A 55,859-nucleotide genomic window follows, 5' to 3' on the forward strand; every position below is an offset into this window, starting at 1 on the left:
GCCGACATCGACGTCTTCGACATCGAGTTGGACCAACACGACCCCAAGGAGATAATCACGTCCGTGAAGGCGATGGAGCCGACCTTCGGCGGCATCAACCTCGAGGACATCAAGGCGCCGGAGTGTTTCGAAATCGAGAAAACGCTCCGAAAGGAGATGGACATCCCAGTCTTCCACGACGACCAACACGGGACGGCCATCATCTCCGGAGCGGCACTGTTGAACGCCGCCGAAATCGCCGACAAGGACCTCTCGGAAATCGAAATCGTCTTCTCCGGGGCCGGCGCGTCCGCGCTCGCCACCGCCCGCTTCTACGTCTCTCTGGGCGCCGACCGCGACAACATCACGATGTGTGACTCCTCGGGCATCATCACCGAGGAACGCGCCGAGTCCGGCGACGTAAACGAATTCAAACAGGAGTTCGCACAGGACCGCCCCGCGGGCGACCTCGCTGATGCGATGGAGGGCGCCGACGTGTTCGTCGGTCTCTCGGTCGGCGGATTGGTCTCCGAGGAGATGGTCCAGTCGATGGCGGCGGACCCAATCATCTTCGCGATGGCGAACCCGGACCCCGAAATCGGCTACGAGGCGGCGAAGAACGCCCGCGACGACACGGTCATCATGGCAACGGGTCGCTCCGACTATCCGAATCAAGTCAACAACGTCCTCGGATTCCCCTTCATCTTCCGCGGAGCGCTGGACGTGCGCGCGACCGAAATCAACGAGGCGATGAAAGTCGCCGCCGCCGAGGCGCTGGCCGAGTTGGCCCAACAGGACGTTCCCGACGCCGTCGTCAAAGCCTACGGCGACCAACCCCTGCAGTTCGGCCCCAACTACATCATCCCCAAACCGCTCGACCCCCGCGTCCTCTTTGAGGTCGCCCCAGCGGTGGCGAAGGCGGCGATGGACAGTGGGTGTGCCCGGAAGGAACTCGACCTCCAGAAGTACGCCGAGCGGTTGGAGGCGCGACTCGGGAAGTCCCGCGAGATGATGCGAGTCGTCCTCAACAAGGCCAAAAGCGACCCCAAACGTCTGGTCCTCGCCGAGGGCGACGACGAGAAGATGGTGCGTGCGGCCCACCAACTCGTCGACCAGGGCATCGCCGAACCGGTTCTCATCGGCGACCGCGAGGAAATCTGGGAGCACGCCGAACGGCTCGGATTGGACTTCGACCCCGAAATCGTCGACCCCGAGGAGGGCAATCTCGCGCCCTACGCCGAGCGGCTGTACGAACTCCGCCAGCGGAAGGGCGTCACCCGCCGGGAGGCCGACGAACTCATCGAGGACGGCAACTACCTCGGCAGCGTAATGGTGGAGATGGGCGACGCCGACGCGATGCTGACGGGGCTTATGCACCACTATCCCTCGGCGCTTCGGCCGCCGCTGCAGGTCATCGGTACCGACCCCGAGGCCGACTACGCGGCAGGGGTGTACATGCTGACGTTCAAGAATCGCGTCGTCTTCGTCGCCGACGCCACCGTCAACCAATCGCCAGACGAAGACGTCCTCGCCGAAATCACGAAACAGACCGCGAAACTCGCCCGCCGGTTCAACGTCGAACCGCGGGCGGCACTGCTGTCGTACTCCGATTTCGGCAGCGTCAGAAACGAGGGGACCAGCAAACCCCGCAACGCCGCGAAGATGCTCCACGAGGACCCCGAGGCCGACTTCCCGGTCGACGGTGAGATGCAGGCGGACACGGCGGTCGTCGAGGAGATGCTGACCGGCGATTACTCCTTCTCGGAGTTGGACGAGCCGGCGAACGTGCTGGTCTTCCCGAACCTCGAAGCCGGCAACATCGCCTACAAACTGCTCCAGCGACTCGGCGGCGCCGAGGCCATCGGTCCGATGCTCGTTGGCATGGACAAGCCTGTTCACGTCCTCCAGCGCGGTGATGAGGTGAAAGACATCGTGAACCTGGCCGGCGTTGCGGTCGTCGACGCACAGTCAAACGGACAGTAACTGACTGAGTTCGTTAGTTGCGGTTTTTTCACCCATGTTTTTGCGCCGAGTGGGGAGCGGAGCGACCCCGAGGCGGAAAAAGATGGAAGTGGAGGACATCGTGAATCTGGCCGGTGTGGCGGTCGTCGACGCACAGTCAAACGGACAGTAACCGACCGCGTCTGGACGACTGTCCGCTTTCTCCGCGAAGCACGTGAACAGCCACAGCAGGCCTCCGTCGAAACGTTGAAACCGGATTCCCCCGACAATCGAGGTATGGCACGCAAGTTCAGCATGGACCGTCGTGCGTATCTGAAGACGGTCGGAGCAGCGGGGACGACCGCAGCGGTTGCGGGTTGTCTCGGCAACGGTGGGAACGGCAACGGAAACGGCAATGGGAACGGCAATGGAAACGGAGACGGGAACGGAAACGGGAACGGAAACGGAGACGGGGACGACGTAATCGTCCCGGGGACAGCCTCCGGATTCCCGCCGTTCGAGTACACCCAAGACGGGGAGTTGGTCGGCTTCGACGTCGACCTCGCCGAGGAGGCGATTACCCGCGCCGGCTACGAGGTCGGCGACTGGGTCGACATCGAGTTCGACTCCCTCATTCCGTCGTTGACCGGCGGTGACATCGACCTCGTCGCGGCCGCGATGACGATTACCGACGAGCGGTCGGAGCAAATCGCGTTCTCGAACCCCTACTACGAGGCCAACCAGTCCGTGTTGGTCAGCTCGGAGGGCGATTTCGCCCCCGAAGGCGAGTCCGACCTTGAGGGTCGTGTCGTCGGCGCCCAGTCGGGGACGACCGGCGCCGCAGAGGCCGAACGGCTCATCGAGGAGGGCGTCGTCGACGGCGACGACTACCGCCAGTACGACAACTACACGCTGGCGGTCGAGGACCTCGAGAACGGCAACGTCGACGCCATCATCATCGACGTGCCGGTCGCGAACAACTTCGCCGACAGCCGGTCGGTCGAGGTCGCCTTCGTCATCGAAACCGGCGAGGAGTACGGGCTCGGAATGCGACAGGACGACGACCGCATCGGCGACATCAACGACGCACTCGCCGAGATTCGCGAGGACGGCACCTACGAGGACCTCGTCGCCGAGTACTTCGAGTGAGATAGATGGAATCGGTGTTCCTGCAGGCCGGCGACTGGGCGTTCATCGCCTCGAACGGGTCGTACCTGCTGGTCGGGACTATCGTCACCGTGCTGTTGACGGTGACGAGCCTCGGCCTCGGCTTCCTCGCTGGCTTTCCGGCCGGCGCCATCGAAGTGTACGGCTCCGGGCGGCTGGAGGACATCGTCAGCACCGTCGGCGTCGTCCTGCGCGGGACGCCAATCGTCGTGCTCATCTTCCTGTTCCACTTCGGGCTCCCGATTCCCGACCTCGGAGACATCCAGTGGCTGGACATCCAACTGAGTACGTTCGTCGCGGCGACGCTCGCGTTGGGGCTCCGGAGCGCCGCCTACCAGGGACAGGTGTTCCGCGGTGCCATCCAATCCATCGATGAGGGGCAGATGGAGGCCGCCCGCTCCGTCGGGATGACGAGACTGCAGGCCATCCGTCGGGTCGTCTTCCCGCAGGCCCTTCGACGCTCCGTGCCCGGCTTTCAAAACGAGTTCACCATCGTTCTCAAGGACACGAGCGTCGCCTTCGCTATCGGGTTGGCCGAACTCCTGACTCGCGCCGAGAACCTGTATCTCCAACCGGGACGCGGGACGGCGGCCATGGAGGTCATCATCACCATCAGCGCCATCTACTTCGTACTCACGTTCACGACGAACCGTTCGCTCGACCGTCTCGAAGACGTCTATGCGACACCCGGAGGCAACGAATGAGTCTACTACGCGTCGAGAACGTCGACAAATCCTACGGCGACGAGGAGGTACTGCACGACGTGAGTTTCGAGATGGACCGCCAGGACGTCGAGGTCATCGTCGGCCCCAGCGGCTCGGGGAAGTCGACGATGCTCCGGTGTGTCAACAGACTCACCGAAATCGACGACGGTGCCATCTACCTCGACGACGAGGAGATTCACGGCATCGACGAAAACGACCTTCGACGCCGCGTCGGCATGGTGTTTCAGGACTTCAATCTCTTTGCACACCGCACCGCCCGAGGCAACGTCACGCTCGGGTTGACCGAGGTGCTGGGACTGTCGAAGGAGGAGGCCCAGGCGAAAGCCGACGACTACCTCGGCCGCGTCGGCCTCGCCGAACAGGCCGACTCCTACCCGGCGGAGCTCTCCGGCGGCCAGAAACAACGCGTCGGCATCGCCCGCGCGCTGGCGATGGACCCCGAACTCATCCTCTTCGACGAACCGACGAGCGCACTCGACCCCGAACTCATCGGGGAGGTGCTGGAAGTGATGCGCGACCTCGCCGAGGGCGGGATGACGATGTTGTGTGTCACCCACGAGATGGGCTTTGCTCGCTCGGCGGCGTCGACGCTGACGTTCCTCGACGAGGGTCGCATCGTCGAGCGCGGCCCGCCCGAACAGCTGTTCGATACCCCCGAACACGACCGCACGAGACAGTTCCTCGGTGAACTGACCGACCTCCACTGATGAGCGAAATAGAAGTCAGAGGGTCGACGGTCGGTGAGATTCCGGGGCGAAAGCGGCTAGTCGTCATCGCAGTCGGGGCCGTCTTCTGGACGTGGCTGCTCGCCCGGTGGGCCTACCACAACACGCTGTTGGACCGCCTGTTCACCGCGTTGGGGTTTCCGGACCTCGTTCGCTCGGAGTTGGGCTACCGCCAACAGGAGCCGTGGCTTCCAGCAGCACCGTTCGAAGCCGTCGCCGAGGCCATCCTGAGCGTCCAGAGTGCCTTCGGCCCCCTCGAGTTCCTCGTCGGGTGGGCAGCGTGGCCGTTCGAACTCGCGGCCTTTGCGACGACGACCGAGCCCGCACTCGCCTCCGGGGCGTTCATCACGGTGTATCTCACCATCCTCTCGATGCTGTTCGGGCTGGTCATCGCCGTGCCGCTGTCGGTCGCACGGGTGTACGGCGGGCCGATTCTCTCGGGGATTTCGCTCGTCTACACCGAACTCATCCGCGGGACGCCGTTGCTCGCACAGCTGTTTTTCCTCTACTTCGGGCTGCCGCTTGCGAGTTTCTTCAACGGTTTCGCGTTCGTCGGCGAGGGCGCGATTCCGCGGGCGTCGATTCTCGTCGCGATAATCGGCTTCACCATCAACTCCTCGGCGTACCAATCGGAGTACATCCGGTCCGCCCTGCAGTCGGTCGACGCCGGCCAACTGACGGCCGCGCGGGCCGTCGGCCTCTCGAAACTCGACGGCATCAGACACGTCGTCCTCCCACAGGGACTGCGCTTTGCCATCCCCGGCTGGACCAACGAGTTCGTCTACCTCATCAAGTACTCCTCACTGGCATCGTTTATCACCGTCCCGGAACTGTTCCGGCAGGCCCGAAACATCGGCTCCGATACCTTCCAGTTCACCGATATCTACGTCATCGCCGCGCTGTTCTATCTCGCCTTGGTGTTGACGACGGCGCTGGCGATGTCGAAACTCGAATCGGCGGTGGCGATTCCGGGACTCGGGTCCTCCGCCCGACGCGACTGATTACATGAAATCCGAGAGACCGGCCTGCCCGTCGTCGTCTTCGGCCGCTTCGGCGCGTTCCTCGGTCGTCTGTTCGGCCCCACTGTCGGCATCGGTACCGTCGTCTGCGGTCTCCGAACCGCCGAAATCAGCGAGGGTGCCACTAGCGTCGCTGTCGTCGCTTGTCGCCTCGCCGTCCGTCTCGTCGCCGTCGTCGGCCGCCGACTCCAGTTGGGCGAAGGCCCCCCCCGGAGTGGTCGACGGCCTCCTGTTCGAGCAGTTCCTCGGCGTCCTCGACGATTCCCTGCACCTTGTTGGTCGTCTTCCCCGACCCGGTTATGAAGGAGACGTGTTCGGCGTCGAGGTCGTAGCGAGCGACCATCCGGACCGTGAGGTCGCGGTTCCGACAGTGGTGGGTCATCGCCGCCAGATACGGCATGATTTCCCGGCGGGCGGTCGCCGTCGAAACGCCGGCGGTTTCGGCGATTTTCTGGGCGATGTAGTCCCGCGTCGAGTCCCGCGAGGACCGATACGGCGCGCCGCCGTAGCGAGTCCAGCCGCCGCGTTCGGACCGTCTAACCGCCGCGACGCCTGCCGCGACGTTGTCGGTGGCGTAGCGCCAGTAACTGTAGTTCTGGGTCGCACGAACCCGACCGAGCCACACGTCGGCGTCGGCGAGGTGTTCGTAGGCGTCGGCGAGTTCGTCACCCTCGTACACCTTGGGTACCTTGTCCTCTATCCACTGCAACAGGTCGTCGGGCGTCTCGTCGACCGAGTAAGCCGTCTGGAGGGCGTCTTCGGCGGACTCCTCTTTCAGAACAGCATCGAGAAACGAGAAGATGTCGACCGTCTTGTCGCGGTCGCTCTCCTCGCCCTCGGGACGTATCTCGCCGTCGCGTTCCCGTGATTGGAGGTCCTTGATGGCGCCTCGAAGGTCACCACGATTTTGCTCGGCGATGCCCTTTAGCACCGACTCCTCGAAGGCGACGTTCTCCTGTCGGCAGATGTCCCGGAGGACGGGGACGATAGAGCGCGAGGAGATGTCGCGGAACTCGATGTCGCGGCAGGCACTCCGGAGTCCTGACGACATCTCGTAGTAGTCGTTGGCGATGAGGACGATGGGTTGGGTGGCGCTTTTCACCAGTCGCGTCATCGCCGCCGCGCCGCCGCGGTCCTTGTGCTGATGGAGGTTGTCGGCCTCGTCTAAGATGATGAGTTGTCGGGAGCCACCGAGCGTCGTGTTCGAGGCAGCCCGCCCCGCGACGCGGTCGATTTCGTCCTTCGTCCGGGAGTTCGAGGCGTTGAGCTCCATCACCGGCCACCCCATGTCGTTGGCCAAGGCGTGGGCCGCTGAGGTCTTCCCGACGCCCGGCGAGCCGTGGAGGACGACCGCCTCGCCGTGGTCGTCCCACGTGTCGGCCCACTCCTTCAGCGCGTCGCGGGCCTTGTCGTTGCCGCGGACCTCCGACAGCGTCGAGGGGCGGTATTTTTCCGTCCAATCACTCATTGTCGGAGGGAGGCACGTGGCGGGTAAAGTGGTTGCGGAGCGACCGACGGTCTACGCTTCCCGGAGGTCGTCGACGGCCTTCGAGCGAATCCCCGCGGCCGCCACCTCGTCGGCCCGGCGGACGATTTCGGCCTCCAGCGTCGCCGGTTCGACCGTCGTCCGCGAGGAGTGCGAGAGAACGATATGGGCGATTTCGACCGGGAGGTTGGCACGGGAGACGACCGCCACGCCGTAGTGGGGATGTCCCAACAGGTCGCCGACCTCCGTCGTCTCCATCCCGTCGAACTCGTAGGGTTTCGAGACGTCGTGGACGAGCGCACCCGCGATGACGACATCGAGGTCGATGTCGATGTCCGAATCGCGGGCGAGCAACGATTCGGCGAGGCCGACCGCACACGAGGTCACGTCCCGGACGTGCTCGACGAGGGAAGCCTCCTCCGCCTCGATGTCCAACTCGCGTTGCGCCGGCGGAAACCACGGCACGTCGGGGAGGTCCTCGACGTCGAGTCCGTTGATGCCGGCCGCAGTAGTCCACGCCGAGGCGACGCCAGTTCGGAGGGTGTCGTCGTCGATGCTCTCGATTTCTGGGAACACGTCCTCGATGTCCATACGACCACGACGACGGGCAGGCCGCTAAACGCTGTGGAACCCGTCCGACCTCAGTCGTGGGCAGGACTTATGCGGTGCGTGCCGAATCACTCTGTATGGTCGACGACATCGACGGGACGACACTGGCCCAGCGAATCATCCTCTGCTGTTTAGCTGACCTCTCGACCGAGGGGGCGACACCGGCGAACTCAGCGGAGATACGCGAGTTGGCCACAGACCGACTCGAGAAGACGGACACCGATGCGGCCGGCCACCTGACCGAAGCCGACGTGATGCGCGCGCTCAACACGCTGGTCGAATCCGAGTTCGTCGAGGAGTCCTCACCCGACAGCCACTCGCCCGTCGGCAAGGGCCGACTCGAATATTCGCTGACGAGCCACCCCGAGGCGGTGCGGTCGGCGCTCCGAAGCGACGAGCGAATCGCACCGCTGTTGGAGTAACGTCGACAGACGGCTCGATACCGACGACCGACGTGTCGCTACGCCGGAGTCGCGTGGGGCGCACCCTGACGGAGAAGGCGACCGCGGGGTTCAGCTACCGTGTCTCAGCCGAGGGCGTCACTCGCCCCAGTTGCGGCGCTCGGTCGGCCGCTCCGACAGCGCCATCACGTCCAGCGGTTCGTCCTTCGTCTCGATGGCCTCGAGCGCCGCGCGGGCGCTCGGCACCGTCGAGAAGTAGGTCACCGTCTCCTCGACGGCGACCTCCAGAACGTCGCGGTCCCGCGAGAAGATGACGTCGATTTCGCCGTCACGGATGGCCTGTTCGAGGTCCTCGAAGTCGTCTTTCTCGTGTACCTCGAAGTTGCGTTCGGCGCCCTCGCGCACGTCGGAGATGTCCTCGTTCTTCTGGGACATCCCGCGAAGGGTTTCGAGGTCGACGACGGCAGTCCCCTCGGTCGGGATGGGCTTGCCGGTCGAGGACTGGGCCTTCAGGTACGCCTTCCCGAAGGAGCGTGCCGTCCCCATGACCTCGCCGGTGGATTTCATCTCGGGGCCGAGACGGGGGTCGCTACCCGGCAGGCGGTCGAACGGCAGGACGACTTCCTTCACGGAGACGTGTTCGGGAATCTGCTCGTGGGCCTGAAGCTCGTCCAGCGACTGGCCGGCCATCACCTTCGCCGCGAGTTTGGCGATGGGAACGCCCGTGGCCTTCGAGACGAACGGCACGGTACGAGAGGAACGGGGGTTGGCCTCTAAGACGTACACCTCGCCGTCGCGGACCGCGAGTTGGACGTTCAGCAGGCCGACGGTGTCGAGCGCGCGGGCGATGTCGAGTGCCACCTCGCGGACGCGTTCGAGCGTCTCCTGAGACAGCGAGCGCGGCGGAATCATACAGGCCGAGTCCCCGGAGTGGACACCGGCGGCCTCGACGTGTTCCATGATGCCGCCGATGAGTACGTCGTCGCCGTCGGCGACTGCGTCGACGTCGAGTTCGACGGCGTCGGCGAGGAACTCGTCGACGAGGATGGGCTTGTCGGGGGCGACGCGAACCGCCTCCTCGATGTACTCCTTCAGTTCCTCGTCGGAGTACACCACGTCCATCGCGCGGCCGCCCAGCACGTAGGAGGGGCGAACGAGGACGGGATAGCCGATGTCGTGGGCGAGTTCCAGCGCCTCTTCCTCGCTCGTCGCCGTGCCGCCCTTCGGCTGGCTGATGCCGAGTTCGTCCATCAGGACGTTGAACCGGTCGCGGTCCTCCGCGAGGTCCATCGCCTCGACGGACGTGCCCATGATTTCACAGTCGAGGTCGCGGCGTTCGAGTTCCTTCTCGAGTGGGTCACCGACGTTGACGGAGGTCTGACCGCCGAACTGGACCATCACGCCGTCGGCGTTGGTCTCCTCGATGATGTCGGCGACCTCTTCGGCCGTGATGGGCTCGAAGAACAGGCCGTCGGAGGTGTCGTAGTCCGTCGAAACCGTCTCGGGGTTGTTGTTGACGACGTGGGCGTCGATGCCCTCCTCGCGGAGGGCGCGCACGGCGTGGACCGCACAGTAGTCGAACTCGACGCCCTGTCCGATGCGGATGGGGCCGCCGCCGACGACCACGACCGACTCGACGTCGCGGTCGACCTGCACCTCGCTTGCGCCCTGTCCCGTGGGTGGTTCACGCGCGGAGTAGTAGTACGGGGTGGAGGCACGGAACTCGCCGGCACAGGTGTCGACCTGCTTGTAGGTGCGACTGGAGGTTTCGTTCTCCACGTCCTCGACCGTGACGCCGGCGCCGTCTGTTTCGACCGGCCGGCCCTCGTCGTCTTCGTCGGCGTCCCGTACCTCGGAGGGTATCCAGGAGGCGTGAGTGTCGTTGAACTCGCCGCCGGCGATGGCGGTGACCTCCTGATTGGTGAAGCCGGCATCGGCGGCAATCTGGAACTCGCCGTTTTGGGCGGCCTCTGCGGCATCGGCGATACGCTTGAACCGCTCGACGTACCACTCGTAAATGCCAGTCAACTCGACGATTTTATCGACGGTGTAGCCGCGCTCGAAGGCCTCGAAGATGGCGTAGGGACGGTCCGGCGTCGGCCTGATGAGGTACTGTTCTTCGAGTTCCTCGTCGTCTACGTCGGCCCAGTCGACGGCCGGGTCGTACTCCGAGGACCGCAGCGCCTTCAGCATCGACTCCTCGAACGTTCGACCGATGGACATCGCCTCGCCCGTCGACTTCATCGCCGGGCCGAGTTCGAACTCCACGTCGGAGAACTTGTCCTTCGGCCACCGTGGGACCTTCGTGACGACGTAGTCGATTGCGGGTTCGAACGCCGCCGTGGTCTCGCCGGTGATTTCGTTGTCGATTTCGTGGAGGCGCTTGCCCATCGCCACCTTCGCGGTGACGCGGGCGATTGGGTAACCCGTCGCCTTCGAGGCCAGCGCCGAGGACCGCGAGACGCGGGGGTTGACCTCGACGACGCGGTACTCCCCGGAGGGAGTGCCGTCGTCGCGCCAGGCGTGTTGGATGTTACAGCCGCCTTCGATGCCCAACTCGCGGATGACTTTCAGCGCCGAGTCGCGCATCTCTTGGTGGGCCTCGTCGGGGATGACCTGACTGGGCGTGACGACTGTCGACTCGCCGGTGTGGATGCCCATCGGGTCGATGTTCTCCATGTTGCAGATGATGATACAGGAGTCGTCGGCGTCCCGCATCACCTCGTATTCGAGTTCGACCCAGCCGGCGATGGACTCGGTAATCTGGACTTCGTGGTTCCGGGAGAGCTGGAATCCCTTGCGGGCTATTTCCCGCAGTTCGTCCATGTCGTCGACGACGCCGGAGCCCGACCCACCGAGGGTGTAAGCCGTACGAGCGATGACCGGCAGGCCGCCGACTTCCTCGACGGCGTCTTCGATTTCGTCCATCGACTCGATGGTCGCTGAGCTGCACACGGGTTCGCCGATATTCCGCATCCGTTCGCGGAACAGTTGGCGGTCCTCCGTCGCGTAGATGGTGTCCAGCGGCGTCCCCATGATTTCGACGTCGTGTTCCTCGAGGACGCCCTCCTCGGCGAGTTCGGCGGTGACGTTCAGGCCGGTCTGGCCGCCGAGGCCGGCGATGACGCCGTCGGGTTTCTCCTCGCGGATGACCTCGGCGATGGCCTCGGTGGTGATGGGTTCGACGTACACCTTGTCGGCCATCTCGGGGTCCGTCATGATGGTCGCCGGATTGGAGTTGACGAGGACGACCCGAGCGCCTTCCTCCTGGAGCGCCCGGCACGCCTGTGCGCCGGAGTAGTCGAACTCGGCCGCCTGTCCGATTTGAATGGGTCCGCTGCCGATGAGCAGGATAGTGCGGTCCTCGTCTGGCATTACTCGACTCCAATCCGCACATCGTAATAAGCCCGGCGATAGAATGCGGATATCGTAACGCGAGTACGAATTTCGAATCGAAAGAGGTTTGTTGCAGGCGGCGCCAGCGCTGTCGCTCGGGGGCGAAGCAGCGACGACGCGACAAATAATCAGTTCACTTCGCCGAGTCGGTACCGATAGGGCTGGCCGTCGATGACTTCGACTTCGCCGACCTGTGCCTCTCGGCCGAGAACGGTCGCAACCTGGTGAGCGCTGTCGAACTCCTCGCCGTGCTCCTCGAGGAGGTCGAGAATCTCCCGAGCCGTCAGCGGCTCCTCGGGGTCGGCTTTCGACAGCACGGTTCGGATGCGCTCGAACTCACCCCGGCGTATGCGCATGTTCTTACACATGTGCCCACATACCATAACACCCCGTCAGACAAACGTCGGACGAGTGGACGACGGAAACCGAGAGACGGAGCACGGATGGAATCGCCGACGTTCGTCAGACACCGAATCCCGAATTCGTGTGACGCCGTGTCACACCGGCGTGTCGACTTCCGACTCGAAGTCCCGCTGTTCGCGGTACTGTTCGACGAACGCCTCGACATCGAACTCCAGCATCTGTTCTTCGAACGCCGAGGCGGTGTCGCTGTCGCCGTGGCTGGCGGCGTGTTCCATCAACTCCACGAGCAACTCGACGACGGTCTCGTGGAGCCGTCGGGAGTCGAAGTCGGTGACCCACACGATAGCGTAGCCGATAGAGCCGTCCTCGCTCACGTCGGCGACGGCGACCTCGTCGGGAAACTCCTCTAAGACGATACCCATCACGTGGGCGATGCCGAACTCGGGGAACTCGTCGGCGGTCTCGATGGTCTCGCGCAACACGTCGGCGATGGATTCGGGGACGAACCGGGAGACAGGGTGGACGTCGACGACGACGGCGTGGCGCTCGCCGCAGTCACAGCGAACGTCGCGCATCCCCATGTCGATGTCCCGAGCGTGAACCGTCTCGCCACACGCCAACTCGAGTGTGCCCGGGTCGTCGCCCGGAACGCGCGGTTCTGCCATTGGTCACTCTCGGTCGTCTGCGGGGTTAAAAACAGCGTTCCGCGACGGTCAACCTCACGGCTCGTCGTCGTTGTCCGCTTCCCCGTCTTCGTCGTCGTCGGCCGCCTCCCCGTCTTCGTCGTCGCTTTCCGACGACAGTTCCTCGGAGTTAGCGTCTCCGTCATCTTCCTCCGTGTCGTTTTCCTCGAATTCGTCTTCACCGGCGTCGTCTCCCTCTACTGCTTCGTAGTTCTCGTCGGCGGCGTGCCGCTCGACTTCCACCTCGACTTCGATTTCCACGCCGTCGGTCTCCAGTTCAGCCTCGGCCTCGGTCGCATCCCCGACCTCGATTTCGAGTTCGTCCTCGTCGACCGCTACCTCGACCTCCACGTCGACTTCGATATCCGGGTCGCTCATACGTGGTCAGAGTACGACCCGCAGTGAGAAATAACCTCTTGGCCGTTATTCCGGGATGTCGTCCGGCCCGAGTGCCGCGTCGTAGGGGTCGGCGTCCTCGTCGTCGGGCTCCCTCTCGCCCGCTTCGAGTTGGACGTAGCCGCGCGTGACGACCGCGGCGCCGAAGGCCAAGACGACCCCGCCGACGGCGGCGGTAATCACTGCACTCGCGATGGGCGAAACGAGGCTCAGAACCGACCCGACCAGTTCGTCGATGAGCGAGACGACGACGACGAGCAATCCGAGAGCGAACACCTCGATGCGGTGGCCCTTCGTCAGCCGCCACGATTCGGCCATCGCCTCGACGAAGTTCTCGTTCTCGATGGCGATTCGCTGGCGCATGAAGAGGAACACGACCGCGAAGAATATCCCCGGCAACAGGAAGAACACCGACCCGACGATGATGAGCCCCCAGACGACGATGCTGCCGATAAAGCCGTTGAGCGTCGCGAGCAGGATGTTCTCGGTGAGGCGGTCACGTGAGACCGCCTCGGAGTCGGCGGCAGCGAACGTCCGCACGGCGACGATGGAGACCGTTTCCGAAACCAGCGAGAGCGCGAGGAGGGCGCCCGCTGCGACGCCCGCAGGAAGGCCCAACGCGAGCGGCGAGGACTCCCGAGCCGCCTCCACCTGTGTCTGGAGGTCCGAAATCAGCGTCTCGTACTCCTGTTGGCTGACGTTGAGTTCCTGCGGCGACAGCCCCTGGAACGATTCGAGCATCGCTTCGAGTAACCCGACCGAAAGCGTCTGTGCGAAAACGCCGAAGAGGAGGGTGACAACCGCGAAGGCCGCCGCCAACAGCAGGCCGTTCTTGGCGAACGTTCTGGAGGTACCGTCGCTGAACGCCTCGCCGATGTCGAGACTCATAGACGAGTGGGCGCCCGCGGGCCTCTTAAGCGTGGCCGAAACCGTTAGGGCCAGTCGTCGCGTTCCTCACCGTCGTCGTCGCCGGATTCGTCTTCGGGGTCGCCGAGGTCCCACTCGGCGGCCTCGGCTGCCTGTTCGACCGGGAGGAACTCCCAGTCGACCGTCTCGGCGAGAGCGGCATCGTCGTCGTCGACGCCGATGAAGACGTGTCGGTCGGTGTCGAACTGTTTCTTGACGTTTTCGAGGCTCTCCTCGCGGCCCCGCGGCCCGGAGAAGAAGTCCTGTCTGATTCGGTTCTTCCGCGTGAAGTTCGTCACGACGTACGTCGGCTTATCGGAGACGACACCGACGTACTCACTCCACGTGCGAGCGTCGGAGAACACCTCTTCGGGCCGTGCAAGCCGCTTGAGCGCCTCCAGCTCGAACGCGAGTGTCATGTCCGTAGAGCCGCCGCCATCCATACGCGAGTGGGGGAGGCCACCGGAGAAAACACTTTGGATACGGGGAGACGGTCCCGCCTTTGACCCGGACAGTTATCGGCGCCCCCGTCGACGGAGCGGGTATGGGTTCCGTCCGTCCGGGTGCGCTCGCGGAGTGGAACCGAGTTCCCGCACTCGCCGTCGTCTTCGGCATCGCCTCGGTGCCGTGGACCTACGGCTTCGTCGCAGGGCTCGAAATACCGTTGTGGCCGTCGTTCATCGCGTCGGCAACGTTCTTCGCCGCGGGGAGCGGCCTCGACGCACTCGTTCGCGGGTACGCGAGCAATTTCGCGGGCATCCTCTACGCTGCCGCCACGCTCGCTATCGTCGACGGCCTCTTCGGAGGCGGCGTCCTCGCGCTCAGCCTCGTCGTCGGCGGGTTCATGTTCCTCGCAAGTCTCCATGAAACCGTCCCGTTGCTGTCGTTCACGCCGGGTGCGTTCTTCGGATACGCAACGATGTTCAGCGTCGAAGCCGCTGAAGCGACGGCCTTCGGCGTGGCCGGCCTCCCCGGTGAGACGCTGGCCGCCGTGGTGTCGATGCTGTTTGGCGCGGTCATCGGCCTCGGCGCGGACGAACTGTCCTCGCGGCTCACCCCCGACCAGAACCTTTAGGCGGCGCTCCAGTGAATCCGAGAGCGTGTTTCCCCTCCTCGCCGGCACCGGGCTGACGACGGAGATGCTCGTCGTCTTCGCGGTCATCCTCGTCGCGTTGGTCCTCTTCGTCGCCGAGCCGGTTCCCATCGACATCACGGCCATCGGCGTTCTCGTCTCGCTGGTCGTTCTGGAGCCGTGGACCGGCGTCACGCCCACAGACGGCGTCTCCGGGTTTGCCTCCTCGGCGACGGTGACGGTGCTTGCGATGTTCGTTCTCTCGGAGGGTATCCGACGGACCGGCGTCGTCAACATCATCGGTCGGGAAATCGCCGACCGGTTCGGCGAGAGCCCCTTCGGGCAACTGGCGGCAGTGCTGGGTCTCGCCGGCGGTAGCGCCGGGTTCATCAACAACACGCCGGTCGTCGCGGTGATGATTCCGATGGTGACCGAACTGTCGGACCGAACCGGCATCTCGCCGTCGAAGTTGCTCATCCCCGTCTCCTTCGCGTCGATGATGGGCGGTATGCTGACGCTCATCGGCACGTCGACGAACATCCTCGCCTCCGACGTCTACGACCGAATCGGCGGCGCTGCGACCGAACCGTTCTCGATGTTCGAGTTCACGGCGCTGGGGCTTTTGGTTCTCGTCTCGGGAACGCTGTATCTGCTGGCGTTCGGGCCGCGACTCCTCCCCGAGCGCATCAAAGCCAGAACGGAACTCACCGACGAGTTCGAGATGAAGCAGTACCTCACCGAGGTCGTTGTCCGGGCGGACTCGCCGATGGTCGGCCGGTCGGTCGACGAAGCGCTATCCGACATCGAGGTCGACGCCGATATCGTCCAACTCATCCGCGACCGGAAGTCGTTCAACGAACCGCTGTCCAGAAAGGTCGTCCGGGAGGGTGACATCCTCGTGTTGCGCGTCGACCGCGGGAGTCTCGTCGGCCTGATGGACGCCGAGGGGCTGGATTTCGCCCCCGACGTAGACGCGACCGACGACCTCCTCGAAGGGGAGGAAAGCGACGTACGCGAGGAGGGCGAACAGCGCCTCGTCGAAATCGTCCTCACCCCCGATACGAACCTCATCGGAGAGACCCTCGAGACGCTGAACTTCCGGCAGCGCTACGACGCGACGGTCCTCGCGATTCGCCGCGGTGGCGAAATCATCCACCAGCGGATGGACAAACGCCACCTTCGCCCCGGCGACACGCTGTTGATACAGGCCACCGAAGACACGGTCAACCGCTTCGGCCGCGACCGGAACTTCGTCGTCGCCCAGGAACTCACCCGGCCGTACTTCCGGACGGAACGGATTCCAGTCGCCGTCGGCATCGTCGCCGGCGTCGTCGCCCTCGCGGCCCTCGACATCCTCCCCATCATGATATCGGCGCTGGGCGGTATCCTCGGAATGGTCGTCACCGGTTGTGTCAAGCCCAATGAGGTGTACGACGCCGTCGACTGGAACGTCATCTTCCTGCTCGCAGGGCTCATCCCGCTGGGCGTGGCGATGGAGGAGTCGGGGGCGGCCGCGTGGCTCGCCGACCTCGTCGTCGGCGGCAGCGCCGGGTTGGGAATGGTCGCCTTACTCGCCGTCTTCTATCTGTTCACCGCACTCGTCACGAACGTCATCAGCAACAACGCCAGCGTCGTGTTGATGGTGCCGGTCGCATACGACGCCGCTATTCAGCTGGGTGCCGACCCCTTCGCGTTCGTGCTGGCGGTCACCTTCGCCGCCTCGACGGCGATGCTGACGCCAATCGGCTATCAGACGAACCTGATGGTGTACGGTCCCGGTGGCTACAAGTTCACCGACTTCGCACGCGTCGGCGCGCCGCTGCAGTTGCTTCTCACCGCTGTGACAACGCTAGGAATCGTCTGGCTGTACGGCGTTTGAACGCCGGCCTCACGTCGATTCGGGGTCGAAATCCGCTCGCGGCCTTCGCCGGGGGTTACTCCGCCGCCGCGGGTTCCTCGAAGGCCTCGACGTCGATCTCCTCTTCGAGCAGGAGGTCTTCCTTGCCGGAGACGTCGACCTGCTCGCGGGCCAGTCGCTTCAGACCGGACTGCGGTGCGAGGTCGCCGATGAGGACGCCGCCGATGACGCGGCCGTCCTTGAGCGCGACGCGGCGCCACGTTCCCTCGTCGTACTTCTTTTCGACTGAATCGTCGCCGAGCGTCGGGTGGCCGAAGGAGAGGAAGGGGAAACCGAAGTGCGTGATGGAGTACGAGGAGACCCACTCGAAGGTCTCCTCGGGGCCGTCGGCGGCCATGTTCGCGCCGGCGATAGAGCCCTGTTCTTTGGCCGACCCCCACGCGCCGTTCTGTGCGCGGTCGCCCAGGATTACGTCGTGGAACTGCGTGATGTCGCCGGCGGCGTAGACGTCTTCGACGTTGGTCTGCATGTGTTCGTCGACGACGATGCCGTTGTCCGTCTCGATACCGCTGCCGCGGAGGAACTCGGTGTTGAAGTTCAGGCCGATGGCGACGCCGGCGAACTCCGCCTCGAAGCGGTCGCCGTTGGGGTCGACCGCAGCCGTAACGTGGCCCTCGTCGTCGGTCTCGAAGTGGTCGACGCCCGAATCGAAGACGGGCGTGACGCCGACATCGCGCAGGGCCTCGTGGATGATTTCGGCGCCCTCCTCGCTGAGCGCGTAGCGCCACCACGCGTTGCCGCGCATCAGGTAGTGTGCGTCGATGCCCTGTGCGCCGCAGATAGCCGCGAGGTCGATACCGAGCAGGCCCGCGCCGACGACGACGCCCTTATCGGCCCGTTCGGCGTTCTCCTTGATTGCGCGGGCGTCCTCGAAAGTCCAGAAGTGGTGGACGCCTTCGGCGTCGCTGTTGTCGACGGGGAGCTGTGTCGGCGTCCCGCCGGTGGCGACGAGCAGTTTGTCGTACTCGTAGACGTCGCCCTCGTGAGTGTGTACCTCCTTGTCGTCGGTGTCGACGGACGTGACGACGGTGTTCAACTCGAGGTCGATGTCGCGTTCCTCGTACCAATCGGGGTCGTGAATCGAGACGGGCGCGGCGGGCAGTTTGCCCTTCGCGAACTCCTTTATCAGAATCCGATTGTAGAGAGCTTCCCCTTCCTCCGTGATGACGGTGATATCGGCATCCGGGTCGGCCTCGCGAATCGTCTCCGCGGCCGACGAGCCGGCGATGCCGTCACCGATAATGACGTGCGACGCACACATACCACCGGGTAGAGGGCCGGGCTTAATGTGAATTGCTATGTCGCGGTCCTTCATGTTTCGGCGGGTCGAAGTCGGCCGTTCGGGTTCGATTCGGAACGCTGTAAGCGGAACGGGAGACCGGCGTTATCGCTGTACAGGACCGAGGGAGAATCGTTACCGCTCGAAGCCGACGGCTGCCGCGTTCCGGGGGTTGAAGAACGACGAACACCAACCGTGGCGTATGAAACTGTATCAGAATCCGCGACACTGGGCGTCGATGAAGGCGCTGACGACCCCGGGGGTTCGCAACGTCGCCAACTACGCGCTCGTGAAGATGCACACGAAAATCTTCCTCGGGAAAGCCGACGAAGAGCGCCGCGAGGAGCGCCGCGACCACCTCGATGACTTCTTCGATGGGACGATGGACGCCTACGTCGCCGCGCTACAGGAGGGCTACAGCGAGGCCGAAGCCCGCGAAATCACGCACATTCAGGCGAACTTCGACTTCTTCAACCACGGCTGGACGGAGATGATGGAGATTCCCGGCGACGAACTGCAGCCACACTACCGCCGCTACGAGGCGTTCTTCGTCGCCCACGACATCACCATCGACGACCCTCTCGGTGAGTTCGAACCCGACGACGGCGTCGCCGAGGCGCCGAAAACCCTCGAAAAACTCGAAGAGCCGGAGTTCGAGAACGCTGTCGCCGGCTTCGACGACGACGTGTACGTCGAGACCGCCGACGGCGAGACCGTGGTCGGTGGCGACACCGAAGAGCCCGACGTGAGCGTCACCGACGCCCCCGGCGTCTCCGACGAGGACGCGAAGGCCGACTGAGTCGACGCCGACTACGTTTCCAGTATCGCGTCGGCGGCGGCGTACCCCGCTTCTATCGCGCCATCGAGACTCCGCTCTGGGTACTGTGCCCGCGAGGCCATCCCCGCGTAGTAGACGCCCGGCGCGGCGTCGCCGAGGTCGTAGGGGACGACCATATCGAGATACCCCCGCTCGTAGATGGGCGCCGTCCGAGGATTACGGGCAGTCCGTATCCAGTTGACCGACTCGCGGTCGAACTCCGGAAACAGCGATTCGATACCATCCAGCCACGCTTCTTCGACGCCCGAATCGTCCATCTGCCACAGTTCTTCCTCGGGGCGCTGGATGTAACTGACTGCGTACAGTAGGTGTTCGCCGCCGTAGCGCTCCGGCGGGACGAAGTTCGTGTGCTCGATGAGCGCACCGAAGGGGACTTCTTCGGCGATGTTCAGCCAGTAGGTGTCGGTCAGCGGTTCATCGACGCTGATGACCGAACACACTGTCCCCTGGAAGTCGATGTCGCATTCGTAGCCGGTGAGGTCCTCCAAAACGTTCGGCATCGCCGCGACGACGGCGTCGTCGACTGCGTGTGTCGTCTCGCCGTCGGCAGTCTCGACGGTCATCGTGGAAACGCCATCCGTACATTCGAGGTCGGTCACGCGTGCGCCCGTCGTGATGTTCTCCCGTCCGACCGCCTCGACGAGCGCGTCGAGCAGCGTGGCGAACCCGCCGTCGAAGTAGCCCAGCACCTCCCCTTTCAGGATGTCGCGTTCGCCGCGGAACTTGATGCGGCCGAGCAGCCACGCGGCGCTGACCTCTTCCCAGCGGTCGCCGAACTTCGCCCGCAACAGCGGCAGGAAGAAGTGCTCGAAACAGCCCCGGGAGGTGTGTTCGAGGATGAACTCCTTCACCGGCACGTCCTCGAAATCCTCGAGTCGCTCGTAGCTGTCGAAGGAGGGGACGCCGCCGCGGACGTCGATGTCCAACACGAGCATGCCGAGGCGGAACTTGTCGTACAGCGAGAGGTGCGGGTAGGCGAGGATTTCCCACGGCTTGTTCATCGGGTGGACGACCCCGTCGACGTAGTAGGCGTCCGAACCGTAGCGCCACTCCAGTCGGTCGTCGACGCCCAACTCGGCGGCGAGTTCGACGATGGTCTCCTCGGACTTCGAGAGGTGGTGATAGAAGGCCTCGATGCGGTCGCCGCTCGTCTCGTAGGTAGCGGCGAGACCGCCGACGGCGTCGGCGGCTTCGAAGACGTGTGCCTCCCGGCCCGCCTGCTGGAGGCGGTAGGCGGCAGCGAGGCCCGCGAGCCCGCCACCGACGATACCAATCATGTTCGGGCCTGCGCCCTCGGCGGTGTTGGCTCTTTTGACTGGGCGAGCAGTTCGGGTACCTTTATCCGAGGCCGACCGGTACTGCGGGCATGGTCACGGTGCGGGCCCCGGCGACGAGTGCGAATCTGGGCAGTGGCTTCGACGTCTTCGGTGCCGCCTTAGAGCGGCCCGCCGACGTGGTTCGCGTCGAGAAGGCCGACCGCACCACTATCGACGTTACCGGCGTCGGCAGTCAGTACATCCCCGAAGACCCCGAGAAGAACACCGTCGGGGCGGTCGCGGAGGCGCTGGACGCCCCCGCCCACATCAGCATCGACAAGGGCGTCCGGCCAGCCTCGGGGCTTGGCTCCTCGGCCGCCTCCGCCGCTGCCGCCGCCGTCGGCCTCAACGAGCTGTACGACCGCGGCCTCACTCGCGAGGAGTTGGTCCCCATCGCCGCGGAGGGCGAGGCGGTCGTCTCCGGGGCCGCCCACGCCGACAACGTCGCCCCTTCGATTATGGGTGGGTTCACCATTGCTCGCGAGGACGGCGTGACGCAACTCGACGCCTCGATTCCACTGGTCACCTGCCTACCCGAAATCGTCGTCTCGACGCGGGACGCCCGCGAGGTCGTCCCCGACGGCGCACGCATGGAGCAGGTCGTCGAATTGGTCGGCAACGCCGCGACGCTGGCGGTCGGGATGGCGCGAAACGACCCCGACCTCGTCGGCCGAGGCATGAACGACAGCATCGTCACGCCCGCGCGTGCGAAACTCATCACCGGGTACAGCGAAGTCCGGGAGGCGGCCTTCGAGGCCGGCGCGACCGGCGTCACCATCTCCGGTGCAGGTCCGGCGGTCATCGCCGCCTGTCACGAACGAGACCGTCGCGACATCGCCGGAACGATGATAGACACCTTCGAGGAGGCTGGCGTCGAGGCACGCGCCTACCAGACGGAAATCGGGAAGGGCGCGACGATTTACTGAACACGAGGAGCTTTTTGCTAGCATCCGCGAGCGGTTTGCTGAAAAGAGCGCAAAGCGCTCTTTTCGCATACCACAGGAGCAGAGCTCCTGTATAGCTCGCAAATCTTCGATTTGCTTACTGACGAAAGACGCCGCTGGCGTCTTTCGAACCACACCGGACACGACCGCAGGGAGCGTCCGGGTCGTTTTTCCCCACGTTTTTGCGCGAGGGGGTTTCCTCGCTCGCTACGCTCGCTGCGGAAACCCCCTCGCGTAAAAAGTGGGTTTTCAGAACTCCTTGATAACGCCGTAGCCGACACCCATCACCACTCCGTAGACGACGAAGGCCAGCAGGAACCACGGCTGGAGCGTCGGGACGAACAGGCCGAACGGCGTAACGGTGTTGACCGCCAGCGGCACCGCGATGGCGCCGACGGAGATGGCGGCGACGATGCCGTAGACGAAGCCGGCGACAGCGGCGGCGGTGGTGACCGGCGCACGGTCGAAGAAGTCGCCGAAGACGGCGTCGAGGTCGGCGTCGGCCTCGACCGTCTCGTCCATCGAGCGGGCGTACTGGCTGAGTCGCGGGCCGACGGCGACGGCGAAGGTCAACCCGAGAATCAGCGAGATGGCGAGCCAGACGACCCAGCCGATGGTAACGCTGCCACCGTAGCCGACGATGGCGGCGAGGAACCGCATCGCGCCGCCGCCGACCATGTGGTGGACAATGAGGCCGCCGACGGAGCCGCCGAACAGCGACCCGAAGACGATGGCCCGCTGACCGCTCGTCCCGATGGCCGTCGAGGTGGGGAGGTCCTCACGGACGATGGTTCGCTTCCGGAGTTGTGTGTAGACGAGGGTGAAGGCGACACCGAAGACGAAGTAGCCGGCGACGGGCGGTGCAGTGTGCGGCAGGTCGATGGCGGTGGCGGCGGGAATCCCCACAACACCGAAAGCAACGGTGAGTATAGCGCCGTAGACCAATCCGACACCGAGTCCCCGGACGAAGCCGAGACGGCGTTCGAGCGTCCCGGCCGCAAGCGGCACGAACAGCAGGCCGGCAACGAGCGATAGGACGAACCAGACGGCGATGCCGGCGGTGAGCGAGGGCATCCCGACGATGTTCCCGAGGACGTAGAGATAGGGGTTCGGCGGGAGGGCGCCGTAAATGAGGCCGATGCCGGCGGTGCCACCGACGATAGCGCCGCCGAGGACCGGCACACCGCGGCCGTGGAGGAACGCGGGGGTGAGACCGGCACCGCGAGTCCCCTCGTAGACGGCGCCCAAGGCGACGCCGAAGAGGAGGTACGCTGCGAGGACCGTGCCGGCGATGTGCGGCGTCGGCAGGGCGAACGGCGTCGCCGAGGTGATGACCGACGGCATGAGAAGCATCGCGACGAAGACGAGTAAGACGCCGTAGACCGTACCGACCTTCAGGCCGGTCTGGGCGGGCACGTCGGTCCGTTCGACACGACGGGCGCCCAACGCGGCGAAGACCATCGCGAACAGGAAGGTGAGGCCCAGCCACATGCCGAACCCGATACCGGCGGAGCCGCCGAAGCCGACGATGGCGCCGAGCAGTCGGAGGTAGACCGGAGAACTGGCGTACAGCAGTCCGCCGGAGACGGCGCCGGCGACGAGCGCCGAGAACATCACGGCACGGCTCCGGCCGACGAGGAACGCGGGCCGGAGCGGCCGTTGGTTGACGACCTTCCCGAACGTCGACCCGAGGACGACGCCGTAGACGACGAACGCGCCGAGGGTGCTCACCGCGACGTTGCCGAAGCCGAGTTCGAACGGCGTCACCGCGGAGGCAACCGCCGGCACCGCGAGCAGGCCGACGAAGACGGCCAGCACGATGCCGTAGACGAAGCCGTAGCCGGTGGTACCGTTACCGCGGGCGGCGTGGCCGCCGGCGACGAGCGCGAACAGCAGTCCCAGCACGGCGGTGAGTCCGACCCAGATGCCGAGGCCGGTCGTCGGGACGCCGTCGCCGGCTATCGCGCCGAGATAGCGGAGATACAGCGGTTGTTGGGAGTAGACGATGGCACCCGAGAGGGTGCTGGCGAGAGTCGGGGCGAGGACGGTCGCCCGGACTCGAGGACTGATGAACGAAAAGGAGGGGAGCGGAATGGTACCCTCGAGCGTGAGGCCGTAACCGAGGCCGAAGACGAACCCGAAGACGGCGTAGCCGACGACGATGTTCGTGTTCGTCAGCGGCACGTCGGCCGCCGGGATGAGCGAAGGGACGACGACCAACCCGACGACGACGCCCGCGAGGGCGCCGTAGAGGAGGCCGACCCCGGCCGCGGTCGTCCCCAGCGGCGAGCGCATGACGAGCGGTTGGACGAGTTTGCGGAACAGTGCGATTCGTGCGGTCAACCACGTGGTCGCGGCGGTGTAGGCGGTGATGGCCGGCGCCGCGAACGCGGCGAACACCAATCCGAGAACGAGGGCCAAGCCGAGCCACGCACCGTAACTCGCGGTGCCGCCGACACCGACGACGCTGCCGATGAAGGCGAGATGAATCGGCGCGAGGCTGTTGAAGGCCGCAAGACCGGCGAGGCCGCCGAGTATCGACCCCACCAGGGCCGCCCCCAAAACCCCGTCGTCCAGCGAGGCCGCCTCCTCGGACGCCTCGGGTTGACTCTGTGCGTTGCGGGTAGTCACGAGTATCTACACAGGTGTGTTTTTCCTATGTAATAAAGCGTTGCGGGGGGTGTACACGGTCATTTAAGCCGGGGCGTAACCGGGAGTGGCAATCGCCGCCACCCTGCCGAACCTTTTATTTCCGACACGTTCGATGGTGGGTTGTCGACACACACCACAGGTATTCACACATGTCCATCCCGTTTCCATCCGAAGAGTGGATTGTAGAGTGGCGCGAGCAACTGAACGACAACGACGAGTACGCCGAGAAGGGACAGGGGTGGGGCGTCGGCTTCAACGGGGACTTCGTGTTCCACATCCGCGCCGACGACCGACTCCCGGAGGACCGATACTTCTTCATCGCCCTCGACGACGGCACCTGCACCGAAGCGCGGGAAATCGATTCCCCCGACGAAGTCGATGCTGGGTTCGTCTATCGGGGCGACTACGACGACTGGGTCGCGCTCAATCAGGGCGACATCGGCCCGATAGACGGGATGATGTCCGGCGTCTTCGACATCGAGGGCGACATGCAGAAAGTCCTGCAGTACAGCGAGGCCGCCGTCGCGATGAGCGAGACGGGCCAGCGCATCGACACGGAGTACACGTACTGAGCGGTTCCGACTCGTCTTTTTTTAAACGGCCAGCATTGAGAGGCATCACGCCCAACTCGAATCCCGAGAACTGTCGTGGTGCACCATGGCAGACAGAGACGCAGTTCGAGAGCAGTTCGAGGACGCCTTCGGCGGCGCCGACTACCCGGTGAACAGCCCGATGGACCTCGTGCCCGCCCTCCCGCAGGGCCCCGGCACGACGTTCGACATCGGCGATGAGACCATCACGGCGATGGAACTGAACCAGGAGGCATCCGGACAGGCCGACTATCCCTACGACAGCGTCGACGAACTCGTCGACGCCCTGATGGACGGCCTCGAAGACGAAGGCTACGTCTGAACGCGACCCTCTGACGGAGGTCGTCTACGCCCTCGACAGAGGGCGTCTTTTCATGCAACGGTGGCTTCGATAGCCGCCTCGACAGCGTCGGCGAAGCGGTCGACGGCGCCGGCCGAGCGGTCGAGTCCGAGAAACGGCTCGATGAGTTCGAGTTCCGACAGCAGGAACTCGCCGTCCCGAACGATGCCGTCGACGCGGGCATAGGGGAGTGCCTCGGGAGCGAGGCCGAGGTGCTTCCGTGCCGCGACGAGAACCGATTCCGCGGTCGCTATCGTCGCTTCGTGTGGGTTGTACGGTTCGACAGCGTCGTTTGCGGCGAAGTCGTCTTTGGCGGGCCTTCGGATGGAGGCGTGGCTGTACTCGCCGCCGAAGAAGACGAGCGAGCGCTCGCCGTCGAAGATTTCGGGGAGATACTTCTGTACGAGAAGGTCACCCTCCGAACGGGCGCGTTCGAATCGCCCTTGGGTGTCGCTGTCGGCGGCCGCCGCACGCGAAACGCGCCAGACGCCGGCCGAACTCGTTCCGACGGCCGGTTTGACGACGGCTTCCGCCCAGTCGTTTCCCTCCAGTATCGAGGCCAGTTCCCGGTCGCTCGCCGCCGGAACCTCCGTCGTCGGGACGATATCGACGCCGGCATCGGCGAGGTCGCGGAGGTAGGACTTGTGCATGTTCCAGCGGACGACCGATGTCGGGTTGAACGCGGGGACGCCGGCCGAATCGAGGGCGTCCAGCCACCGCCGGAACGCGTCGGGTCGTCGGTGGTACTGCCAACAGGAGCGAAACAGGACGGCATCGAGGGCGGTGGAGTCGGCCTCGTTGTCGCTCCAGACGACCGGCTCGGCGTCCATGCCGCGAGTCGAGAGTTCGGCGGCGAGCGCTTGGCCGTCGTCGGTGAGGGAGGGCGCTTTCTCGCCGGTGACGATGCCGACATCGAGCGGCGTCATGACTCGGGAGTCGAATCGGCGTGACCGTAAGAATGTCGTCGGATGGTCGAAGGCCGTGGTTGAATTACCCGGCGGTTAGACGCCGCGGCCCTGCAGTTTCTCCTCTTCGGGCATCGTCTCGTTGGCCTGTCCCTTCATGCCCTTGCCGATGCCCTTGGCGATGTCGCGGAGTTTCTCGGGGTCGTCGTAGTTGTTGACGGCCTCGACGATGGCGGTGCCCATCGCGTTGGGGTCCTCCGCGCCGAAGATGCCGGAGCCGACGAAGATGCCGTCACAGCCCAACTGCATCATGAGCGCGGCGTCGGCGGGCGTGGCGATGCCACCGGCGGCGAAGTTGACGACGGGAAGCCGGCCCATCTCGGCGGTCTCGTGGACCAACTCTCGCGGGGCTTCGTGGTTTCGCGCCCACTCGTCGCGCTCCTCGTAGTTCATGCCGGAGAGTTTCCGAATCGACCGCTGGATGTTGCGCTGGTGGGTGACTGCCTGGTTCACGTCGCCGGTGCCGGCCTCGCCTTTCGTTCGAATCATGGCGGCACCCTCGTCGATGCGGCGCAGCGCCTCGCCGAGGTTGCGGGCGCCACAGACGAACGGCGCGGTGAAATCGCGTTTGTCGATGTGGTATCGCTCGTCGGCGGTCGTCAGGACCTCGCTCTCGTCGAGCATGTCGGCGCCGGTGGCTTCGAGAATCTGGGCCTCGGCGGTGTGGCCGATGCGGCACTTGCCCATCACGGGGATGGACACTTCGTCGATAATCTCTTCGAGGGCCGCGGGGTCGGCCATCCGAGCGACGCCGCCGCGTTTGCGGATGTCGGCGGGGACTGCCTCCAGCGACATGACGGCGACTGCGCCGGTGTCCTCGGCGATTCGAGCCTGCTCGCGGGTGACGACGTCCATGATGACGCCACCCTTCTGCATCTTCGCGAAGCCGCGCTTGACGAGGTCCGTCCCGCGACGGAGCTCTTCGAGGTCCGTTTCGGTCATACGCCCGTGTTGGAGTCGGACCCACTTAACGCGTGTCTTTCGAGGGGTGGTGGCCGGTGCCGAGGTGTTTTTGTGCCATCGCTCGGTGGAGGCCACATGGACATCCGAGGGTTGTTCGAATCCGACGTGCCCCGCGCGGACCTCCCGCGGTACGTCGCGCCGCTGCCGGAGGCCATCGAGAACCTCGGCCTCAACCTCGCGTGGCTGGTCGTCCTCGTCAACCTCGCCGGCACCGCATTCGGCTTCTACTACTACCGGTTTCAGTTCCAGATTACGCCCGTCGAGATGTGGCCGTTCGTCCCCGACAGCCCCGCGGCGACGCTGCTCATCGCCCTCGCCTTGGCGGCGTGGAAACTCGACCGGCCACAGGCGTGGCTGACGGCGCTCGCCTTCTTCGGCAACATCATCCTGGGCGGGTGGACGGTGTACGTCCACTTCGCATACTGGGACGCCTTCAGCTATCTCCACCCGGCGATGCGGCAGTTCCTCATCTGGAGCCACGCCGCGATGGTGGTGCAGGCGTTCCTGTTGCACCGAATCGGCGATTTCGACCCGCGCGCGGTCGGCGTCGCGACGCTGTGGTACACCGTCGACACCGTCGTCGACTACTTCATTCCCGTTCGCGGGGACCTCCATCACACGCTGATTCCGCTGGAACGTGACGCACCCGTCTTTTTGGGTGCCGACGCCCTCGGCGTCGCGGCCGCCGGTGCGGTCGTCTTGCTCATAATCGCGGTGTATCTGTCGCTTGCGACCCACATCGAAAAACAGCGAACAGGCGCGGTCTGATTACTCCAAGAGGCTCTCGCCGGTCATCGCCTCGGGCTTCTCGACGCCGATGAGTTCGAGTAACGTCGGCGCGATGTCTGCGAGCGTCCCGCCCGAGCGCACGCGTCGGCCGCCGTCGGTTCCGTCGGGGGCGACGTAGACGAACGGAACCGGATTCGTCGTGTGTGCGGTGTGGGGGTCCTCGGGAGTGCCCATGTCGTCTGCGTTGCCGTGGTCGGCGGTGACGAGGACGTGTCCGCCCGCGTTCCGAACCGCTTCGACGAGTCGGTTCAGTTGTGCGTCGACGGCTTCGACGGCGGCGACGGCAGCCTCGAAGTCGCCCGTGTGGCCGACCATGTCGGGGTTGGCGTAGTTCAACACCAGCACGTCGGGGTCCTCGCGGTCGATGTAGTCGACGGCGGTGTCGGTCACCTCGCGGGCGCTCATCTCGGGTTGCTCGTCGTAGGTCGGCACGTCCGGACTCGGGATGATTTCGCGGTGTTCACCCTCGAACTCCACCTCGCGGCCGCCGTTGAGAAAGTAGGTGACGTGGGCGTACTTCTCGGATTCGGCCATCCGGAGTTGCGTGAGGCCGGCCTTCGAAACCGTTTCGCCGAGCGTCTCCTCGGGTTCCAGCGGCGGGTAGGCCACCGGCAACTCGAACGTCTCGTCGTACTCGGTCATCGTGACGAGGTGGGTGTCGGGTGGGTCGGTCTGGAAGTCCCACTCGGGGCGGATATCGGCGAGCATCCGGACGAGTTGGCGGGCGCGGTCCGACCGGAAGTTGAAGAAGACGACCGAATCGCCGTCGGCGAGTGCGGGTCCGCCGGAAACGAGCGTCGGTTCGACGTACTCGTCGGTGTCGCCACGCGCGTACGATTCTTCGACAGCCTCGACCCCCGAATCGGCCTCGAAGGGTGCCTCCCGGTCGACGATGGCGTCGTAGGCGCGTTTCGTCCGTTCCCAGTTCTCGTCGCGGTCCATCGCGTAGTAGCGGCCACACACCGTCGCCACGTCACCTGTTCCGGCCTCCTCGGTGACGGCTTCGAGGTCCGCGAGAAAGCCCGCGCCGCTCTTCGGGGCCGTGTCGCGGCCATCGGTGAAGGCGTGGGTGACGGCGTCGACGCCGCGTTCGCCCGCGAGTTCGACCAGTGCGTGGAGGTGCGCTTGATGCGAGTGGACGCCGCCGTCGCTGACCAATCCCATGAAGTGGACGCGGCCGTCGTTGTCACGTGCGTGCGTGAAGGCGTCGGTGATGGTCTCGTTGTCGGCGAAGACGTCGGCGTCGATGTCGTCGGTGATGCGCGTCGAGTCCTGTTTGACCACGCGGCCGGCACCGATGTTGAGGTGGCCGACTTCGCTGTTGCCCATCTGTCCCTCCGGAAGGCCGACGCGTCGACCGTGTGTTTCCAGGGTTCCGAAGGCACCCGTCTCGCGGAGGCGGTCGAACGTCGGCGTGTCGGCGGCGGCGACGGCGTCCGATTCGCCACCGTCGCCGAGCCCCCAACCGTCAAGGATGACCAGCGCTGCTCTCATTACCCGAGGGAAGCCGTCGGCGGCGTAAGGCCGTGTCGGTGTTCGTCGGTTCGCCGTCTCGGAAGGGTTTTCCCGCGCCCCGCCGGACACCGTGGTATGGACTTGCGGGTCATCGGCGTCCTGCTGCTCGTCCCCCTGCTCGACATCATGCTGCTCGTCGTCCTGGCGACGCAGTTGGGCGGGGTCGTGACGGTCGCACTCGTCGTGTTGACGGCGCTCATCGGTCTGCTGCTCGCCCGCGCAGAGGGGCGTCACACACTCCAGCGCCTCCAGCGAAAACTGGCGCAAGGCGAGCCACCGACCGACGAACTGCTCGACGCGGCCCTCCTGTTGGTCGCCGGCGTCTTGATGCTCACGCCCGGTCTCGTGACCGACCTCCTCGGGCTGCTGTTGGTGTTGCCGCCGACGCGGTACCCCATCAGGGTGTTCACCAAACGGTACGTCGTCAAGCCGTACATCGACGCCCAGACCGGCGGCTTCGCCTCCGGCAACGTCTACATCGGCGGGTTCCCCAACGACGACGAGGGCGGCGACCCCGGCGAGGAGTTCTTCCGTCAGGGCATGGGCGAGGGCCGCCCCGGCTCGGAACCGGTCGATATCGACGAGGAGGCCTACGAGTTCACCGACACGGACGAACCTGACGACGACGGCGACGATTCAACCGACCGCCGGGCGTGACATAGCCCACCGAAGGGCCGCCGAAAAGAAACGTTTAAACAACCAACCGCTTTACGATGAAACGCGCCTACCTAGGGCCAATAGCTCAGCTAGGTATGAGCGCTCGGCTGATAACCGGGAGGTCCTCGGTTCAAATCCGAGTTGGCCCACTCGGTTTCCAACCGGCCTTTGGCCGACGGAAATCGGTGGCCAAACTCCCGTAGGCGCCCAATTTCGGACGATACCACTTCTCGAAGAGCGGCAGTTCTCGGATGGGTTCGTTCGACTATCCCGCCCGATAGCGGCACTCTACCGAACTCTCGGCAGGAGGTAGCCGTCGAGTGAGTCTATATGAATTGACCAAGGGGGTATCATAATTGCCACGTCACTGAAGCGTGGTTGGACTGTAGGAGCGACTGGGCGGAACACGAGAGGCACAACTGCACATCCCCCACCCAACCGACGATAGCGCGTCGGCTCCTGTGTCTCTTCCGTCCTAACTGTTACTCAACACGCCCGGAACAGCCGAAGAGACCGCTCAGTCCTTCGAGCCGTGCTCGGGGAGTCGAAGGGTCAGCAGCACGACCACGACCAGTATCCCGGCCAACAGCAGGTACCCTTCGTCGAAGTATCCACGGTCGGCGATGGCGCCGAAAAGTACCGGCCCGGCAGCGCCGAGCGTCGCCGACGTCGTTCGAACCGCACCGAGTCCGGTTCCCTGAATCTCGTCGGGAATCGCATCCGAGAGGAACGACTGGGTAATCGCCCCGGAGCCGAGCATCGTACTCACGAGGGCGGTGACGGCGACGAGCGGCCAGATTCCCTCGATGAAGGGGAGCGACGCCAGACCGGCGACGGGGCCGACGAGAACGGCGACGAGGGATTTTCGCATGCCGATTCGGTCGTAGGCCGCGCCGGCGAGTGGCTTGACGACGACGCCGAAGGCGAAGAACACGCTGAACAGCACCCCGGCGACCGACGACGGAAGGTCCTTCTCCTCGACCAGATACGTCGGATAGAAGCCGGTGAACGACTGCCAGATGAGGATGTACAGAAAGAGGATGAACGCGACGAAAAGCAGGTTCGACCGGCGCAACTCGGCGATAACGTAGCGTGCGCTCTCGGCCGAGAGCGAATCGACCGCGCTGGCCGTCGGCGTTTGTGCCGGCAGGACTATCCAGAGGACGACGCCGACCAACAGGAGCAGTGGGATGATGAATCCCAGGCCGAGTTGCCACGCGACGGCGGCCGCGAGCGCACCGGCAATCGGCGGCAACACCGTCTGGCCGAGGTCGCCGGTGGCCATCGTCACCCCGAGGGCGCTCCCGATTCGGCCGGGGTAGATGTCGGAGAGTATCGTGATGCGCGCGATGGGATACAGCGACTGTCCGAGACCCACGAGCGCCGTCGCGGCGAACAGGACGAGGGGCGTCGGTGCCGTCACGACGGCCACGAGTGCGATGGCGACGACGACAGTCCCCGCGGTCATGACCGCCCGTTCGCTGTACCGGTCGGCGAGGATACCGCCCGGGAGTTGGCCGAGTGCCGACCCGAGCCACAGAACGGTCACGAGCAGGCCCGCGACCGTAAGACTGAGACCGAACGACTCCCGGAGGTACGGCAACAGCACGGGATACACCATCCGGGTGCCGAGCAGTATTCCCCAACCACCCGCAATCGCGACGAGGAGCGGTCCCTTGCCGTCGCCCCACAGTTCTCGTCCCTCGTTTCCGATAGATTCGACCAATTCCATCTCGAGTGCTAGTATCGACCCGTTTCAGAGCGGACGAATAACTGTTTATAAATGCAGGAGGGCGGGGGGGACAGGAAATGTCAGCTCGTCTCTAATTCGGGTCGGTGATCAGGTGTCGGCGACTTCGACCGTGATGTCGGCGACGGGGCCAAGCGGGTCGCCCTCGGTATCGCCGGATGGGTCGGCATACAGCTCCGGTCGGGGAAATTTCTGGGAGGCCGACGCTTCCGTCCGGACCTCGAGTGTTTCGCCTGCAGTACCTTCTTTGCCGTCGATTTTGATACCGAGGTGACCGGCCTCGTCACCCTCCGGCGCCGTGTACTCGGTGCAAGCGATGACGCCATGGTAGGTTTCCTCGTCAGTTTCGATTGTGACGACGGTTCCGTCCTCAAGTTCATGCATGGTGTCGATAAGGGCGGTGATACTCTGCATCTGAAGTATTGGTATTACTCCACGCTTGAATATATCATCTGGGGAATCAGTTCCGCTACGAGTTATCTTCGGTGAATTCACGTGCCCTCTCTCGGTATACTTCGATAGCGGCGCGGAGACGGTCCAATTGGCCGTCCAAAGACAGTTCGCTCTCTGAAAAGGCGGATAGTTGGTCGAGAGCGGTATCGAACTCTTCGATGGCGTCTTCGGCGATGCTTTCTGCTCGTCCCGGGTATCCCTCGCTTCGTTCCCGTTCCGCATCTTCCAACAAATCGATTCCGTCCTCGATTTGATTCAGCGAGACGTCACGGACGACAGCGTAGGCATTGTAGCTTCTCGACAGCGAACGCACTCTCCGGCGATAGCGCCGCGGCGGGTTTTTTGCGTTCTCCAAGGCGGCTTGAAGTTCATTCAACCGCTGGGTATTCACGTCATCGTAGCTGTTACGAATATCTCGCGCAGCGCTCTCGGTCTGTCGTCGGTTATCGGCTTCGAGTCTAGCGACGTAGAAATCCACGCTCTCCCAGACAGAATAGAGGTCGTTGTGTGGCCTCGGAAGGGCCCGAAGAATGGCGATTTGTGAACGAAGTTCGTCGATTCGGGATACCTGACGCTCGCTCGTGCGCGGTTGTGACTCCGCCTCATCAAGCTTTTCTGAAACGTTGTTGTCGTTTAGCGGCCGAAGCATCCGCGTAGCGAAAATTTCGACGGAGAGCGGCACCTCATCGAACGCTTCGTCGGCCTCGGATTCGTCTTTGTATCGTTCCTCGGTTTTAGAGATATGGGCCTCCACCTCGGCGATTACTTCGGCCGCTCGCCCCGACTCCGTCGGAGTGGGATCCTCCGTTGGTTCTTCGGTCGGAGTCTCCGTCGGCGTATCTGTTGGCGTGTCGGTCGGTTCGTCGGTGAGTGTTTCTGTTGGTGTGTCAGTCGGGGTATCAGTTCCGGCCGGGGGTTCGGTTTGTTCACCGCACCCAGCGAGCATCGTCGAGAGGGCTCCCCCCCGTAATAGCGAGGTAACAGCGGCGTCGCATACGGACGACTTACACTGCCGAGACATATAAAGCCCTGACCGCGAGCCACTCAATGAGGTAAATCGACAGTTCTTTAGGCCAGCCTAAAACATAGCCAGTAAGCGAAAGATGAGTCAAGACATCTGCGTCGTCGTTCCGACGATTCGGGAGTACGAATGCATGCGGGCGTACTTCGACAACGCTCGCCGCCACGACTTCGACCTCTCGCGGTTGCACGTCGTCCTCGTCACCGAAGACTTCTGTGACACAGACGAGATGGAGGCGATGCTCGACGAGGAGGGCGTCTCCGGAGAAGTCTTCGACGGGTCGCGCCGACAGGAGTGGTACGAGGCACACGACATCGCGGAGTACAGCCACGTCGTTCCGGCGGCCAGCCACGCCGAGACGAGTTTCGGCCTGCTGTACATGTGGGCCAACGACCGCTTCGAGTACGGTTTCTTCATCGACGACGACACCCTGCCTCACGAGGAAGACGACTTCTTCGGCCGGCACATGGAGAACCTCGCGTTCGAGGGCGACATCGAGTCGGTATCCTCCGACGAGCAGTGGGTCAACGTGCTGTACCAGAACGCCGACGACCACGGCCTCTATCCACGGGGTTACCCCTACGCGGCGATGGACGAGACCGTCGAGACGGACACCGAATCCGTCGACGACGTGGTCGCCTCACAGGGGCTGTGGACGAACGTGCCGGACCTCGACGCCGTCCGGATTCTGATGGACGGCGACCTGCAGGGACAGGCCCAAACGCGGACGACGCGGGACGACTTCGAAGGTGATTTCGTCGCTGCGGAGGGCGATTACCTCACCGTCTGTTCGATGAACCTCGCCTTCGAGCGAGAGGTCATCCCCGCGTTCTACCAGCTCCCGATGGACGAAAACGCATGGGACGTGGGCCGCTTCGACGACATCTGGAGCGGCGTGTTCCTCAAACGCGCATGCGACGTGTTGGGCAAGCAGATTTACAACGGCTACCCGCTGTGTGAACACAACAAGGCGCCGCGGTCGACGTTCGACGACCTCACTAACGAGGTCGCCGGCCTGGAGTTGAACGAACACCTCTGGGAAATCATCGACGACGCTGGCGCAGACGCCGACAGCTACGCGGGCGTGTTCGAGGCGATGGCCGACGAACTCCGGGATGAAGACTACTCCGAATACAACAACGGTGCGTTCTTCAACCACGTCGGCGAGTACATGCACGATTGGCTCGACTGTCTGGACAGCCTGGAATCGCTGCAGCGCGTCCCGGCGGCCGCGGACGACTGAACCGACGAGTATAAGTGAATTTAGGCAAGCCTAAAACACATGGATTCACCGAAATCGTTCTTCGACGGAACCGACCGACGGACGTTCCTCGCGGGGGCCGCCGCCGCGGGAACCGTCGGACTGGCAGGATGTTCGGGCATCCTCGGCAACGGCGAGGGCAATGGAAACGGCAACGGCGACAGCCCAATCGGACAAATCGGCTCCGGGCGGGCGGGACGCGGCACCCCCGGCGGTACCCCGATGGCGGAGATGCCGGACCTCGAAGGCGAGTTGACGCTGTACTCCGGTCGCGGGGAGTTCCTCGTCGGTGACCTCATCAGCTACATCGAGGACCTATACGACGATTTCTCGCTGACGGTCCGGTATGCCGGGTCGACGGACCTCGTCAATCAGATAATCAACGAGGGCCAGGGGACGCCGGCCGACGTGTTCTACTCTGTCAACGCCGGCTCCCTCGGCGCACTCACCGACGCGGACCGTACGCAGGCGCTTCCGGACGAAGTGCTAAACATGGTCCGGGAGGAGTTCCGCACCGACGAGTGGGTCGGCACCTCCGGCCGCGCTCGAAGCGTTCCCTACAACACCGACGCGTACTCGGAGTCCGACCTCCCGAACGACATCATGGCCTACCCCGACTTCGAGGGCGACCTCGGGTGGGCACCCTCGTATGGCTCCTGTCAGGCCTTCGTGACGGCCATGCGCATCATCGAGGGCGAGGACGCGACCCGACAGTGGCTCGAAGGCATCGTCGAGTCGGGCATCACTTCCTACCCCGACGAGTTCGTCACGTGTCAGGCCATCGCTGACGGCGAAATCGACGCCGCGTTCACGAACCACTACTACATCCAGCGCGTCCTCGACGGCTCGCCGGATGCACCCATCGCGACGGCGTTCACCGAGGGCGACGCCGGCGCCGTCTTCAACGTCGCGGGCGCGACCGTCACCGACGCGGCCAGCGACGCGACGCTCGCCTCGAACTTCGTCCGACACCTGCTGTCGGCGGAGGCACAGGACTACTTCGCCCGCTCGACCTTCGAGTACCCGCTGGTCAACGAGGTCGAACCCATCGGTGATTTGCCGACCATCGACGAGCTCGACGTGCCGGACATCGACCTGACCCAGCTCTCGGACCTCGAACCGACCATCGACCTCATGCGTGAGGTCGGTATCGACGTCTGACCAAACGACGTATCATCACTGATTTGTACGATTCGACGTGATTCGGCCGCTCCATGCTCTCCGCCGTCGGTTCCGTGAGACGCCCACGGAGACGCTTCTGGCGGCCGGCCTCGCCGTCCTCGCCGGCATCGTGGTGTTCGCAACTGCGGAGACGCTGTTTCCCTATCACTCCAGCAACCACGACGAGGGCGTCTATCTCCAGCAGGCGTCGATGCTGTTGGCTGGGCAACTCGAGCTGTACGCTGGCAGCCTCGCCGACGCGTTTCATCCCTGGTTCTTCATCGAGGACGGCGGCCGACTCTACCCCAAGTACACGCCCGTCCCCGCCGCGATGTACGCAGTCTCGATGGCGCTGTTCGGCGAGCCGCGCGTGACGCTCGCAGTCGTCGCCGCCGCCAACGCGGCGTTGGTGTACCGCCTCGGTTCGCTCGCCTTCGACCGCCGCGTGGGTCTCGTCGCGAGCGTCGTCTACGCCGTCTCTCCGATGGCGCTTCTCACCACCTCGGTGTTCCTGCCGTACGCACCGACGACGATGCTGAATCTCGCCTTCGCGGTGCTGTATCTCCGGGCCGTCCGGGAGAACGCTCTCCGGAGCGCCGGCCTCGCCGGTGCCGTCGTCGGCATCGCGTTCTTCGCCCGCCCGTACACGGCAGTCCTCTTTGCGGTGCCGTTCATCGTCCACGCGGTCTGGACCGTCCTGCAGGGTGTCCGCGCGGACGGCGTGTGGCCGCTCTCCGACGCCGCGCGTCGAAACGCCCTGACGGCCACCTTTGGCCTCCTCGGCGTCGGCGTCGCCTTGGCGTACAACGCACGCATGACCGGGTCGCCGTTCGTCTTCCCCTACGAGGCGTTCGCGCCGATGGACGGCCCCGGGTTCGGCGAGCGGCGCATCCTCGGCCACGAAGTCGACTACACGCTCGACCTCGCGCTGGAGGCCAACGGCTACGTCCTCTGGTACTTCGCCACCCGGTGGTTCACGGCCGGCCTCCTCGGGACGGCCGTCGCCGCCGTCGGCCTCGCCGTCGCCGCCCGGCGCTGGTTCGACGACCAACTCACCGGCGAACGCCGACGCGTCGGCGCCCTCCTCGCCGCGCTGTTCGTGACCGTCCCGCTGGGCAACCTCGCCTTCTGGGGCAACTACAACATGTTAGCGACGATGGACGACCCGACCGACGGCCTGCTCTCGCAGTTCGGGGCCTTCTATCACTTCGATTTGCTCGTCCCGCTGTCGGTGTTTGCGGCGTTCGCACTCGTCGTCGGCTGGCGGCACGCCCGCGACAGCGCTGCCGTCGGACGACTCTCCGCTGCCGCCTCGCCGCGGGCCGTCCGCGCGGTGGGCATCGTCGCGCTCGCAACGGTGCTTCTCGTCGGCGGCGTCGCCAACGCCGCCGTCCTCACGCCACCCGTCGAGCGCCACGCGGGCAACACCGAGAAGTACGACACCGCCTACGAGCCCATCGATTCGGCCGACTTCGAGAACGCCGTCGTGTTCATCCCGGCGCCGTACGGCGACTGGCAGAACCACCCCTTCCAGTACCTCCGCAACGACCCCGGCTTCGACGGGCCCGTCGTCTACGCCCTGGACCGCGAACCCGACGACGACTTCGCCGTGATGGACGCCTACCCGAACCGGACTCACTACCGCTACACCTACCGCGGGACCTGGACCGGCGACCCCGACCGTCACGTTACGCCGAAACTCGACGAACTCGACGTTCGCGAGGGCCGACGTCTCAGCGGCGAGACGACGGTGGGCATTCCGGCGCGCGTCGACCGGGCGAGCGTCCGGCTGTTCAGCGTCTCGGGCAACCACGTCGAGTACGACGCCGGCAACGTCGGTGGCGTCGGGAACGACTACACCGCCGAGTGGCGCCTCGACGGCGACGAAGCGAGCCTCGCCGGCGCCAACGGCACCGTCTCGGTCGCCGACACGGACGAACTCATCCTGCTCGTTCGGCTCGTCCAACCGGACGGCGGCACCCTGACCTACAGACAGGAGATGACGGTACGGACGACCGGTGACACCGTCGAGGTGATCTGGCCCCCCGAGCGAACCGTCTGTCGGCTGGTCGACTACTGTGACCGGGAGGGTACGTACCTCCCCGACCATCCGGAAGAACACTTCGCCGGCGTCGACTTCGAAACTGACGTAGAAGCGTCGTCGTGAGTTATCGGAACCGCTCTTCGAGACACACCTTCACGATGGATTTCGCGATGGCGGCCCCGCCCTCGATGGGGTCGAGTTTCGTCTCGCCGGCGCGTTCGGCGTACTCGATGGGTCGCTCCTGGATGTCGTAGCCGCGCATCAGGGGTCGGATGAGCAACTCCGCCGACAGGCCGGTGTTCTCGGTCCATTCGATGTCTTCGACCACATCGCGGCGGTAGGCGCGCATACCCGTGGTGGTGTCGTGGACGCGCTCGCCCATCAGGACGCTGGCGACGGCGGCGAAGGCGTGGTTACCGAAGCGGTTGAACGCCGGCATCGCGTCGGCGCCGTGATACAGGCGGTCCCCCGAGACCACGTCGTAGCCCTCGTTGATGGCTTCGAGGAACTCCGGCAGTTGCTCCATCGGGTAGGTGTCGTCGCAGTCGGTCGTGACGACGATGGGACGGTCGGGGGCGAGAACCGCCTCTCGGACAGCGACGCCGTAGCCCTGTGGCTCCTGTTCGATGACGCGAGCGCCGTGTTCGCGAGCGATTTCCGGCGTGCGGTCGTCGGAACCGTCGACGCAGACGACTTCGGCCTGCCCGTCGGTGACGCGCTCGATGTCCTCGAGAACGGTCGCGATGGCCGCTTCCTCGTTGTAGGTACCCATCACGACGCTGAGGTCCTCGAAGGTGTATTCGTCCGCTGTGTCGCCGTCTGCTGTCTCCGCATCGTCGGCGGATTCGGAGCCGTTAGAGTGCTGTAACTGACTCATTATTCTGTCGTCTCTTCCCCACCGACTTAGGCTTTTAGGTTTGCCTAAAACAGAGTCAGAGGGACGCATCGATGGCTTCAGCGGCCCGAATCGCGAGTGCAGCGATGGTGAGCGTCGGGTTCATCGCACCGCCGGTGGGGAAGACGTTGCTGCCGACCAGCCAGCAGTTCTCGAGGTCGTGGGTGCGGAGTTGGGGCGTCACGACGCTGTCGTCGGGGTCGGTCCCCATCCGGGTCGTCCCCATGTGGTGATACGCCGGGCCGGTGTTTTCGGGGCCGACCTGCCACGTAATCTCCGCGCCCAACTCCTCCAGAATCGCCCGCTGTTTCTCGTTTGCTCGCTCGATAGTTCGGCGCGTGCGGTCGTCGAGCGACCAGTGTATCTCGGGGACGGGGTTGCCGTGGTCGTCCGTACGGCTCTCGTCGAGCGTGACGTAGTTGTCCTCGCTGGGTAGCTGTTCGACGAGTGCGCCCATCCCGACGTGGTCGCCGTAGTTCGCCCGGAGGCGGTCGAGTAATTCGTCGCCCCAGTCGTCGCCGGTCAGCGCCATCTCCACCGGCGAGGGGCCGGCGTAGTTGAAGAACTCCAGTTTGAACGGGCCGACCGTCTCGTCGGCGTCGTCGTAGAACTGGTGGCTCTCGCTGGTGAGAAAGCCGACGTGGTTCTGTCGAGTCGGTTCGCCGAGTCGGCCGCCCATCCCGGCGAAGAGGTGGTCCATGAAGCACTTGCCGACGAGGCCGCTGGAGTTGGCGAGGCCGTCGGGGTAGTGTTCTGACTCGGACAGCAACAGCAGCCGGGGTGTCTCGACGCCGCCACAGGCGACGACGAAGGCATTGGCTTCCTGTCTATGAGTCTCGCCATCCGGCGTCGCGTAGACGGCCGCCTCGACCGATTCGGGGCCGTGTTCGAGCCGCTGGACGGGTGCGCGGTCGATGACCGTCGCCCCCCCGTCGCTCGGCGGCTTCGGCGTGAACCGTCGCGTCGTACTTCGCGCCGGAGGGACACACCGGTTGGCAGGTGCCGTAGCCGACACACGCGCTGCGGCCGTTCCGGGACTCGGAGTTGCGTGCGTTCGGCACCGAGTGCATCGCGATTTCGAGTTCCTCGCAGGCGTCGGCGAACAGGCTGTCGCTGTAGGAGGGCGGGAACGCCGCCATCGGGTGGGGCTCCTCCCGCGGCGGCGCGAAGGGGTTATCGGAGGCCCCGGAGACGCCCAACTCCCGTTCGGCCTCGGCGTACTGCGGTCGGAGGTCAGCGTAGTCGATTGGCCAGTCGACGCCGACGCCGCGGGCGCTGCGGGAGTTGAAGTCGTCCTCGTGGAGCCGCATCACCATCCCCTGCCAGTGGAGCGTCGACCCGCCGACGCCCTTCACGCGGGCGTGATTCAGCGGATACCCCTTCTCGCCGCTGGAGGTGTAGGCGTCCCGTTCGGCGTCGCCGTCCCAGACGTCCGGCCGCGAGAAGGAGGGTCGTATCGAACGCTCCTGTCTTCGAATTCGGTCGTCGGGGTCGAACCGCGGGCCGGCGTCGAGGACGACCACCTCGTGGCCCGACGCGGCGAGGCGGTCGGCAACGATGGTTCCGGCCGGACCGGCGCCGACGACACACACGTCGGCACCCGTGACGGGTTTTCGAGTCACGATGGCGGCCCCCGCTGGTAGGTGTCGGTGCCACCCGGATGCCCCTGGGGGTTCTCGATGCCGACCAACTCCCCACCTGTCGGCGAGGTGTACAGCGCCATGAGGAGTTCGTTGACGACGAAGTACCGGACGCGCTCGGCGGTCGTTCCGTCGGGGACCTCGTCGGCGACGTCGGCACCGGCCTCCCGGAGCAGTTCCTCGCGGGCCGCCGGCGACAGCTCGTCGATTGCGGCGTCGTGCCAAGCGACCGCCAACTCGTTTAGGTCGGTCACGGTCGCTCGCAGCGCTTCGCCGTGACCCTCGCGTTCGAGCCGGTCGGTCACGAACGTCTCGACGAACGGCTCGACACCGGAGACGGCCGAGGGATAGAGAACCTCGGCGAGCGCAATCATCGCCGAGACGACCGCGTCGTCGTCGAGTCGGTCGGGGGGGTCGTCTCGCTCCCGGACGGCCCTGAGACCGACTGCGGCGGCGCCGCCCGAGCTGAGGGCTGCCAACGCGATGGTGGCGTCGCGCCGCGTCAGTTCCATGGGATTGAATTAGGCTGACCTAAAATATATCCGTTGGAATGGGTTCGCTCAAGTACGTCGGGACACGAACGGTCGGACAATGAGGGATATCGCGGGACTTCGGGAACGCTTCACCGGGGAGTTCCCGCTCGGATTGGCGCTTCTGTGTGCGTTCATCGCCGTGGCGCTCGTGTTCCCGATGTCGTGGCTGTTCATCGAGGCGGTGACCGTCGACACCCAACGCGCCACCGACCTCCTGTTCCGGTGGGGAACCGCCGAAATCATCCTCAACAGTTTGCTTCTGATGGCCGGTGTGACCGGCCTGTCCGTGCTGTTGGGCGTTCCGCTGGCGTATCTCACCGTCCGCACCGACCTGCCGTTCCGGCGCTTCTGGACCATCGTCGTCGCGCTGCCGCTGGTCGTGCCGAGTTACGTCGGCGCCTTCACCTTCGTCTCGGCGTTCGGCCCTCGCGGGGAGTTCAGCGACCTGTTGGCGCCGCTCGGGGTCGAGTCGATTCCCGAAGTGTACGGCCTCGGGGGAACGATACTCGTCATCACGCTGTACACCTACCCGTACGTGTACCTGACGACGCGGGCGTCGCTCCTGTCGCTCGATACGACGCTCATCGACGCCGCCCGCACGCTCAATCAGGACCGCCTGACCGCGTTCCGGCGAGTCACGATACCGCACATCCGACCCGCCGTCCTCGCGGGTAGCCTCCTGGCCGCGCTGTATGCGGTTTCGGACTTCGGGACGCCCGGCATCATGCGACTGCCGGTGTTCACCCGCCAGATATACGTCGAGTACAACGCCTTCGGCCAGGACTTCGCGGCGCTGTTGTCGTTGCAGTTGCTCGCCATCGTCCTCGTCGTCCTCGTCTTGGAGCGATGGGTGCGCCCGCAAACCTCCGTCGAGGGCGGGTCGGATTCCAGCGGCGATTCGACGGTCAACCTCGGCCTCTGGCGCTGGCCCGCGACGCTGCTGCCCGTCGCCGTCACCACCATCGCTCTGGCCGTTCCCATCTGGATTCTCGGCCTGTTGCTCGTCAACTCGGAAGCCGGCCGTCGCCCATCGCTGGCCTTCGAGTGGATATACGCCGTCAACTCCGTCGGCGTCTCGCTCGTGGCGGCCATCGTCGCCGCCCTCGCCGCCCTCCCCATCGCCTACTTCGCCGCACAACACGACTCCCGCCTCGCGGCGCTGTTCGAACGCATGACGTACCTCGGCTTCGCCGTGCCCGGTATCGTTCTCGCGCTCGCGTTGGTGTACTTCGGGGCCGGCTACGATTCCCTCGATATCCCCTACTCGCCGGCGCTGTATCAGACGATTCCCCTGCTGGTGTTCGCCTACGTCGTCCGATTCATGCCGCAGGCCGTCGGTTCGATTCGCACGACGACGCTACAGGTCGATACGACGCTCGTCGAGGCCGCACGCACACTCGGAGAGTCGCCGTTCAGCGCGTTCCGACGGATTACCCTCCCGCTCATCGCGCCCGGCGTGGTAGCGGGTGCGGCGCTCGTCTTCCTCACGACGATGAAGGAGTTGCCCGTGACGCTCATCCTCCGACCGACCGGCTTCGAGACCATCGTCACTCAAATCTGGCGCGCCCAAGCGGCCGCCTACTACCAGTACGCCGTCGTTCCCGCGTTCCTGCTGCTCGCCGTCTCGGGGCTGTCGATGGTCGTGTTGCTGTTACAGGAGGAGCGACTGTGACGGCACTCGACCTCCGCGTTGTCGCGGCCGACGACGCCGCCGCCATCGCCTCGATTTATCGCCCTTACGTCGAGGAGACCGCAATCACCTTCGAGGAGGTCCCACCCGACGCCGAGGAAATCGAGCGCCGCATCGCCGACACCGTCGAGACGTACCCGTGGTTCGTCGCCGAAGTCGACGGGTCGGTCGTCGGCTACGCCTACGCGGGCCAACTGCGGAAGCGTTCGGCCTACCGGTGGGTGACCGAACTCTCGGTGTACGTCGAGCGGTCGGCCCGCGGTGCGGGAATCGGGTCGGCACTGTACGCGGCGCTGTTGGAGACGCTCACCGAACAGGGGTTTGCCAGCGCCTACGGCGTCGTCACGCTGCCGAATCCCGAAAGCGTCGGCTTCCACGAGGCCTTCGGCTTCGAGCGTGCGGCGTTGCTGCCCGAGGCCGGCTACAAGCACGGCGAGTGGCACGACGTGGCGTGGTTCGAACGCAGCCTCGCCGCCCGAAGCGACGACCCGGCCGACCCGACCCCGTTTTCGGCGTGTCGGGACGCCGAGTGGCTCGACGCTCTTCTCGACGCCGCGGCCACCGGAAAGCCGTAGCCGAACGGTAGCGTTTTGCCGGTGGGGTTGGTACTTCGGAGCAATGATACAACGGCTGGCGAGACAGCTGGCGAAAGAGGAACGGGACCTCCGCGTGTTGGAGGCCGTCATCGAACACCAGCCGATCGGTATCACCCGCGTCGCCACGGAGACGGGCATCGACGAGCACAAAGCACGCTACTCCCTCCGGATGCTGGAGGACGACGGCCTCATCGAGCCAACGCCGGATGGCGCGGTTACCGCCGAGGGGTTCGAGACGCACGCCACCGAGATAAACGAGGGGCTGGACGGCCTCATCGAGCGGATGGAGTCGCTGAAGGAAATCGACCTGTAATCGCGAACCGGAACACTCGAATCCGTCGGAACCCTATCGCAGGCATGAACAACCCACTCGAAGACAACGAGGTCCCGGGGTGGGCCCTCGGTATGCTCCTATTGGCGACGACCGTCGCCGTCGCCGGCGTCACCGACTACGTGTTGACCAACGCCGGCTACCGGAACCTCGGACTCTTCGTCTGGGCAGTGTGTTACACCGGCGTGTTACTCATCGTCTGGGTGCTGTGGCTCAGCGACATCGAGTTGACCGGTCCCGCCGAGGGGTAACGGAACCATTAAGAACGAAACACCGCGATATTCACCAAAGATGTTCGAGATGCCGCTGCAACTGGTCGACGACTTCCTGCGGCAGTACCACGTCGGGCACGCACTCCTCGTCGGGTTCGTCCTCGCCGTCGTCGGCGGGTTCGCCATCAATCGGTCGGTGAAAGTGCTTGGAATCCAGCTGTCGCTGTTCGGACTCCTGTTCATCATCACGCCAACGTCGACGATGACCATCCCGTTCCTCTTCCTCGGAATCGGGCTGGCCGTCATCGGCCCCGTCGTCGCCATCTCGGCGAACGACTGACCCGGTTTCACAGTTCCTTCTCGATGACGTACCCCCATCTCTCGTAGCCGCGGCGCTCGTAGTAGTCGTGCGTATCGGTCTTCGATTCGGGCGAGGCCAACGCGAGGAACGCACAGTCTTCCGTGTCCGCCCACGATTCGACGAATCGGAGTAGCTCAGTGCCGTAACCCTCCCCGCGGTGTGGTTCGTCGACGACGAGGTCGTAGAGCCACGCGTGGCGAGCGTGATGGAGAACACCCGCAACGAGGACGCCCGCGACGGCGACCAACTCACCGTCGACGAACGCGCCGAAACAGCGGTAGTCGTCCTCGCCGGTCCACGCGAGTACGTCCGCGGGCGACTTCTCGGTCCACAGCTGTCGGAGAATCGGGACCGCCTCGCGGCGCTCCGTCTCGTCGGTCAACTCCCGAACGTCCATATCCGGGCGTCGTAAGTCGGCGTCAAGAAACTGATTGTGCCGTGGTGACAGGGCTCACGACTCGGTGACGATGTCGTCGTAGCGCGCGCCAGTCTGTTTCAGCGTCTCGGTGGAGTACAGGCGCTCGTGTTCGACGGGGAGGTACTCGTCGGCGAGTTCGTCGATTTTCTCGTCGACGGCCTCGGGGTCGCGGCCGTGAATCATCGTAAAGAGGTTGTAGGGCCATCCCTGCTCGGGCCGGCGGGGGCGGTGATAACACAGCGTCACGTAGGGCAACTCGCCGACGGTCTCTCCGCGGGCGTCGAGTTCCTCGTCGGGGACGTTCCAGACGACCATGCAGTTGGCGTCGAAGCCGGTGACGACGTGGTTGACGACACAGCCGATGCGCTTGATGCAGCCGTCCGCGCGAAGCGCTTCGATGGCGTCGAGAACGTCTTCGACTGGCGCGTCGACGGCGTCGGCCACGTCTTCGTAGGGCGTCATCGACAGCGGGAAGCCGTCCTGTATCTCCAACAGCAGCGCCTTATCGAGGTCCGAGAGGTCCGCTGCGGCCGTCTCGGAGATGCGTGTCGCCGTCACCTCGGTCCGTTCGACCGACTCCCGGGCGAATCGGTCCGAATTGACGACCGGGAACTCCAGGTCGATGTAGAAGTCCGTCAACATCGGGAGGTTCAGCACCTCACAGCCGGTTCGTTCCTCGATTTCCGCGAGGATTTCGTCGCGGCGGTCGAGCGAACCGGCGGTGACGACGAACCACATGTTCCACTCGTGGTCGCGGCGGTAGTTGTGGTTGACCTGCCGGTAGCCGTTGATGATATCGGCAATCTCGTCGAAGCGCTCCTCGGGCGCGCTGACGGCCGCCAGCGTCGAGGCGCCGATGACGGGGGGGTTCAGTACCGCTCCGAAGCGTCGGAAGACGCCTGCCTCGCGGAGTCGCCGCACGCGTTCGAGCGCTTCGTCCTCTTCGATGCCGAGTTCCGCCCCGACGCGGCGGAACGGTCGCCGCTCGACGGGGAAGTCCGACTGGTAGCCGTCGATGAGGGCTTCGTCGACCGCATCGAGGTCCGAACGCCAGTCCGCGTCGTCGGCCGCCGGCGTACTCATTACCCCACGTAGGACCGGCGGGGATTAGGGTCCGTCGGTTCCGGCGGGCCGTTCCGTGACAGGTGGCAACCGTGGAGGTTTTTGTGCCCCTGCCCCAATCTTCGGTATGGCCAAAGCGACCGAGAAATACGGCGAGTGGCCCCTCAAGCGTCTGATGACCGAAGTCGTCGGCTCCGGACACAAGTCCGCCGACGACATGACGCGCGAGCAGGCCGCCGAGGCGTTCCGTCGCATCCTCGATTTCGAACCCGACGACACGACACTGGGCGCCTTCTGGCTGGCGAACCGCTGGAAGCGCAACACGCCCGAGGAGCTGGCCGCCTACATCGACGTGATGGCGGAGGGAACCGAGACGTACGCGCCGCAGTGTGACCCCGTCGACTGCGGGGCGAACTACGACGGCAAGGGCCGGAGCGCCATCTTCGGTGTCGCCGCCGGCCTCGTCGCCGCGGCCGCGGGCACGCCCGTCGTCGTCCACTCCGGGGACCGCGTCCCGACGCAGAAACAGGACGCCTACAAGCACGTCCTCGACGAGCTGGGCGTCCGGACCGACCTCACGCCCGAGGAGTCGGCCGAGATGACCGACGAGGTCGGCTTCGGCTTCTACTACCAGCCGAACTTCGCACCCGAGATTACCGCCCTCGAAGAGCGTCGCGACATGATGGGCGTCCGCACCTTCGTCAACACCATCGAGACGCTGGCGAATCCCGCCGAGGCGTCGACGCACCTCGGGTCGTTCTATCACCTGCCCTACGCCAAGCGCATCATCGACACCGTCCAGGAAAGCGAAACCGCACCCGTCGACCGCGTCGTCATGTTCCAGGGGATGGAAGGCTACGACGACGTGCGTCCGGGGTCGACGAAAGTCGCCGTCTGGAACGAAGGTGAGGAGATGGACGACTTCGACATCGAGACGCCCGAGTACGGCATGGACTTCGAGGAGGAGGACCTCGGCGTCGACGACGTGGCAGCCGACTCCGCGGCGATTACCGAGGAGGTGCTGTCGGGCGACCGCCAGGACAACTTCGCCGACGCCGTCGCCGTCAACGCCGCCCTGCGCATCTACGCGGGCGGTGACGCCGACGACATCCGCGGCGGCCTCGAACAGGCCCGCGATGCACTCGAATCGGGCGCAGCGGCGGAGAAACTCGAAGCCCTCCGGTCGTTCTGAAACTGAGGCGGCGAGGACCGACTACTGTTCGACCGTCGGGGCGTCGGTGGCCTCTCGGAGTTCGAAGCCGTCGTAGTCGTCTTCGGCGACCCGTTCACAGATGCCCCGGTACATCTCGAGACCGCCGGGGAACGGCGTGAAGATGCTCGGCTTGCCGGGGACGTTCTCGCCGCGATACCACGATTTGGCCTCCGAGAACAGCATGTTGTCGGCCAGCATGTTCGTCTGGGAGACCCACTGCTGTTCGGATTCGGCGGTCGCTTCGATGCGGTCGTAGCCCTCGCGGTCCATGTAGGCGATGCAGTCGGTTATCCACTCGACGTGCTGTTCGATGGACATCGGCATGTTCGTCAACACGGAGGGACTCTGGGGGCCGGTGATGGTGAAGAGGTTGGGGAAGTCGTGCATCCCGAGACCGAGGTACGTGGTCGGACCGTCGGCCCACTTCTCTTCGAGCGAGCGGCCGTCGCGTCCGTAGATGTCCATCGCCAAGATGGCGCCGGTCATCGCATCGAAGCCGGTCGCGAAGACCAACACGTCGATGTCGTAGTGGTCGGCGGTGGTCCGGACGCGTCTGGCGTGATTTCGGTTATCGGGTTGGCGTCTACGTCGACGAGGCGCACGTCGTCGCGGTTGTACGTCCCGTAGTAGTCGTTGTAGTCCATCGGCGGACGCTTGGAGGCGTAGGGGTGGTCCGTCGGGACGAGTTTCTCGGCGGTTTCGGGGTCGTCGACTCTCTCGCGAATCTTCTCGCGGATGAACTCCGAGATAATCGCGTTGGTGTCGGCGTCCGACAGCACGTGGCCGGGCTCGAAGGCGTGCAGAAAGCGGAAGCCGCCTTGCTGCCAGCGGTCCTCGAGGATGTCGCGTATCTCGTCTTCGGAGAGGCCTCGAGCGGAGTTCTCGTCGGGGTCGAACGGCATCCCCAACCGGGAGTTGCGCGCCTGCTCCCAGATGGCGTCGTAGTTCTCGCGTATCTCCTCGTACTCCTCGTCCTCGATGGGTCGGTTCCGCGCCGGGACGGCGTAGTTCGGCGACCGCTGGAAGACGGTCAGGTGCCCCGCCCGCGAGGCGTTCTCGGAGATGAACTGGATGCCCGTCGACCCCGTGCCGACGACGCCGACGCGCTCGCCGTCGAGGTCGACGCCGTCGTGGGGCCACCGGGCCGTGTGGTACCACTCGCCCTCGAAGGTGTCGAGGCCGTCGAAGTCGGGTTTGAACGGTTCGGAGAGACAGCCGACAGCGCTGATGAAAAACCGTGTCTCGACGCGTTCGCCGTCGGCCGTCTCGACGGTCCACGTCGCCGCGTCGTCGTCGTAGCTGGCCGAGGTGACCTCCGTCTCGAAGGCGATGTCCCGGCGGAGGTCGAGTTCGTCGGCGGCGAAGTTGAGATACTCGAGGATTTCGGGCTGTTCGGGGTAGCGTTCCGTCCACTCCCACTCCTCGTAGAGGTCCTCGTCGAAGGAGTAACAGTAGATGTGACTCTCGCTGTCACAGCGGGCGCCCGGATAGCGGTTCCAGTACCACGTCCCGCCGACGCCGTCGCCCTTCTCGTAGGCGCGCACCGACAGTCCCAACTCTCGGAGTCGGTGTAACATGTACAGTCCCGAAAAGCCCGCGCCGACGACGACAGCGTCGAAGTCGGTCGGTTCGCTGTCGTGTTCGGTCGTGGCTTCACGTACGTCCCCGTCAGACACTGTCAATCACTGACAGACCGTCCGGGCCAAGCGGTGTTAAATTTACTACCAGTCAAACGAGGTCGAACGACACCGTGGCCCCGAATCCGGTCAGGCCTCGTAGCCGGCGTAGTCCATCAGTTCTGCGAAGAGGTCGGAATCCATCGCCTCCTCGTAGACGATGGCGCCGACCATCCCGCCGGGGTAGCTGTTGCCGTTCATCGCGTGGCTCACCTTGTGGCAGTGGATGAGGTAGATGCCGGGGTCGGCGTCGGCCTCGAACTCGATGGTCTTCCGTTCTGCGGGAGCGACGTTGACGATGTCCTGTTCGTACTGGGCGGCTTCGGGCACGTCGGAGCCGTCCTTCTGGACGAGCCGGAACCGGTGGTTGTGCGTGTGAATCGGGTGGCTCATGTAGCCGTTGTTGGCGAGGTGCAGTCGAACGGTGTCGCCCTGTGAGACGATGACCGGCGAGCCGTCCTCGGGGTGGAGCGTCCGCGGCGCCGACCGGCCGTTGATGGTGAACACGTCCGGCGAGCGGTCACGCGGGCTGTAGGAGACGTCCTCGCCGGCAATCTGTCGGTTGAGCCGGGAGTCCCAGTCCTTCAGCGTCATAAACAGTTCCTGGTCGGCCCGCTCGTAGCCCTCTGGGTCGACACGGAAGACGCCGTACATCCCCATGTCGATGTGCCGGTGGGTCTGGTAGTGACAGTGATACAGATGCGTCCCGGGCACGTTCGCGGGAATCTCGTAGGTGTGTTTCTCGCCGGGGGCGACGGTGATGCCCGTCGTCGTCGGGACGCCGTCGTTCTCCCAGGTCTTCCGGACGCCGTGGAAGTGGAGGGTGTGGGGGTGCATCGAATCGGTGTTGTCCAGCGTCACCTCGATGTCCTCGCCCTCGACGGTCCGGATGACGGGACCGGGGACGCTCGGCGTTCGGTCGTCGGCCTGCCACGCCCAGACGGCGGGCAGTTCGACGGGACCGCCCATCGAATCGCCGGGGTGGGCGGCGAGTCGCGAGGTGACCGAGCGGAGCGTCACCTGATTGTTCTGTTCGTGCACGTCGACGACTTCAGGCGCACCAGCGAGCGGCAGTTGCTCGCCGTCCTGGGTTCCCGTCGCCTGTTGGGCCGGGCCCTGATAGCCAGTCGAACAGCCCGCGAGACCCGCCACGCCGATAGTTCCAGTCGCCTTCACGAAATCTCGGCGCGAGAAATCCGTTCCGGGTGCGCCAATGTTGTCAGCCATTACAGTTCGACGTAGTAAGGCTATACGTAAAGCACGGAAGGCGGATTCCCGGGGACTGAGAATCGGTTCTCCGAGGTGGGAATCCGACGTGAGAATTGAGAATCCCCCGGAGATTCACTGCACGCGCAGCGAGTAGGCAATGATGCTCAGGCCCGTGAGGATGAACAGGCCCTCGATGAGCACGCCGATGCCGATGTCTGTCCCGAGTATTTCGAACGTAAACCCCGCGATGAGGACGCCGACGCCGACGAAAGCGAAGCCGACCGAGAGGAACTTCAGCGACCGGTCACCGGTCCGGCGGTAGGCACTCCAGGCGAGATACGTCACGACGCCGCCGACGACGAGAATGAGTGTCTTTACGACTGCGATGGCGAGTTGGATTCCGGCCGTAGATTGCGTGTGAACCATTATCGCACCTCCTTGCCGACTTCCGACCACAGTTCGGCCAGTCGTTCGTCGGCGCGTCTGGCCGGCCGCTCGATTTCGATGCCGAACTCCCGGTCGTCGTCGCACTCGACGATGACCTCGGTGAAGTCGACTTCGTAGCGGCCGGCGTGGCTGCCGTCCTGCCGTATCTCGGTTCCCTCCCGCAGCAACGTCGACTCCGTCAGCCGGTCGAGTTTCCGATACAGCGTCGACCGCGGAATGTCACACCGCTCGACGAGTTCACTCGCCGTCCGAGGCTCGTCGAGTTGCCGGACGATGTTTCGACAGTCCTCGTCGTCCAGCGTCCCGACGACCGTCTCAAGGTCTGGGTCGTCGGTGTCCGACAGCGGGTCCCGAACCATACTGGTGGTATTAAGCCACGACTATAAACGGTTGCGAAGACGGGAAAACGCCGTTCCGGGGCGGTTATGCTCCCCGCCATCCGAGGAATAGCATGTCAATCAATCGTCGGGCGGTTCTCGGGGCGGCGACAGCGATGCTGAGCGGCGCCCTCGCGGGCTGTGTCGGCGACGACAGCAGTCGGCAGCCTTTTGCGACGCCCGCGCCTGAATCGGGTATGAGCGACAACCCGACTGTCACCCTGGGTACGAACCACGGCGACATCACCATCGAACTGTTCGAAGAGCGCGCACCCCGAACCGTCGAGAACTTCCTCAACCTCGCGCAACACGACCCCGCGGCCGACGACGAGCCGGCCCCCGAGACGACCACGTGGGAGGACCCCGAGACGGGCGAAACCCGCGGCGACTCGCTGTACGAAGGCACTATCTTCCACCGCATCATCGCGGACTTCATGATTCAGGGCGGCGACCCCACCGGTACCGGTCGCGGCGGCCCCGGCTACGAATTCGACGACGAGTTCCACCCCGAACTCCGCCACGACGGCGCCGGCATCCTCTCGATGGCCAACTCCGGGCCGAACACCAACGGTAGTCAGTTCTTCATCACGCTGGACGCCCAGCCCCACCTCGACGACAAACACGCCGTCTTCGGCGAAGTCGTCGACGGAATGGACGTAGTCAAAGAAATCAGCAACGTCCCGACGGGCCGCAACGACAAGCCGCACGACGACGTCGAAATCGAGTCGGTCGACATCGAGCGATAACTACCGGTAGGGAGCAGTCTGTCGGCGTCTTTTTGAGTTACGTCGCGGGCGCAGGATACTTCGTTCGACACCACGAGCGCCGCGTTCAGTAGCCGTCTCCGGACCACCTTCGGTGGATTCGCGGTTGCGCCGCTCGGCGGACAGTTGGGACTCAGCCATTTCGTCCGGGAGGTTTCGGTGATGTGTACGGTGTGGGAGGCGAAAAACGCTCATCAGGGAGTTCCTATCGGAGAGTTTGTTTGGATGCTGGATATCAAAAATAGCTGTATGTCGACCTTACACGCCGTGAATGCCGTGAACTGTCGTTTCTATTAATGGCGCTTTGGAGTGACCTGACTACCTACTCATCTCGTCAAGGTGGGTGGAGTGGAGAGACAAGTACGGAACTGATGAAACAACGACAGTTGCGGCGCAAGGAGCCGAGCGAAAACACCGGAGACAAACAGACATGAACGATGAAACCAAGGCGAATCCGACGACGCTCTCCCGACGGCGGGTGCTGAAGGCGGGAGCGGTAACGAGTGGTGCACTGCTAATCGGCGGCACGGGTGTCGCAGCAGCCTACGACTTCCCGAGCACCAATGAGAACAACGAAGCAAAGGGGTGGCCATACGTCGACGAGCTCGACGATGACAACTGTGAGGTGACCCTCGAGTTCGTGAATGACACGAACTCGTTGGCGTACTTCGAGTATCGAATCGACGGTGAGACTCCCGAGGAGGCGGACACCCCTCATCCAGTCATCAGTGGCGACGTAATCTATCCGGGCGTGACCGTCGACGGGCGCGGTGAATCCGACCCGGTCGTCGAGATCCGGACGTTCAACGCGACGAGTATGGTGGAGATCAGACTCGCTCTCGGCGGTGAGCGGGACTGGGACTTCGACTGGACGCCGTTCACCGTCCCATCGTGTGATCCGGAAACCAAGAACGACTGTAAGGACGGCGGCTGGGAGGCCTACGGGTTCCGGAATCAGGGGCAATGCATCCGGTACGTCAACACCGGCAAGGATAGTCGCTGAATACACTCGGTCGGTGTCGGTGACGGCACCGCATATTTTGGCGGTTCTGTCGACATCAGACACCACCGACGCGCCGGTCGAGGCCGTCCACGAGCAGTCTGAACAGCCACTCTTTCTGGTCGTCGAGGCGATTACTGAACAGTCGCGCTTGTCAGCTGCTACCGAATACGGACCCCTAGCTGTCGGCGAACTCGATACCGGTGATTTCGAATCGTGCGCCGCCGTCGGCGCCGTCGGTCACGTCGATGGACCACTCGTGGGCTTCGACGATTTGTTGTACGATACTCAGACCGAATCCGGTTCCCTCCTCTCTCGTCGAATAGCCGGTTTCGAAGACCTCGCCGTGGTCCTCTGGGGGTATCCCAGCCCCGTCGTCCTCGACGTAGATGCCGTCGTCCAACTCGCCGAACGTCACCGTCACACCCTCACCGCCGTGTTCGATTGCGTCGTCGGACTGTGTCCGACTGCCCGTGGAACCGTGTTCCACGGCGTTGCGGATGAGGTTCTCGAACACCTGTTTGAGGCGGCTCTCGTCGGCCAGTACCGTCCGGTCGATGTCCGTTCGTAGCGTCGCGTCCCCGGTTTCGACGTTCGACCAACACCGCTCGACGAGCGGCGATACCGCGATGGGTTCTCGGTCCGTCACCGTCGCGCCCTGCCGGGCCAGCGTGAGGAGGTCCTCGATTAACGCTTCCATTCGGTCGTGTGCCTTCCGGACGTGTTCGATGTCCTCGCTGTCACACTCCTCGCTGACGAGTTCTAACCGCCCCTTGGCGACGGTGAGTGGGTTCCGGAGGTCGTGTGAGAGGACACTGGCGAACTCCTCGAGCCGTTCGTTCTGCCGTTCGAGTTCCCGCACCTGTTGTTCGTCCGTGATATCGAGATACAGCGCGTGCGTTCCGATTATTTCGCCATCTCGGTCTCGACGAGGTACCGCGCGGAGAATCGTGAGTATCTCCTGTCCCTCACGGGTCACCAGCGTCCGTTGTTCGCGGAGGAAATCGCCGGTGAGGGCTCGCTCGTACCCCGCCTTGTCGATTAGCCGTCCAGTCGACCGTTGGGTGTAGTAGTCGGCCAGTGGCGTTCCGCGGAGTTCATCGCGGGTGTATCCGAGCCGGTCGGCGAAGGCCCGATTGCAGTCCTCGATAATCGGCTCCCCATCGACGGCTCTCGTGAACACCACCATCACCGGGGCCTCCTCGAACAGCGTCCGATACTGGTCGGTGTACTGTCGCTGAAGTTCGATTCGGTGGTAGGCGTGTGCTATCGTCTCGCCGACGTTCGAGAGCAGTCGTCGTTCGCGCTCGTCGAACGCGTAGGTCCGGTCGGCGTAGACGTTCAAGACACCATACAGCGTCCCCTCGCGGACGAGCGGAACGGCCGCGCTGGACCGATACCCTCGTTCGAGGGCCTCTCGCCGCCACGGTTCGTATTCGGAGTCCTCGGGGATGTTCTGCATCACCGCGATGGTGCCGGTTCGGACTGCCTGCCCGGTGGGGCCACGCCCCGTGGGGCTCTCGTCGACGGTTATCTCGATTGCTTCGAGGTAATCGCTCTCGATGCCGGCGGAACTCCGGGGTTCGACGGTTCGTGACTCGGCGTCGTATTCGCCGATCCACGCGAACTGATACGGCTCGGCATCACTGATAATCTCACAAACGCGGGCGTCGACCTCGCTTCGCGCCGTTGCACGGACCAGGACCTCGTCGATGTTCCGAACGACCGTATTGATTCGTTGTTCCGCCGCCGCCTGTTGGTTCGCCCGGTATTGTTCGACCGCGTTTCGAATCCGATTCGACAGGAGCGTGTACTGGTCGGTGCCGGTATCCTTCTGGAGGTAATCGGTCACCCCGGCGCGAATCGCCTCACCCGCGACTTCCTCGGAGCCCTTCCCCGTATACAGGACGAATGGAAGGTCCGGATGGTCCGCTCGAACCGCCCTGAGGAATTCGATACCGTTCTGGCCGGGCATCTCGTAATCCGAGATGATACAATCGAAGTCCTCCTCGGCGAGTCGGTCTAACCCTTCTTCGGCGCTGGCTGCCGAGTGAATATCGAATCGGTCGTCCTCCTTCTGGAGAAAGCGGGAAACGAGTTCAGTGAGACGGGTATCATCGTCGACGTGCAGGATGTGAATCGTATCACCCGTCTTGCGCATACGTAGTTTAGCCGCTACTGGTATTTCAATGTCGGCCGATGTTTCGCTCTCGAAACGGACGGCAACGGCCCCGTTCAGACCCCAGCGACCCGCCGGTCGAGGAAATCCACGAGCAACCTGAACATTCGCTCTTTCTGGTCGATATCCGAAGACGCGTGGCCCTCCTCGCCGAGTTCGTGATACTCGAAGTCGCCGTCTTCACCCTCGTCGTAGCCGAGTTCGTCGAGTCGGTCGCGGAACAGTCGCGCCTGCGAGACGGGGACGCGGCTGTCGTTGACGCCGTGGAGCATGAACAGCGGTGCCGTGAGGTTCTCGGCGTGGGTGATGGGCGAGCGCTCCCGATACAACTCGGGGGCGTCCTCGGGCGTGCCGAGGTACTGCTCCATCAACTCAGTCCGGTAGTGTGGCATCGTCGTCTCGTACATCTCCTCGAGGTCGGTGAGGCCAATCCACGCGACACCGGCGTCGTACAGCGAAGGGTACTGGACGATTTGCCAGTACGCCGAGTAGCCGCCGTAGGAACCGCCGAAGACGACGATGCGGTCCTCGTCGACCCACTCGCGGTCGGCGAGGACCCTTTCGAGACCGATTGCCACGTCGCCCTGTTCGGCGCCGCCCCAGTCGTCGTACAGCGCCTCGATGAACGCCCGGCCGCGGCCGGTCGACCCGCGGTAGTTCACCTGCAGGACCGAATACCCCTGCTGGGCGAGGACCTGCGTGTAGAGGTCGAAGGCCTTGTCGTTGCGGCCGCGCGGGCCGCCGTGAGGATTGACGACGAGCGGCGAGGGTCGCTCTCCGGAGTCGTACAACAGCGCGCCGATTTCGTACGTCTCGTAGGGGTCGTGGTCGACGGCTTCGGCGTCGGCCTCGGGAACGCCGTCGGAGTCGAAGGTGAAGTACTCGGCGTCGGCGAAATCACCGGGCGAGAAGGGGCCGTGGTCGGCTTCGACGAGCGTCTCGGTAGTGTCGTCTCGGAGGTCGTAAGCCAGCAGGTCGGGGCGAGTAGTCGGCGTCGTGTGTTGTAACAGGATACGGTCCTCGTCGATGACGGAGTTCCCCGCCAGCCCGAAGTCGGCGACGCCCTCCGACAGGTCCAGTTCCCGGCTCTCGCCGGAGTCGAGGTCGTAGACGACCGGAACGACCGAGGCATCTCGAACCCGCGTCGCGACGACGTATTCGCCGTCGTCGCCGAAGCACTCCGGGTGTTCCTCGAATGCGAGGTCCCCGAGCCACCGCACGGTATCCTCGCGTAGGTCGTAGACGCCACAGCGGGTTCGGTCCTCGGTGTTATCGGAGACGAGCAGGCGGTCGCCGTCGGGCCCCCAGTCGGCGACGACGGCTTCCGCGCCCGTCTCGCCGATGTCGAGGTTGCGCGCGTCCGAGTCGTCGTCAGCGCCACCGGCGGGACCGTCGGCATCGAGGGAGTCGACCGACGCGACGTAGGCGTCGCGGTTGTCGAAGTCGTCGGTCTCGTTGGTCGTGTAGGCGATGCGCTCGCCGTCGGGGGAGAGCATCGACGACCAGACGGCGCGGTCGTAGTCGGTGAGTTGGGTCACCTCGTCGCCGCCGAGAGCGTGGCGATAACAGTTCATCTGGCCGTCTCGCGAGGAGCCGACGACGACGAACTCCCCGTCGGGGTCGACATCGTGGACGGTGTTCTGGGCCTCGGAGGCGGCGACGGTTTCGACGGTGCCGTCGGCGTCGATAGCGCGGATGTCGTTCTGTTCGTCGCCGCCCTCGTCGTCGTGGAAGAACACGCGCTCGCCGTCGGCGTCCCACTGCAGGAACCAGCGGGCGTTGCGCGGTACCTCGCCGTCACTCCACTGGGTCGACTCGCCGGTCTCGATGTCGAGAACGTGCAGTTCGTTGCGGCCAGTCACGTCGTAGTAGTAGGCGACTCGGTCGCCGTCCGGTGAGACGGTCGGGTGGGCCAGCGTCGGCAGCGCGGCG

Annotated in this window: 52 protein-coding genes, 1 tRNA gene and 2 pseudogenes (1 of these 55 running past the window's edge); 26 read left to right on the top strand and 29 right to left on the bottom strand. The window is 64.7% G+C overall.

The features are described from left to right. From GJ631_RS00005 to GJ631_RS00025, 5 genes are all read left to right on the top strand, one after another. Positions 1-1,962: NADP-dependent malic enzyme (locus GJ631_RS00005; protein WP_156707179.1), on the top strand; the 1,962-nt coding region annotated here is incomplete at its 5' end. Between the two features lie 255 nt (positions 1,963-2,217). Continuing rightward, entirely contained in the window at positions 2,218-3,069 is an 852-nt protein-coding gene (locus tag GJ631_RS00010) for a basic amino acid ABC transporter substrate-binding protein (RefSeq protein ID WP_231753825.1), read from the top strand. A 5-nt stretch (positions 3,070-3,074) separates the two neighbouring features. Then, positions 3,075-3,791, top strand: coding sequence for an amino acid ABC transporter permease (locus GJ631_RS00015; protein ID WP_156707180.1), 717 nt, complete (start codon positions 3,075-3,077; stop codon positions 3,789-3,791). After that, positions 3,788-4,519: an amino acid ABC transporter ATP-binding protein gene (locus tag GJ631_RS00020; RefSeq protein WP_156707181.1), complete on the top strand. Its 732-nt coding sequence runs from the start codon at positions 3,788-3,790 to the stop codon at positions 4,517-4,519. The genes GJ631_RS00015 and GJ631_RS00020 overlap by 4 nt, the downstream gene beginning before the upstream one ends. Further along, positions 4,519-5,538, top strand: coding sequence for an amino acid ABC transporter permease (locus GJ631_RS00025; RefSeq protein WP_156707182.1), 1,020 nt, complete (start codon positions 4,519-4,521; stop codon positions 5,536-5,538). The genes GJ631_RS00020 and GJ631_RS00025 overlap by 1 nt, the downstream gene beginning before the upstream one ends. On the opposite strand, the pseudogene GJ631_RS00030 reads toward GJ631_RS00025, so the two are convergent. Both GJ631_RS00030 and GJ631_RS00035 read right to left on the bottom strand, forming a co-directional pair. Then, a pseudogene (locus tag GJ631_RS00030) lies at positions 5,539-7,024 on the bottom strand (replication factor C large subunit). A 51-nt stretch (positions 7,025-7,075) separates the two neighbouring features. Next, the gene (locus GJ631_RS00035; RefSeq protein ID WP_156707183.1) at positions 7,076-7,633 is read right to left on the bottom strand and encodes an HD domain-containing protein; all 558 of its coding nucleotides are present in this window, start codon (positions 7,631-7,633) and stop codon (positions 7,076-7,078) included. 95 nt (positions 7,634-7,728) lie between these two features. On the opposite strand from GJ631_RS00035, the gene GJ631_RS00040 reads away from it, so the two are divergent. Further along, positions 7,729-8,073 (top strand): hypothetical protein, encoded by a 345-nt coding sequence (locus tag GJ631_RS00040; protein ID WP_156707184.1) that lies wholly within the window; start codon positions 7,729-7,731, stop codon positions 8,071-8,073. Positions 8,074-8,190: 117 nt separating this feature from the next. On the opposite strand, the gene carB is transcribed toward GJ631_RS00040, so the two are convergent. From carB to GJ631_RS00070, 6 genes are all read right to left on the bottom strand, one after another. Continuing rightward, positions 8,191-11,427 (bottom strand): carbamoyl-phosphate synthase large subunit, encoded by a 3,237-nt coding sequence (gene carB / locus GJ631_RS00045; protein ID WP_156707185.1) that lies wholly within the window; start codon positions 11,425-11,427, stop codon positions 8,191-8,193. A 149-nt stretch (positions 11,428-11,576) separates the two neighbouring features. Continuing rightward, on the bottom strand, positions 11,577-11,804 hold the full coding sequence (locus GJ631_RS00050; RefSeq protein WP_156707186.1) for a hypothetical protein: 228 nt from the start codon (positions 11,802-11,804) through the stop codon (positions 11,577-11,579). Between the two features lie 141 nt (positions 11,805-11,945). Then, the gene (locus GJ631_RS00055) at positions 11,946-12,476 is read right to left on the bottom strand and encodes a DUF5815 family protein (protein ID WP_156707187.1); all 531 of its coding nucleotides are present in this window, start codon (positions 12,474-12,476) and stop codon (positions 11,946-11,948) included. 54 nt (positions 12,477-12,530) lie between these two features. Next, positions 12,531-12,872 (bottom strand): hypothetical protein, encoded by a 342-nt coding sequence (locus tag GJ631_RS00060; RefSeq protein WP_156707188.1) that lies wholly within the window; start codon positions 12,870-12,872, stop codon positions 12,531-12,533. A gap of 45 nt (positions 12,873-12,917) precedes the next feature. Beyond that, entirely contained in the window at positions 12,918-13,778 is an 861-nt protein-coding gene (locus GJ631_RS00065) for a hypothetical protein (protein ID WP_156707189.1), read from the bottom strand. Between the two features lie 44 nt (positions 13,779-13,822). Further along, positions 13,823-14,239, bottom strand: coding sequence for a hypothetical protein (locus tag GJ631_RS00070; protein WP_156707190.1), 417 nt, complete (start codon positions 14,237-14,239; stop codon positions 13,823-13,825). Between the two features lie 101 nt (positions 14,240-14,340). Between GJ631_RS00070 and GJ631_RS00075 the strand changes: the two genes are divergently transcribed. Next, the gene (locus GJ631_RS00075; RefSeq protein WP_156707191.1) at positions 14,341-14,871 is read left to right on the top strand and encodes a DUF1097 domain-containing protein; all 531 of its coding nucleotides are present in this window, start codon (positions 14,341-14,343) and stop codon (positions 14,869-14,871) included. Positions 14,872-14,935: 64 nt separating this feature from the next. Next, the gene (locus GJ631_RS00080; RefSeq protein WP_156707426.1) at positions 14,936-16,747 is read left to right on the top strand and encodes an SLC13 family permease; all 1,812 of its coding nucleotides are present in this window, start codon (positions 14,936-14,938) and stop codon (positions 16,745-16,747) included. Between the two features lie 55 nt (positions 16,748-16,802). Here GJ631_RS00080 and GJ631_RS00085 read toward each other — a convergent pair whose 3' ends face one another. Next, positions 16,803-18,047 (bottom strand): NAD(P)/FAD-dependent oxidoreductase, encoded by a 1,245-nt coding sequence (locus GJ631_RS00085; RefSeq protein ID WP_156707192.1) that lies wholly within the window; start codon positions 18,045-18,047, stop codon positions 16,803-16,805. Positions 18,048-18,267: 220 nt separating this feature from the next. Between GJ631_RS00085 and GJ631_RS00090 the strand changes: the two genes are divergently transcribed. Next, entirely contained in the window at positions 18,268-18,864 is a 597-nt protein-coding gene (locus tag GJ631_RS00090; protein ID WP_156707193.1) for a DUF6149 family protein, read from the top strand. Between the two features lie 11 nt (positions 18,865-18,875). On the opposite strand, the gene GJ631_RS00095 is transcribed toward GJ631_RS00090, so the two are convergent. Then, positions 18,876-20,180 (bottom strand): NAD(P)/FAD-dependent oxidoreductase, encoded by a 1,305-nt coding sequence (locus GJ631_RS00095; RefSeq protein ID WP_156707194.1) that lies wholly within the window; start codon positions 20,178-20,180, stop codon positions 18,876-18,878. 89 nt (positions 20,181-20,269) lie between these two features. Between GJ631_RS00095 and GJ631_RS00100 the strand changes: the two genes are divergently transcribed. Beyond that, entirely contained in the window at positions 20,270-21,145 is an 876-nt protein-coding gene (locus GJ631_RS00100; protein WP_156707195.1) for a homoserine kinase, read from the top strand. Positions 21,146-21,412: 267 nt separating this feature from the next. Here the strand turns inward: GJ631_RS00100 and GJ631_RS00105 are convergent, their stop codons facing one another. After that, positions 21,413-23,794, bottom strand: coding sequence for a hypothetical protein (locus tag GJ631_RS00105; protein WP_156707196.1), 2,382 nt, complete (start codon positions 23,792-23,794; stop codon positions 21,413-21,415). Positions 23,795-23,964: 170 nt separating this feature from the next. Here GJ631_RS00105 and GJ631_RS00110 point away from each other — a divergent pair, with 170 nt between their 5' ends. Together GJ631_RS00110 and GJ631_RS00115 are read left to right on the top strand one after the other, a co-directional pair. Beyond that, positions 23,965-24,387 (top strand): SCP2 sterol-binding domain-containing protein, encoded by a 423-nt coding sequence (locus tag GJ631_RS00110; protein WP_156707197.1) that lies wholly within the window; start codon positions 23,965-23,967, stop codon positions 24,385-24,387. 85 nt (positions 24,388-24,472) lie between these two features. Continuing rightward, a complete protein-coding gene (locus GJ631_RS00115; protein WP_156707198.1) occupies positions 24,473-24,727 on the top strand; it encodes an MTH865 family protein in 255 nt (84 codons plus the stop codon). 50 nt (positions 24,728-24,777) lie between these two features. On the opposite strand, the gene GJ631_RS00120 is transcribed toward GJ631_RS00115, so the two are convergent. Together GJ631_RS00120 and pdxS are read right to left on the bottom strand one after the other, a co-directional pair. After that, positions 24,778-25,671: a RimK family alpha-L-glutamate ligase gene (locus GJ631_RS00120; protein ID WP_156707199.1), complete on the bottom strand. Its 894-nt coding sequence runs from the start codon at positions 25,669-25,671 to the stop codon at positions 24,778-24,780. Positions 25,672-25,746: 75 nt separating this feature from the next. Then, positions 25,747-26,652, bottom strand: coding sequence for a pyridoxal 5'-phosphate synthase lyase subunit PdxS (gene pdxS / locus GJ631_RS00125; RefSeq protein WP_156707200.1), 906 nt, complete (start codon positions 26,650-26,652; stop codon positions 25,747-25,749). Positions 26,653-26,748: 96 nt separating this feature from the next. Between pdxS and GJ631_RS00130 the strand changes: the two genes are divergently transcribed. Further along, positions 26,749-27,441: a DUF1405 domain-containing protein gene (locus tag GJ631_RS00130; RefSeq protein WP_156707201.1), complete on the top strand. Its 693-nt coding sequence runs from the start codon at positions 26,749-26,751 to the stop codon at positions 27,439-27,441. Here GJ631_RS00130 and gpmI read toward each other — a convergent pair whose 3' ends face one another. Then, positions 27,442-28,956 carry a 2,3-bisphosphoglycerate-independent phosphoglycerate mutase gene (gene gpmI / locus GJ631_RS00135; RefSeq protein ID WP_156707202.1) on the bottom strand — a complete coding sequence of 505 codons (1,515 nt, stop codon included), beginning with the start codon at positions 28,954-28,956 and terminating at the stop codon, positions 27,442-27,444. Positions 28,957-29,052: 96 nt separating this feature from the next. Here gpmI and GJ631_RS00140 point away from each other — a divergent pair, with 96 nt between their 5' ends. After that, a complete protein-coding gene (locus GJ631_RS00140) occupies positions 29,053-29,634 on the top strand; it encodes an FxsA family protein (protein WP_156707203.1) in 582 nt (193 codons plus the stop codon). 74 nt (positions 29,635-29,708) lie between these two features. Continuing rightward, positions 29,709-29,783, top strand: a tRNA-Ile gene (locus GJ631_RS00145). A gap of 368 nt (positions 29,784-30,151) precedes the next feature. Here GJ631_RS00145 and GJ631_RS00150 read toward each other — a convergent pair. The 3 genes from GJ631_RS00150 to GJ631_RS00160 form a co-directional block, all read right to left on the bottom strand. After that, positions 30,152-31,366 (bottom strand): MFS transporter, encoded by a 1,215-nt coding sequence (locus GJ631_RS00150; protein ID WP_156707204.1) that lies wholly within the window; start codon positions 31,364-31,366, stop codon positions 30,152-30,154. A gap of 108 nt (positions 31,367-31,474) precedes the next feature. Next, on the bottom strand, positions 31,475-31,798 hold the full coding sequence (locus GJ631_RS00155; RefSeq protein WP_156707205.1) for a hypothetical protein: 324 nt from the start codon (positions 31,796-31,798) through the stop codon (positions 31,475-31,477). 55 nt (positions 31,799-31,853) lie between these two features. Further along, the gene (locus tag GJ631_RS00160) at positions 31,854-32,783 is read right to left on the bottom strand and encodes a hypothetical protein (RefSeq protein ID WP_156707206.1); all 930 of its coding nucleotides are present in this window, start codon (positions 32,781-32,783) and stop codon (positions 31,854-31,856) included. A gap of 157 nt (positions 32,784-32,940) precedes the next feature. Between GJ631_RS00160 and GJ631_RS00165 the strand changes: the two genes are divergently transcribed. The 3 genes from GJ631_RS00165 to GJ631_RS00175 are packed head-to-tail and all read left to right on the top strand — an operon-like array spanning position 32,941 to position 37,447. Continuing rightward, positions 32,941-34,101, top strand: a complete 1,161-nt coding sequence (locus tag GJ631_RS00165; protein WP_156707207.1) for an alpha-1 4-glucan-protein synthase — start codon at positions 32,941-32,943, stop codon at positions 34,099-34,101. 39 nt (positions 34,102-34,140) lie between these two features. Further along, a complete protein-coding gene (locus GJ631_RS00170) occupies positions 34,141-35,280 on the top strand; it encodes an extracellular solute-binding protein (protein ID WP_156707208.1) in 1,140 nt (379 codons plus the stop codon). 37 nt (positions 35,281-35,317) lie between these two features. Beyond that, entirely contained in the window at positions 35,318-37,447 is a 2,130-nt protein-coding gene (locus GJ631_RS00175) for an ArnT family glycosyltransferase (protein WP_370518506.1), read from the top strand. A gap of 1 nt (position 37,448) precedes the next feature. Here the strand turns inward: GJ631_RS00175 and GJ631_RS00180 are convergent, their stop codons facing one another. The 3 genes and pseudogenes from GJ631_RS00180 to GJ631_RS18830 all read right to left on the bottom strand — a co-directional run bounded on the left by GJ631_RS00180 (position 37,449) and on the right by GJ631_RS18830 (position 40,371). Beyond that, positions 37,449-38,096 carry a dolichyl-phosphate hexose transferase gene (locus GJ631_RS00180; RefSeq protein ID WP_231753837.1) on the bottom strand — a complete coding sequence of 216 codons (648 nt, stop codon included), beginning with the start codon at positions 38,094-38,096 and terminating at the stop codon, positions 37,449-37,451. A gap of 160 nt (positions 38,097-38,256) precedes the next feature. Continuing rightward, positions 38,257-39,841, bottom strand: a pseudogene (locus tag GJ631_RS00185) (GMC family oxidoreductase). Next, entirely contained in the window at positions 39,838-40,371 is a 534-nt protein-coding gene (locus tag GJ631_RS18830) for a gluconate 2-dehydrogenase subunit 3 family protein (protein ID WP_156707210.1), read from the bottom strand. The pseudogene GJ631_RS00185 and the gene GJ631_RS18830 overlap by 4 nt, the downstream one beginning before the upstream one ends. Before the next feature lie 79 nt (positions 40,372-40,450). Between GJ631_RS18830 and GJ631_RS00195 the strand changes: the two genes are divergently transcribed. The 5 genes from GJ631_RS00195 to GJ631_RS00215 are packed head-to-tail and all read left to right on the top strand — an operon-like array spanning position 40,451 to position 43,561. Continuing rightward, on the top strand, positions 40,451-42,064 hold the full coding sequence (locus GJ631_RS00195) for an iron ABC transporter permease (RefSeq protein WP_156707211.1): 1,614 nt from the start codon (positions 40,451-40,453) through the stop codon (positions 42,062-42,064). After that, positions 42,061-42,657 carry an N-acetyltransferase family protein gene (locus GJ631_RS00200; RefSeq protein WP_370518507.1) on the top strand — a complete coding sequence of 199 codons (597 nt, stop codon included), beginning with the start codon at positions 42,061-42,063 and terminating at the stop codon, positions 42,655-42,657. The genes GJ631_RS00195 and GJ631_RS00200 overlap by 4 nt, the downstream gene beginning before the upstream one ends. Before the next feature lie 43 nt (positions 42,658-42,700). Next, positions 42,701-42,991, top strand: a complete 291-nt coding sequence (locus tag GJ631_RS00205) for a winged helix-turn-helix transcriptional regulator (RefSeq protein ID WP_156707212.1) — start codon at positions 42,701-42,703, stop codon at positions 42,989-42,991. A 44-nt stretch (positions 42,992-43,035) separates the two neighbouring features. Next, the gene (locus GJ631_RS00210; protein ID WP_156707213.1) at positions 43,036-43,260 is read left to right on the top strand and encodes a hypothetical protein; all 225 of its coding nucleotides are present in this window, start codon (positions 43,036-43,038) and stop codon (positions 43,258-43,260) included. A 40-nt stretch (positions 43,261-43,300) separates the two neighbouring features. Next, on the top strand, positions 43,301-43,561 hold the full coding sequence (locus GJ631_RS00215) for a hypothetical protein (RefSeq protein ID WP_197424678.1): 261 nt from the start codon (positions 43,301-43,303) through the stop codon (positions 43,559-43,561). 7 nt (positions 43,562-43,568) lie between these two features. Here GJ631_RS00215 and GJ631_RS00220 read toward each other — a convergent pair whose 3' ends face one another. Together GJ631_RS00220 and GJ631_RS00225 are read right to left on the bottom strand one after the other, a co-directional pair. Continuing rightward, the gene (locus GJ631_RS00220) at positions 43,569-43,979 is read right to left on the bottom strand and encodes a GNAT family N-acetyltransferase (RefSeq protein WP_156707214.1); all 411 of its coding nucleotides are present in this window, start codon (positions 43,977-43,979) and stop codon (positions 43,569-43,571) included. A 54-nt stretch (positions 43,980-44,033) separates the two neighbouring features. After that, entirely contained in the window at positions 44,034-45,083 is a 1,050-nt protein-coding gene (locus GJ631_RS00225; RefSeq protein WP_156707215.1) for an Lrp/AsnC family transcriptional regulator, read from the bottom strand. A gap of 106 nt (positions 45,084-45,189) precedes the next feature. Here GJ631_RS00225 and GJ631_RS00230 point away from each other — a divergent pair, with 106 nt between their 5' ends. Further along, the gene (locus tag GJ631_RS00230) at positions 45,190-46,254 is read left to right on the top strand and encodes an anthranilate phosphoribosyltransferase (protein WP_156707216.1); all 1,065 of its coding nucleotides are present in this window, start codon (positions 45,190-45,192) and stop codon (positions 46,252-46,254) included. Positions 46,255-46,275: 21 nt separating this feature from the next. Here the strand turns inward: GJ631_RS00230 and GJ631_RS18835 are convergent, their stop codons facing one another. The 5 genes from GJ631_RS18835 to GJ631_RS00250 all read right to left on the bottom strand — a co-directional run bounded on the left by GJ631_RS18835 (position 46,276) and on the right by GJ631_RS00250 (position 49,966). After that, positions 46,276-46,761, bottom strand: a complete 486-nt coding sequence (locus GJ631_RS18835) for a hypothetical protein (RefSeq protein ID WP_231753826.1) — start codon at positions 46,759-46,761, stop codon at positions 46,276-46,278. After that, positions 46,758-47,951 carry a flavin-containing monooxygenase gene (locus tag GJ631_RS00235; RefSeq protein WP_370518508.1) on the bottom strand — a complete coding sequence of 398 codons (1,194 nt, stop codon included), beginning with the start codon at positions 47,949-47,951 and terminating at the stop codon, positions 46,758-46,760. The genes GJ631_RS18835 and GJ631_RS00235 overlap by 4 nt, the downstream gene beginning before the upstream one ends. Before the next feature lie 90 nt (positions 47,952-48,041). Continuing rightward, on the bottom strand, positions 48,042-49,178 hold the full coding sequence (locus GJ631_RS00240) for a multicopper oxidase domain-containing protein (protein WP_156707217.1): 1,137 nt from the start codon (positions 49,176-49,178) through the stop codon (positions 48,042-48,044). A 114-nt stretch (positions 49,179-49,292) separates the two neighbouring features. Beyond that, complete coding sequence (locus tag GJ631_RS00245) at positions 49,293-49,586, bottom strand: hypothetical protein (RefSeq protein WP_156707218.1); 294 nt, start codon at positions 49,584-49,586, stop codon at positions 49,293-49,295. Then, positions 49,586-49,966 (bottom strand): helix-turn-helix domain-containing protein, encoded by a 381-nt coding sequence (locus GJ631_RS00250; protein WP_156707219.1) that lies wholly within the window; start codon positions 49,964-49,966, stop codon positions 49,586-49,588. Before GJ631_RS00250 ends, GJ631_RS00245 begins: the two co-directional genes overlap by 1 nt. Positions 49,967-50,181: 215 nt before the next feature. Between GJ631_RS00250 and GJ631_RS00255 the strand changes: the two genes are divergently transcribed. Both GJ631_RS00255 and GJ631_RS00260 read left to right on the top strand, forming a co-directional pair. After that, positions 50,182-50,730 (top strand): peptidylprolyl isomerase, encoded by a 549-nt coding sequence (locus tag GJ631_RS00255; RefSeq protein WP_197424679.1) that lies wholly within the window; start codon positions 50,182-50,184, stop codon positions 50,728-50,730. Between the two features lie 448 nt (positions 50,731-51,178). Beyond that, on the top strand, positions 51,179-51,751 hold the full coding sequence (locus GJ631_RS00260) for a twin-arginine translocation signal domain-containing protein (protein ID WP_156707221.1): 573 nt from the start codon (positions 51,179-51,181) through the stop codon (positions 51,749-51,751). Positions 51,752-51,926: 175 nt separating this feature from the next. Here the strand turns inward: GJ631_RS00260 and GJ631_RS00265 are convergent, their stop codons facing one another. After that, entirely contained in the window at positions 51,927-53,909 is a 1,983-nt protein-coding gene (locus GJ631_RS00265) for a response regulator (RefSeq protein WP_156707222.1), read from the bottom strand. Between the two features lie 74 nt (positions 53,910-53,983). Continuing rightward, a protein-coding gene (locus GJ631_RS00270) for a prolyl oligopeptidase family serine peptidase (protein ID WP_156707223.1) crosses the window boundary here: on the bottom strand, positions 53,984-55,859 show its 3' portion. 38 nt of this gene lie beyond the right edge of the window; only the last 1,876 of its 1,914 coding nucleotides appear in the window; the start codon falls outside the window, past its right edge — the gene reads right to left on this strand; its stop codon occupies positions 53,984-53,986.

It is taken from the genome of Natronomonas sp. CBA1123 (genome assembly GCF_009741925.1).
Taxonomy (GTDB): Archaea; Halobacteriota; Halobacteria; order Halobacteriales; family Haloarculaceae; genus Natronomonas.

Bases quoted from the DNA above. Each gene is read 5' to 3' on its own strand.
- GJ631_RS00010 (WP_231753825.1), top strand. From the start codon at position 2,218: ATGGCACGCAAGTTCAGCATGGACCGTCGTGCGTATCTGAAGACGGTC.
- GJ631_RS00015 (WP_156707180.1), top strand. From the start codon at position 3,075: ATGGAATCGGTGTTCCTGCAGGCCGGCGACTGGGCGTTCATCGCCTCG.
- GJ631_RS00020 (WP_156707181.1), top strand. From the start codon at position 3,788: ATGAGTCTACTACGCGTCGAGAACGTCGACAAATCCTACGGCGACGAG.
- GJ631_RS00025 (WP_156707182.1), top strand. From the start codon at position 4,519: ATGAGCGAAATAGAAGTCAGAGGGTCGACGGTCGGTGAGATTCCGGGG.
- GJ631_RS00035 (WP_156707183.1), bottom strand. From the start codon at position 7,633: ATGGACATCGAGGACGTGTTCCCAGAAATCGAGAGCATCGACGACGAC.
- GJ631_RS00040 (WP_156707184.1), top strand. From the start codon at position 7,729: ATGGTCGACGACATCGACGGGACGACACTGGCCCAGCGAATCATCCTC.
- carB (WP_156707185.1), bottom strand. From the start codon at position 11,427: ATGCCAGACGAGGACCGCACTATCCTGCTCATCGGCAGCGGACCCATT.
- GJ631_RS00050 (WP_156707186.1), bottom strand. From the start codon at position 11,804: ATGCGCATACGCCGGGGTGAGTTCGAGCGCATCCGAACCGTGCTGTCG.
- GJ631_RS00055 (WP_156707187.1), bottom strand. From the start codon at position 12,476: ATGGCAGAACCGCGCGTTCCGGGCGACGACCCGGGCACACTCGAGTTG.
- GJ631_RS00060 (WP_156707188.1), bottom strand. From the start codon at position 12,872: ATGAGCGACCCGGATATCGAAGTCGACGTGGAGGTCGAGGTAGCGGTC.
- GJ631_RS00065 (WP_156707189.1), bottom strand. From the start codon at position 13,778: ATGAGTCTCGACATCGGCGAGGCGTTCAGCGACGGTACCTCCAGAACG.
- GJ631_RS00070 (WP_156707190.1), bottom strand. From the start codon at position 14,239: ATGGATGGCGGCGGCTCTACGGACATGACACTCGCGTTCGAGCTGGAG.
- GJ631_RS00075 (WP_156707191.1), top strand. From the start codon at position 14,341: ATGGGTTCCGTCCGTCCGGGTGCGCTCGCGGAGTGGAACCGAGTTCCC.
- GJ631_RS00080 (WP_156707426.1), top strand. From the start codon at position 14,936: ATGCTCGTCGTCTTCGCGGTCATCCTCGTCGCGTTGGTCCTCTTCGTC.
- GJ631_RS00085 (WP_156707192.1), bottom strand. From the start codon at position 18,047: ATGTGTGCGTCGCACGTCATTATCGGTGACGGCATCGCCGGCTCGTCG.
- GJ631_RS00090 (WP_156707193.1), top strand. From the start codon at position 18,268: ATGAAACTGTATCAGAATCCGCGACACTGGGCGTCGATGAAGGCGCTG.
- GJ631_RS00095 (WP_156707194.1), bottom strand. From the start codon at position 20,180: ATGATTGGTATCGTCGGTGGCGGGCTCGCGGGCCTCGCTGCCGCCTAC.
- GJ631_RS00100 (WP_156707195.1), top strand. From the start codon at position 20,270: ATGGTCACGGTGCGGGCCCCGGCGACGAGTGCGAATCTGGGCAGTGGC.
- GJ631_RS00110 (WP_156707197.1), top strand. From the start codon at position 23,965: ATGTCCATCCCGTTTCCATCCGAAGAGTGGATTGTAGAGTGGCGCGAG.
- GJ631_RS00115 (WP_156707198.1), top strand. From the start codon at position 24,473: ATGGCAGACAGAGACGCAGTTCGAGAGCAGTTCGAGGACGCCTTCGGC.
- GJ631_RS00120 (WP_156707199.1), bottom strand. From the start codon at position 25,671: ATGACGCCGCTCGATGTCGGCATCGTCACCGGCGAGAAAGCGCCCTCC.
- pdxS (WP_156707200.1), bottom strand. From the start codon at position 26,652: ATGACCGAAACGGACCTCGAAGAGCTCCGTCGCGGGACGGACCTCGTC.
- GJ631_RS00130 (WP_156707201.1), top strand. From the start codon at position 26,749: ATGGACATCCGAGGGTTGTTCGAATCCGACGTGCCCCGCGCGGACCTC.
- gpmI (WP_156707202.1), bottom strand. From the start codon at position 28,956: ATGAGAGCAGCGCTGGTCATCCTTGACGGTTGGGGGCTCGGCGACGGT.
- GJ631_RS00140 (WP_156707203.1), top strand. From the start codon at position 29,053: ATGGACTTGCGGGTCATCGGCGTCCTGCTGCTCGTCCCCCTGCTCGAC.
- GJ631_RS00150 (WP_156707204.1), bottom strand. From the start codon at position 31,366: ATGGAATTGGTCGAATCTATCGGAAACGAGGGACGAGAACTGTGGGGC.
- GJ631_RS00155 (WP_156707205.1), bottom strand. From the start codon at position 31,798: ATGCAGAGTATCACCGCCCTTATCGACACCATGCATGAACTTGAGGAC.
- GJ631_RS00160 (WP_156707206.1), bottom strand. From the start codon at position 32,783: ATGCTCGCTGGGTGCGGTGAACAAACCGAACCCCCGGCCGGAACTGAT.
- GJ631_RS00165 (WP_156707207.1), top strand. From the start codon at position 32,941: ATGAGTCAAGACATCTGCGTCGTCGTTCCGACGATTCGGGAGTACGAA.
- GJ631_RS00170 (WP_156707208.1), top strand. From the start codon at position 34,141: ATGGATTCACCGAAATCGTTCTTCGACGGAACCGACCGACGGACGTTC.
- GJ631_RS00180 (WP_231753837.1), bottom strand. From the start codon at position 38,096: ATGGGTACCTACAACGAGGAAGCGGCCATCGCGACCGTTCTCGAGGAC.
- GJ631_RS18830 (WP_156707210.1), bottom strand. From the start codon at position 40,371: ATGGAACTGACGCGGCGCGACGCCACCATCGCGTTGGCAGCCCTCAGC.
- GJ631_RS00195 (WP_156707211.1), top strand. From the start codon at position 40,451: ATGAGGGATATCGCGGGACTTCGGGAACGCTTCACCGGGGAGTTCCCG.
- GJ631_RS00205 (WP_156707212.1), top strand. From the start codon at position 42,701: ATGATACAACGGCTGGCGAGACAGCTGGCGAAAGAGGAACGGGACCTC.
- GJ631_RS00210 (WP_156707213.1), top strand. From the start codon at position 43,036: ATGAACAACCCACTCGAAGACAACGAGGTCCCGGGGTGGGCCCTCGGT.
- GJ631_RS00215 (WP_197424678.1), top strand. From the start codon at position 43,301: ATGTTCGAGATGCCGCTGCAACTGGTCGACGACTTCCTGCGGCAGTAC.
- GJ631_RS00220 (WP_156707214.1), bottom strand. From the start codon at position 43,979: ATGGACGTTCGGGAGTTGACCGACGAGACGGAGCGCCGCGAGGCGGTC.
- GJ631_RS00225 (WP_156707215.1), bottom strand. From the start codon at position 45,083: ATGAGTACGCCGGCGGCCGACGACGCGGACTGGCGTTCGGACCTCGAT.
- GJ631_RS00230 (WP_156707216.1), top strand. From the start codon at position 45,190: ATGGCCAAAGCGACCGAGAAATACGGCGAGTGGCCCCTCAAGCGTCTG.
- GJ631_RS18835 (WP_231753826.1), bottom strand. From the start codon at position 46,761: ATGACCGGCGCCATCTTGGCGATGGACATCTACGGACGCGACGGCCGC.
- GJ631_RS00240 (WP_156707217.1), bottom strand. From the start codon at position 49,178: ATGGCTGACAACATTGGCGCACCCGGAACGGATTTCTCGCGCCGAGAT.
- GJ631_RS00245 (WP_156707218.1), bottom strand. From the start codon at position 49,586: ATGGTTCACACGCAATCTACGGCCGGAATCCAACTCGCCATCGCAGTC.
- GJ631_RS00250 (WP_156707219.1), bottom strand. From the start codon at position 49,966: ATGGTTCGGGACCCGCTGTCGGACACCGACGACCCAGACCTTGAGACG.
- GJ631_RS00255 (WP_197424679.1), top strand. From the start codon at position 50,182: ATGAGCGACAACCCGACTGTCACCCTGGGTACGAACCACGGCGACATC.
- GJ631_RS00260 (WP_156707221.1), top strand. From the start codon at position 51,179: ATGAACGATGAAACCAAGGCGAATCCGACGACGCTCTCCCGACGGCGG.
- GJ631_RS00265 (WP_156707222.1), bottom strand. From the start codon at position 53,909: ATGCGCAAGACGGGTGATACGATTCACATCCTGCACGTCGACGATGAT.